65 protein-coding genes, 1 pseudogene, 1 riboswitch and 1 other annotated feature (2 of these 68 running past the window's edge) are annotated in these 56,066 nt (G+C 46.2%); of the genes and pseudogenes, 18 read left to right on the top strand and 48 right to left on the bottom strand.

Translation table 11 applies throughout. The features are described from left to right. Both BLR88_RS02155 and cimA read right to left on the bottom strand, forming a co-directional pair. Positions 1-2,579: the 5' portion of a BadF/BadG/BcrA/BcrD ATPase family protein gene (locus BLR88_RS02155; protein WP_091259825.1), read on the bottom strand. The gene continues 925 nt to the left of window position 1, outside the view; 2,579 of the gene's 3,504 nt are visible here — the first part of the coding sequence; its start codon is at positions 2,577-2,579; the stop codon falls past the left edge of the window. Between the two features lie 460 nt (positions 2,580-3,039). Continuing rightward, complete coding sequence (cimA, locus tag BLR88_RS02150; protein ID WP_057899621.1) at positions 3,040-4,665, bottom strand: citramalate synthase; 1,626 nt, start codon at positions 4,663-4,665, stop codon at positions 3,040-3,042. Between the two features lie 166 nt (positions 4,666-4,831). Between cimA and BLR88_RS02145 the strand changes: the two genes are divergently transcribed. Further along, positions 4,832-5,578 carry a DUF3109 family protein gene (locus BLR88_RS02145; RefSeq protein ID WP_162265042.1) on the top strand — a complete coding sequence of 249 codons (747 nt, stop codon included), beginning with the start codon at positions 4,832-4,834 and terminating at the stop codon, positions 5,576-5,578. Positions 5,579-5,661: 83 nt separating this feature from the next. Beyond that, the gene (locus BLR88_RS02140; protein ID WP_057899623.1) at positions 5,662-5,916 is read left to right on the top strand and encodes a DUF2621 family protein; all 255 of its coding nucleotides are present in this window, start codon (positions 5,662-5,664) and stop codon (positions 5,914-5,916) included. 101 nt (positions 5,917-6,017) lie between these two features. Here the strand turns inward: BLR88_RS02140 and BLR88_RS02135 are convergent, their stop codons facing one another. From BLR88_RS02135 to BLR88_RS02125, 3 genes are all read right to left on the bottom strand, one after another. Continuing rightward, positions 6,018-7,253: an MFS transporter gene (locus tag BLR88_RS02135; RefSeq protein ID WP_057899624.1), complete on the bottom strand. Its 1,236-nt coding sequence runs from the start codon at positions 7,251-7,253 to the stop codon at positions 6,018-6,020. 262 nt (positions 7,254-7,515) lie between these two features. Next, complete coding sequence (locus BLR88_RS02130) at positions 7,516-7,710, bottom strand: twin-arginine translocase TatA/TatE family subunit (protein WP_057899625.1); 195 nt, start codon at positions 7,708-7,710, stop codon at positions 7,516-7,518. 84 nt (positions 7,711-7,794) lie between these two features. Continuing rightward, entirely contained in the window at positions 7,795-8,646 is an 852-nt protein-coding gene (locus BLR88_RS02125; RefSeq protein WP_091259822.1) for a metallophosphoesterase, read from the bottom strand. A 121-nt stretch (positions 8,647-8,767) separates the two neighbouring features. Here BLR88_RS02125 and BLR88_RS02120 point away from each other — a divergent pair, with 121 nt between their 5' ends. Both BLR88_RS02120 and BLR88_RS02115 read left to right on the top strand, forming a co-directional pair. Then, positions 8,768-9,127: a hypothetical protein gene (locus BLR88_RS02120; RefSeq protein WP_057899627.1), complete on the top strand. Its 360-nt coding sequence runs from the start codon at positions 8,768-8,770 to the stop codon at positions 9,125-9,127. A gap of 57 nt (positions 9,128-9,184) precedes the next feature. Further along, complete coding sequence (locus tag BLR88_RS02115) at positions 9,185-9,697, top strand: PCYCGC motif-containing (lipo)protein (protein ID WP_057900405.1); 513 nt, start codon at positions 9,185-9,187, stop codon at positions 9,695-9,697. 113 nt (positions 9,698-9,810) lie between these two features. Here the strand turns inward: BLR88_RS02115 and BLR88_RS02110 are convergent, their stop codons facing one another. Further along, complete coding sequence (locus BLR88_RS02110) at positions 9,811-10,770, bottom strand: TIGR01212 family radical SAM protein (protein WP_057899628.1); 960 nt, start codon at positions 10,768-10,770, stop codon at positions 9,811-9,813. Positions 10,771-10,800: 30 nt separating this feature from the next. Further along, positions 10,801-11,244 carry a DUF441 domain-containing protein gene (locus tag BLR88_RS02105; protein WP_204244840.1) on the bottom strand — a complete coding sequence of 148 codons (444 nt, stop codon included), beginning with the start codon at positions 11,242-11,244 and terminating at the stop codon, positions 10,801-10,803. A 497-nt stretch (positions 11,245-11,741) separates the two neighbouring features. Between BLR88_RS02105 and typA the strand changes: the two genes are divergently transcribed. Continuing rightward, a complete protein-coding gene (typA, locus tag BLR88_RS02100) occupies positions 11,742-13,577 on the top strand; it encodes a translational GTPase TypA (protein WP_057899630.1) in 1,836 nt (611 codons plus the stop codon). A 39-nt stretch (positions 13,578-13,616) separates the two neighbouring features. On the opposite strand, the gene BLR88_RS02095 is transcribed toward typA, so the two are convergent. The 3 genes from BLR88_RS02095 to BLR88_RS02085 form a co-directional block, all read right to left on the bottom strand. Beyond that, on the bottom strand, positions 13,617-15,089 hold the full coding sequence (locus tag BLR88_RS02095) for an LCP family protein (RefSeq protein WP_139184888.1): 1,473 nt from the start codon (positions 15,087-15,089) through the stop codon (positions 13,617-13,619). A 198-nt stretch (positions 15,090-15,287) separates the two neighbouring features. Further along, positions 15,288-16,076, bottom strand: a complete 789-nt coding sequence (locus BLR88_RS02090; protein WP_057899632.1) for an alpha/beta hydrolase — start codon at positions 16,074-16,076, stop codon at positions 15,288-15,290. A 235-nt stretch (positions 16,077-16,311) separates the two neighbouring features. Then, positions 16,312-16,671: a hypothetical protein gene (locus tag BLR88_RS02085; RefSeq protein WP_057899633.1), complete on the bottom strand. Its 360-nt coding sequence runs from the start codon at positions 16,669-16,671 to the stop codon at positions 16,312-16,314. Between the two features lie 375 nt (positions 16,672-17,046). Between BLR88_RS02085 and pckA the strand changes: the two genes are divergently transcribed. Beyond that, positions 17,047-18,627, top strand: a complete 1,581-nt coding sequence (gene pckA / locus BLR88_RS02080; RefSeq protein ID WP_057899634.1) for a phosphoenolpyruvate carboxykinase (ATP) — start codon at positions 17,047-17,049, stop codon at positions 18,625-18,627. A 145-nt stretch (positions 18,628-18,772) separates the two neighbouring features. Here the strand turns inward: pckA and BLR88_RS02075 are convergent, their stop codons facing one another. From BLR88_RS02075 to BLR88_RS02050, 6 genes are all read right to left on the bottom strand, one after another. Next, positions 18,773-19,735: an MBL fold metallo-hydrolase gene (locus BLR88_RS02075; protein WP_057899635.1), complete on the bottom strand. Its 963-nt coding sequence runs from the start codon at positions 19,733-19,735 to the stop codon at positions 18,773-18,775. 76 nt (positions 19,736-19,811) lie between these two features. Further along, positions 19,812-20,417, bottom strand: coding sequence for a YdcF family protein (locus BLR88_RS02070; RefSeq protein ID WP_175493534.1), 606 nt, complete (start codon positions 20,415-20,417; stop codon positions 19,812-19,814). A 27-nt stretch (positions 20,418-20,444) separates the two neighbouring features. Further along, positions 20,445-20,723, bottom strand: coding sequence for a DUF1294 domain-containing protein (locus BLR88_RS02065; protein WP_057899637.1), 279 nt, complete (start codon positions 20,721-20,723; stop codon positions 20,445-20,447). Positions 20,724-20,883: 160 nt separating this feature from the next. Continuing rightward, positions 20,884-21,594 carry a LutC/YkgG family protein gene (locus BLR88_RS02060; RefSeq protein WP_254778199.1) on the bottom strand — a complete coding sequence of 237 codons (711 nt, stop codon included), beginning with the start codon at positions 21,592-21,594 and terminating at the stop codon, positions 20,884-20,886. Further along, positions 21,584-23,005 (bottom strand): LutB/LldF family L-lactate oxidation iron-sulfur protein, encoded by a 1,422-nt coding sequence (locus BLR88_RS02055; protein WP_091259818.1) that lies wholly within the window; start codon positions 23,003-23,005, stop codon positions 21,584-21,586. Before BLR88_RS02055 ends, BLR88_RS02060 begins: the two co-directional genes overlap by 11 nt. After that, positions 23,002-23,730, bottom strand: coding sequence for a (Fe-S)-binding protein (locus BLR88_RS02050; RefSeq protein WP_057899640.1), 729 nt, complete (start codon positions 23,728-23,730; stop codon positions 23,002-23,004). The genes BLR88_RS02055 and BLR88_RS02050 overlap by 4 nt, the downstream gene beginning before the upstream one ends. 294 nt (positions 23,731-24,024) lie before the next feature. Here BLR88_RS02050 and BLR88_RS19290 point away from each other — a divergent pair, with 294 nt between their 5' ends. Next, positions 24,025-24,186 (top strand): hypothetical protein, encoded by a 162-nt coding sequence (locus BLR88_RS19290; protein ID WP_156424084.1) that lies wholly within the window; start codon positions 24,025-24,027, stop codon positions 24,184-24,186. Here the strand turns inward: BLR88_RS19290 and BLR88_RS02045 are convergent. Further along, entirely contained in the window at positions 24,161-24,385 is a 225-nt protein-coding gene (locus BLR88_RS02045; protein WP_139184887.1) for a hotdog family protein, read from the bottom strand. The two genes, BLR88_RS19290 and BLR88_RS02045, sit on opposite strands and share 26 nt — an antisense overlap. 171 nt (positions 24,386-24,556) lie before the next feature. Between BLR88_RS02045 and BLR88_RS02040 the strand changes: the two genes are divergently transcribed. From BLR88_RS02040 to BLR88_RS02030, 3 genes are all read left to right on the top strand, one after another. Continuing rightward, positions 24,557-24,898, top strand: coding sequence for a thioredoxin family protein (locus tag BLR88_RS02040; protein WP_057899642.1), 342 nt, complete (start codon positions 24,557-24,559; stop codon positions 24,896-24,898). A 73-nt stretch (positions 24,899-24,971) separates the two neighbouring features. After that, complete coding sequence (locus BLR88_RS02035; protein ID WP_082706085.1) at positions 24,972-25,127, top strand: YycC family protein; 156 nt, start codon at positions 24,972-24,974, stop codon at positions 25,125-25,127. Further along, positions 25,117-25,581 (top strand): GNAT family N-acetyltransferase, encoded by a 465-nt coding sequence (locus BLR88_RS02030; protein WP_057899643.1) that lies wholly within the window; start codon positions 25,117-25,119, stop codon positions 25,579-25,581. Before BLR88_RS02035 ends, BLR88_RS02030 begins: the two co-directional genes overlap by 11 nt. 62 nt (positions 25,582-25,643) lie before the next feature. Here BLR88_RS02030 and BLR88_RS02025 read toward each other — a convergent pair whose 3' ends face one another. From BLR88_RS02025 to BLR88_RS02005, 5 genes and pseudogenes are all read right to left on the bottom strand, one after another. Beyond that, complete coding sequence (locus BLR88_RS02025; RefSeq protein ID WP_091259816.1) at positions 25,644-26,564, bottom strand: diol dehydratase reactivase subunit alpha; 921 nt, start codon at positions 26,562-26,564, stop codon at positions 25,644-25,646. Beyond that, positions 26,455-26,853 carry a glycerol dehydratase reactivase beta/small subunit family protein gene (locus BLR88_RS02020; protein ID WP_091259814.1) on the bottom strand — a complete coding sequence of 133 codons (399 nt, stop codon included), beginning with the start codon at positions 26,851-26,853 and terminating at the stop codon, positions 26,455-26,457. The genes BLR88_RS02025 and BLR88_RS02020 overlap by 110 nt, the downstream gene beginning before the upstream one ends. Positions 26,854-26,865: 12 nt before the next feature. Next, positions 26,866-28,537 (bottom strand): annotated as a pseudogene (locus BLR88_RS02015) (propanediol/glycerol family dehydratase large subunit). Between the two features lie 105 nt (positions 28,538-28,642). Then, a complete protein-coding gene (locus tag BLR88_RS20005; RefSeq protein WP_091259812.1) occupies positions 28,643-29,377 on the bottom strand; it encodes a PocR ligand-binding domain-containing protein in 735 nt (244 codons plus the stop codon). A gap of 10 nt (positions 29,378-29,387) precedes the next feature. After that, positions 29,388-29,573, bottom strand: coding sequence for a hypothetical protein (locus BLR88_RS02005; protein WP_057899648.1), 186 nt, complete (start codon positions 29,571-29,573; stop codon positions 29,388-29,390). Between the two features lie 87 nt (positions 29,574-29,660). Here BLR88_RS02005 and BLR88_RS02000 point away from each other — a divergent pair, with 87 nt between their 5' ends. Next, positions 29,661-29,804: a YycC family protein gene (locus BLR88_RS02000; RefSeq protein WP_322787636.1), complete on the top strand. Its 144-nt coding sequence runs from the start codon at positions 29,661-29,663 to the stop codon at positions 29,802-29,804. A 13-nt stretch (positions 29,805-29,817) separates the two neighbouring features. Beyond that, on the top strand, positions 29,818-30,807 hold the full coding sequence (locus tag BLR88_RS01995) for a glycerol dehydrogenase (protein WP_091259807.1): 990 nt from the start codon (positions 29,818-29,820) through the stop codon (positions 30,805-30,807). A 183-nt stretch (positions 30,808-30,990) separates the two neighbouring features. Here BLR88_RS01995 and BLR88_RS01990 read toward each other — a convergent pair whose 3' ends face one another. The 12 genes from BLR88_RS01990 to BLR88_RS01935 all read right to left on the bottom strand — a co-directional run bounded on the left by BLR88_RS01990 (position 30,991) and on the right by BLR88_RS01935 (position 40,028). Beyond that, positions 30,991-31,620 (bottom strand): fumarylacetoacetate hydrolase family protein, encoded by a 630-nt coding sequence (locus BLR88_RS01990; RefSeq protein ID WP_057899649.1) that lies wholly within the window; start codon positions 31,618-31,620, stop codon positions 30,991-30,993. A gap of 65 nt (positions 31,621-31,685) precedes the next feature. Further along, complete coding sequence (locus BLR88_RS01985; RefSeq protein ID WP_057899650.1) at positions 31,686-32,471, bottom strand: SDR family oxidoreductase; 786 nt, start codon at positions 32,469-32,471, stop codon at positions 31,686-31,688. Positions 32,472-32,519: 48 nt separating this feature from the next. Next, a complete protein-coding gene (locus BLR88_RS01980) occupies positions 32,520-33,344 on the bottom strand; it encodes a M55 family metallopeptidase (RefSeq protein ID WP_057899651.1) in 825 nt (274 codons plus the stop codon). Positions 33,345-33,515: 171 nt separating this feature from the next. Then, on the bottom strand, positions 33,516-35,084 hold the full coding sequence (locus BLR88_RS01975) for a fatty acid--CoA ligase (protein WP_057899652.1): 1,569 nt from the start codon (positions 35,082-35,084) through the stop codon (positions 33,516-33,518). Between the two features lie 22 nt (positions 35,085-35,106). Beyond that, the gene (locus tag BLR88_RS01970) at positions 35,107-35,946 is read right to left on the bottom strand and encodes a MetQ/NlpA family ABC transporter substrate-binding protein (RefSeq protein WP_057899653.1); all 840 of its coding nucleotides are present in this window, start codon (positions 35,944-35,946) and stop codon (positions 35,107-35,109) included. A gap of 13 nt (positions 35,947-35,959) precedes the next feature. After that, on the bottom strand, positions 35,960-36,622 hold the full coding sequence (locus BLR88_RS01965; protein ID WP_057899654.1) for a methionine ABC transporter permease: 663 nt from the start codon (positions 36,620-36,622) through the stop codon (positions 35,960-35,962). Continuing rightward, positions 36,615-37,379 (bottom strand): methionine ABC transporter ATP-binding protein, encoded by a 765-nt coding sequence (locus BLR88_RS01960; RefSeq protein ID WP_057899655.1) that lies wholly within the window; start codon positions 37,377-37,379, stop codon positions 36,615-36,617. Before BLR88_RS01960 ends, BLR88_RS01965 begins: the two co-directional genes overlap by 8 nt. A 101-nt stretch (positions 37,380-37,480) precedes the next feature. After that, positions 37,481-37,591: riboswitch (SAM riboswitch) on the bottom strand. A gap of 311 nt (positions 37,592-37,902) precedes the next feature. Continuing rightward, positions 37,903-38,310, bottom strand: a complete 408-nt coding sequence (locus tag BLR88_RS01955) for a thioesterase family protein (protein WP_408863281.1) — start codon at positions 38,308-38,310, stop codon at positions 37,903-37,905. 65 nt (positions 38,311-38,375) lie between these two features. Next, positions 38,376-38,765, bottom strand: a complete 390-nt coding sequence (locus tag BLR88_RS01950) for a PaaI family thioesterase (protein WP_057899657.1) — start codon at positions 38,763-38,765, stop codon at positions 38,376-38,378. 41 nt (positions 38,766-38,806) lie between these two features. Continuing rightward, positions 38,807-39,268, bottom strand: a complete 462-nt coding sequence (locus tag BLR88_RS01945; RefSeq protein ID WP_057899658.1) for a PaaI family thioesterase — start codon at positions 39,266-39,268, stop codon at positions 38,807-38,809. 18 nt (positions 39,269-39,286) lie between these two features. After that, positions 39,287-39,586 carry an EthD family reductase gene (locus tag BLR88_RS01940; RefSeq protein WP_057899659.1) on the bottom strand — a complete coding sequence of 100 codons (300 nt, stop codon included), beginning with the start codon at positions 39,584-39,586 and terminating at the stop codon, positions 39,287-39,289. A 169-nt stretch (positions 39,587-39,755) separates the two neighbouring features. Then, positions 39,756-40,028 (bottom strand): VOC family protein, encoded by a 273-nt coding sequence (locus tag BLR88_RS01935; RefSeq protein WP_254778197.1) that lies wholly within the window; start codon positions 40,026-40,028, stop codon positions 39,756-39,758. Positions 40,029-40,231: 203 nt separating this feature from the next. Between BLR88_RS01935 and BLR88_RS01930 the strand changes: the two genes are divergently transcribed. Further along, positions 40,232-40,576, top strand: coding sequence for a hypothetical protein (locus tag BLR88_RS01930; protein ID WP_057899660.1), 345 nt, complete (start codon positions 40,232-40,234; stop codon positions 40,574-40,576). Positions 40,577-40,645: 69 nt separating this feature from the next. Here BLR88_RS01930 and rbsB read toward each other — a convergent pair whose 3' ends face one another. From rbsB to BLR88_RS19285, 9 genes are all read right to left on the bottom strand, one after another. Next, a complete protein-coding gene (gene rbsB / locus BLR88_RS01925) occupies positions 40,646-41,575 on the bottom strand; it encodes a ribose ABC transporter substrate-binding protein RbsB (protein WP_057900407.1) in 930 nt (309 codons plus the stop codon). Between the two features lie 70 nt (positions 41,576-41,645). Continuing rightward, entirely contained in the window at positions 41,646-42,587 is a 942-nt protein-coding gene (locus tag BLR88_RS01920) for an ABC transporter permease subunit (RefSeq protein ID WP_057899661.1), read from the bottom strand. A gap of 1 nt (position 42,588) precedes the next feature. Further along, on the bottom strand, positions 42,589-44,079 hold the full coding sequence (locus BLR88_RS01915) for a sugar ABC transporter ATP-binding protein (RefSeq protein WP_057899662.1): 1,491 nt from the start codon (positions 44,077-44,079) through the stop codon (positions 42,589-42,591). Positions 44,080-44,097: 18 nt separating this feature from the next. Continuing rightward, on the bottom strand, positions 44,098-44,493 hold the full coding sequence (gene rbsD / locus BLR88_RS01910; protein ID WP_091259801.1) for a D-ribose pyranase: 396 nt from the start codon (positions 44,491-44,493) through the stop codon (positions 44,098-44,100). A 22-nt stretch (positions 44,494-44,515) separates the two neighbouring features. Continuing rightward, complete coding sequence (gene rbsK / locus BLR88_RS01905) at positions 44,516-45,427, bottom strand: ribokinase (protein ID WP_091259800.1); 912 nt, start codon at positions 45,425-45,427, stop codon at positions 44,516-44,518. A 3-nt stretch (positions 45,428-45,430) separates the two neighbouring features. Then, positions 45,431-46,417, bottom strand: a complete 987-nt coding sequence (locus BLR88_RS01900) for a LacI family DNA-binding transcriptional regulator (RefSeq protein WP_091259799.1) — start codon at positions 46,415-46,417, stop codon at positions 45,431-45,433. 165 nt (positions 46,418-46,582) lie between these two features. After that, positions 46,583-47,026 (bottom strand): hypothetical protein, encoded by a 444-nt coding sequence (locus BLR88_RS01895; RefSeq protein WP_057899666.1) that lies wholly within the window; start codon positions 47,024-47,026, stop codon positions 46,583-46,585. An 86-nt stretch (positions 47,027-47,112) separates the two neighbouring features. Continuing rightward, positions 47,113-48,051 carry a lysylphosphatidylglycerol synthase transmembrane domain-containing protein gene (locus BLR88_RS01890; RefSeq protein WP_091259797.1) on the bottom strand — a complete coding sequence of 313 codons (939 nt, stop codon included), beginning with the start codon at positions 48,049-48,051 and terminating at the stop codon, positions 47,113-47,115. 241 nt (positions 48,052-48,292) lie between these two features. Then, positions 48,293-48,469 carry a hypothetical protein gene (locus BLR88_RS19285; protein ID WP_156424087.1) on the bottom strand — a complete coding sequence of 59 codons (177 nt, stop codon included), beginning with the start codon at positions 48,467-48,469 and terminating at the stop codon, positions 48,293-48,295. Positions 48,470-48,651: 182 nt separating this feature from the next. Between BLR88_RS19285 and BLR88_RS01885 the strand changes: the two genes are divergently transcribed. Both BLR88_RS01885 and asd read left to right on the top strand, forming a co-directional pair. Next, the gene (locus tag BLR88_RS01885) at positions 48,652-49,257 is read left to right on the top strand and encodes a hypothetical protein (RefSeq protein WP_057899668.1); all 606 of its coding nucleotides are present in this window, start codon (positions 48,652-48,654) and stop codon (positions 49,255-49,257) included. A 69-nt stretch (positions 49,258-49,326) separates the two neighbouring features. After that, positions 49,327-50,154 carry an archaetidylserine decarboxylase gene (gene asd / locus BLR88_RS01880; protein WP_057900408.1) on the top strand — a complete coding sequence of 276 codons (828 nt, stop codon included), beginning with the start codon at positions 49,327-49,329 and terminating at the stop codon, positions 50,152-50,154. Here asd and BLR88_RS01875 read toward each other — a convergent pair. Further along, positions 50,151-51,605, bottom strand: coding sequence for an NAD-dependent epimerase/dehydratase family protein (locus tag BLR88_RS01875; protein WP_091259793.1), 1,455 nt, complete (start codon positions 51,603-51,605; stop codon positions 50,151-50,153). The genes asd and BLR88_RS01875 overlap by 4 nt on opposite strands. Positions 51,606-51,784: 179 nt before the next feature. On the opposite strand from BLR88_RS01875, the gene BLR88_RS01870 reads away from it, so the two are divergent. Then, positions 51,785-52,513 (top strand): hypothetical protein, encoded by a 729-nt coding sequence (locus BLR88_RS01870; RefSeq protein WP_091259791.1) that lies wholly within the window; start codon positions 51,785-51,787, stop codon positions 52,511-52,513. A 296-nt stretch (positions 52,514-52,809) separates the two neighbouring features. On the opposite strand, the gene BLR88_RS01865 is transcribed toward BLR88_RS01870, so the two are convergent. Continuing rightward, on the bottom strand, positions 52,810-53,229 hold the full coding sequence (locus BLR88_RS01865) for a CoA-binding protein (RefSeq protein ID WP_057899672.1): 420 nt from the start codon (positions 53,227-53,229) through the stop codon (positions 52,810-52,812). Positions 53,230-53,385: 156 nt separating this feature from the next. On the opposite strand from BLR88_RS01865, the gene BLR88_RS01860 reads away from it, so the two are divergent. Beyond that, a complete protein-coding gene (locus BLR88_RS01860) occupies positions 53,386-53,967 on the top strand; it encodes a class I SAM-dependent methyltransferase (RefSeq protein WP_057899673.1) in 582 nt (193 codons plus the stop codon). Between the two features lie 53 nt (positions 53,968-54,020). Here the strand turns inward: BLR88_RS01860 and rplT are convergent, their stop codons facing one another. The 3 genes from rplT to infC form a co-directional block, all read right to left on the bottom strand. Beyond that, entirely contained in the window at positions 54,021-54,380 is a 360-nt protein-coding gene (rplT, locus tag BLR88_RS01855) for a 50S ribosomal protein L20 (RefSeq protein ID WP_057899674.1), read from the bottom strand. Positions 54,381-54,413: 33 nt separating this feature from the next. Further along, entirely contained in the window at positions 54,414-54,614 is a 201-nt protein-coding gene (rpmI, locus tag BLR88_RS01850; RefSeq protein WP_057899675.1) for a 50S ribosomal protein L35, read from the bottom strand. Between the two features lie 26 nt (positions 54,615-54,640). Beyond that, on the bottom strand, positions 54,641-55,192 hold the full coding sequence (infC, locus tag BLR88_RS01845) for a translation initiation factor IF-3 (protein ID WP_236781897.1): 552 nt from the start codon (positions 55,190-55,192) through the stop codon (positions 54,641-54,643). Then, positions 55,183-55,317, bottom strand: a sequence feature (ribosomal protein L20 leader region). (Overlaps the previous gene by 10 nt.) A 205-nt stretch (positions 55,318-55,522) precedes the next feature. Between infC and BLR88_RS01840 the strand changes: the two genes are divergently transcribed. Next, positions 55,523-56,066, top strand: partial view of a methyl-accepting chemotaxis protein gene (locus BLR88_RS01840; protein ID WP_057899676.1) — the start only. Its footprint extends 776 nt past the window's final position; 544 of the gene's 1,320 nt are visible here — the first part of the coding sequence; its start codon is at positions 55,523-55,525; its stop codon lies off the right edge, out of view.

Below are 56,066 nucleotides of genomic sequence, written 5' to 3'. Positions count from 1 at the left end.
GTAATGCATGGGAAAAAGATGTAGTCAAGAGGCTTTCGCTCATGATGCTTAAACAATAAATTATGGATATGGGCCTGAGCTACCTTCGAAGGATAGCAAGGGTCTATCGAGCCGTACTTTCCACCTTCCTGCCACATTTCCTCGCTTGTATAGTCGCTGAAAACAATGTTTCGTTGGTCAACACCAAGCGTCTCGAAATATGTACGCCAAAAAGGAGCTGTAGACCAAATATTGAGCACCCGGGGAATTCCGATCCGAATTTGCTTCCGCCTTTCCATCGCTTCATGCGAAGAGCGCCTAAAACGTCGCTTATATGATGTTTTTCGGAGCCCACCTAGCCCAAACCAGCGGCGTGCTACCTGTATATCATCCACTATCGTACCTGGTTCAGGCAAAGCTTGCGGTTCATAGAAGTGTTGAAACATGCGGCGCGCCTCGTACTCCACCAAGTTTGGATAATGCTTTTTGAGTTCTTGCCGCTCCTTAGTCAGTTTGATGACGGCTTCTTTGTTTTCAACGGTTCCTTTTTCACAGCTAAAACCGGAGATATAACGCGCTGTTTGTCCATCTGGCGTTTGCGAATCAATAAAGGTTCGGCTGCAATGATTGGGACAGAAGGTGCACCGGGTAGATTCATCGTTGCGAGTCACATAACGTAAATGAATAGCGGCATCCAGCCCTAAGAACGTTGAATACCCCCGACGTTTTACAACACGCAACGTTTCCATCGCGGCTCCGATCGCTCCTGCTTCCCCCGGATGGGGATGAACGTAAACCTCTGCATCGGGAACCCGCTGTTTAATGTAGTCGACCTGAGCTTTTACTGCGGCTAGATTATATTGGGTTCCTCCCTGTAAGACAAACTTGCGCCCCAATTCAGCCATACGCGGGATCTGCACCACATACTGCCATACATTTTTTGGCAATACCAGTGCCAAACCTGCCAACAATTCTTCCTTAGAATACCCTTCCTTCTGGAAATTCACCCGATCTGCATCAAGAAATACAGCACAACCATATGAAAATTTCGGAGTGAGGTCAGCCCTGAAAGCAGTATCCGCATACTCCTGAATCGGAATGCCGAACTGGTCGGCCATGGCTTGCAGCAACATCCCGTTCCCGGCGGAGCATTGATTTGACAATCTAAAGTTACGAATATCTCCGTTTTTAAGGAAAAGCACCTTGATATCCTGCCCGCCGATATCACAGATAACATCGATATCGCCAAATTGATGAACAGCGCTCATCATATGAGCAACCGTTTCCACAATATTGACATCCGCCTTCAACGTTTTTTCCAGCACATCTGCCGCATATCCTGTGGCGCCAAAACCAATGATCTCTAATTCGGTTCCTTGACCCTCTACCTTATCCCGAATCCGCTTTAACATTTCTTTCGTATCTTCGAGCGGGTTCCCCTTAGAAAGTTGATATTCCTTAAGCAGAATATTCCCGCTTTCATCAACGAGCACGGCTTTGGATGACGTGGAACCACCGTCGAGGCCAATAACTGCCCTTACCTTCTGTCCCGGCGCAAAGGAAGCTGGTGTGAACGAAGGAATCGTATAATTCTTGCGGAATTCTTCCAGTTCTTTTTCACTACTCACCAGAGGCGGGCCGGCATTCTCACCCAGTTTTGCTTTTCGGCCATGAGCGATAAATTCCTTCAGCCCTTTCAAGCCCGTGTAAGTACCTACACCAGTCGGTTCATGCATCCCGTACATAACGGCACCGTAAGCTGCATAATACTGTGAATTCTTAGGCACAAAAATCAATTCATCAATCGGTATGTCTTTAGGGTAATTGTATCCTCGTTCTTGCCAGGTTTCAGGGATACGTTTTCGCCAGCATTCTTGCAGAAAAGGCAAATATGTATTCGGACCACCCAGCAAAAGAACGCGGTGCCGCAGCGTGTTTCCGCGAGTCAGAACGGAAAGGTTCTGCATAACAATGGCATCCGCCAGAGAACACATAATTTCCGCGGACGGAATCCCGCTTTTCACCAGATTAACAATATCCGTTTCAGCAAATACACCACACTTTGCGGCTACATGGTGCAGTTTGGTATCGTCAAAGTGTAGCCGGCCGACCTCTTCCATCGGCATTCCCACTTTGATCATGCACTTGTCAATCGTGGCACCTGTACCGGATGCACATTTGTCATTCATCGAGGTAAGCGCTTGCTTGTTGCCTGTTTCCTCGTTTTCCTTGAAAATGATAATCTTAGCATCCTGACCTCCCAATTCAATTACGCTTCCTACATCGGGATGAAGATGTTCTACCGCCATCGTGACAGCATTCACTTCTTGAACGAACTTCGCACCAATGTGCTCAGCAATTGGGCCGCTACCGGAGCCCGTCATAAATACGCGAATATTTTCTTGTTTAACGTGGGAAAACTCATTACCGATAACAATCAAGAATTCTAAAACCTTCTCCGCCTGCTTCGTGTGGTGACGTTGATAGTCTGACCAAAGAATTTCTTTGGTTTTTGGGTCTACCACGGTTGCTTTGACGGTCGTAGAACCAACGTCGATCCCTATGATTAAAGAGTCTAATCCTTTGGTTTCGTTTTTCACGAAATCACCCTTTGTTAAAATGTAACATTTAGGTTCAACACCAAAATCTGCAGTTGACGATTTAGCATGCACGCTTGTCTTTTCATTTTTAGTAATACATTTTTTGGATGTTAAACCATTATTTTATTAAGACATCATTTATTATTAGAAGAAATTAAGTAATATATACATAGTGAAAACTTTTTTTTCAGCACTATAACCACGTCAAAACGAAACATAAATGTATAAAGCTGAATGAATAAAGCGGTCATAAATGATTAAAGAGGATATAATGAAATGTCCATGAGGTTGAGGGGCCTAGTTATAATAAGACGAGGAATAAAGATATCATCAAACAGTTCAATACTATTCGGCTTGATAAATCATGACTTGAGGTTGAAGAGGAGAAGGAAAAGAACGACATCACTCTTTATCGCTGTTCGGATCGTTTCTCCCCTTCCCCTTCTTCATCCTCTTGTCATCAATGATTTAAAATTCCCAGACGTTCCTTCTCTTCCAGCTGGATGTCCACCGCTTCTTCATGGCGCCCCAAAAGCGCGTAACGCATACTGTCAAGCAGCGCTTCCCAACTTGCTTCGATTACGTTTGTCGACACGCCGACCGTACTCCAACTATCGCGGCCATCTTTTGTTGATTCTACCAGCACACGCACTTTTGAAGCAGTCGCCTCGTGTTCACTTAACACGCGTACTTTATAATCGGTCAAATACATTTCCTTAAGATCAGGAAAGAATACTTCAAGCGCTTTGCGCAGCGCATTGTCCAGCGCATTAACCGGCCCGTTTCCTTCCGCTACCGTATGTACGGTCTGTCCATTTACCTTCACCTTGACGGTCGCTTCTGTTACAACGTCCTGTTCCCCGATCTTTTCCATCAAAACTTTAAATGACTCGACGGTAAATACTTCTTCATAATCGCCGAGTCCTTTACGCACCAGCAGTTCAAACGAAGCTTCTGCACCTTCGTACTGGTACCCCTGGTATTCAAGCTCTTTTACCTTCTGGATAATGGCGCGCCCTTCCGGTTTATTTTTGTCTAAATCAATATTCAGTTCCTGCGCTTTAAACAGCAAATTGCTTTGTCCAGATAATTCTGACACCAATACCCGACGCGTGTTTCCTACTGTTTCCGGTTTAATATGCTCGTACGTTTCCGCGTCTTTCAAAATCGCGCTCACATGCATTCCACCTTTATGCGCAAAGGCGCTCTGACCTACAAATGGCTGTGTGTTTTGGGGTACGATGTTTGCAATTTCATACACATAGCGCGACGTGTTGGTCAACTGCTTCAATTGTTCGTCCGATACACAAGCATAGCCAAGCTTTAACTGAAGATTCGGAATAATAGAAATCAGATTGGCATTGCCGCATCGTTCTCCCAATCCATTGATTGTTCCCTGAACTTGCGTTGCTCCCGCCGCCACCGCTGCCAGGGAATTCGCCACTGCCAGCTCTCCGTCGTTATGGCAATGAATGCCGATCTTCGTTCCTACTTCTTCGCATACTCGCGCTACAATCTCGCTGATTTCATGCGGCAAGGAACCACCGTTCGTGTCGCAAAGCGTCAACCAGTCCGCTCCGGCCTCCATGGCTTTGCGGATCGTTACCATCGCATATTCCGGATTGTGCTTGTAGCCATCAAAAAAGTGTTCAGCATCGTAAATGACTTCCAAACCTTTGTCTTTCAGAAAGCGAACCGATTCATAAATCATGCTCAAATTTTCCTCCAGCGTCGTACCGAGCGCTTCAGTCACATGAAAGTCCCAGCTTTTCCCAAAAATTGCAACAGCTTCGACTCCGCTCTTGAGAATCATATTCAAATTTGCATCTGCTTCCGCCGTTACGCCAAAGCGGCGTGTACTGCCAAACGCCGTAATCTTCGCGTGTTTCAGCTTCAGTTCTTTTGCCCGTAAAAAAAACTCCATATCCTTTGGATTGCTTCCCGGCCAGCCACCTTCAATATAATGGACACCAAGCTGATCGAGTTTTTTTGCGATTTTCAGTTTGTCATCCACCGAGAGACTGACACCTTCTCCCTGGGTGCCATCCCTCAGTGTTGTATCATAAATAAATATCTGAGTTTTCATTGTTCCATCATTCTCCCCTTCTCTTAATCTCTCAGTAGCTCCTTTGAGCGATTATTCGCAATTGATTATTTTTTTCTGTAAAGTATATCATATCACATAGAGGGTAGCTATAAGAAGCTTTTTTGATTATTATAAGTAAGAATTACGAAACGAAAGTGTGATGTTTATGCGCAGTCGTTATTATGGCACACCGGAAGAACTAGGATTCGCCGAATCGTTAGCAGTATATGAATACATCGTGCCACGTCTCGGGAAAACCATTCTCCGACACGGTTCGTACTTAATTGATATAAATGCCCTGCTTACCCCGGTAAATCTTGATTGCTTCCACTGCCATCTCGTGCACGGCCACAATTGCTGCGAAAAGGGGCAGCCCTACTCCATGCACGGCGATAACCTGGCGCTATTTGAAAAACATGCGTTTACGATCTTGGAAACGTATACGAACGACGGGCGCGCGCAAGAAGCAAGGGAAAAAGGGGTGTTCGAGAAAACGATCCATACGAACTACTATTCTTCTATCCGTACGTTTGAAGAAAATTGTCTTTATTTAATAGAAGAAAATGGAAAGCGTATCTGCGCCATCCATAAGTACGCGCTGGATAAAGGAATGAACCCATCCCAAATTAAACCTTTTAGCTGCTCTTTGTTCCCTCTCGAAATCATCGAGTGCGACCTCGGTCTTTTAATCACGGCAGCCATCCGCGAAACAGAAAGTTTTAGCCGGTGGGGCGATTATTATAGGAAAAATTACGCATGCGTCAATCCAAAACGCCGCCCCGCCGGCTCACCAAAAAACTACTTTGCGCCTGAAGGCTACGTTCCAGCATGGACATGGGCCCGCAGTTTGCTCGCTACGTACTGGGGAGAGCGCACTGTACAGGAAATTGAAGCCCTCCTTCATAGCGAATAAAAATGGGTAACCTTCTATTTTTCTCCTGTTGCAGGTATAATAATAAGGACGATTATGAATCCAGAAAGGATGTTCAAAAAATCATGAAATGGCAGGATGAGTCAGCCCAACTTCTTGATGAACTTATGAAACCGCTGCCGGTATTTGTGCGACCAATGGCAAAAAAATCAATCAAAAGTAAAGTCGAGCAAGTAGCCCAGCAGGCAGGGGCCGAAGAAGTAAACAAGGATCACGTTGTGCGCGGCTATATTATGGCCGCACCGGACAAAAGCCGGGCGGTAACGGCACTTGAAGCAAACCAAATCGACCTTTCTCCGTATGCCGATCTTCTAAAATAACAAAAATTAACATATTATTTTATTCCATTCTAAAAATGGCCGGGAATGCGAATCTCCCGGCCGTTTTTTATCGCAAATGAGGAACCACTTGCGAGTTTTTCTCATTTTGAATGCAACATATGAGCGAGCAAAGTACGCGGCGTTTCCGTACGGTGCAACGTATATTTCACCCACAAGGTGTTCATCAAAAATAGCGAAGCGGCCATAAAAAATAGACCGTGCAAACCAATGAAGCCGCTCAACATCCCACCTGCTATCGGACCAAGCAAATTCCCCAGATTCATCGCGCTCGTACTGTATGCAAACGTCTGGCTCTCCATCCCTTCCGGCGCATACTTGCGAATAAGGTTATTGACCGAAGGCACAAGGCCACCTATACACATGCCAAGCAGGAATCTGAGGATAATCAAAGGCCAGACGGAATGCACAAGACCCTGCGGAATAAAAAAGACAACTGCACCGATAAGGCAAATTAATAATACGTACTGTGAACCGATTTTGTCACCCCACCTACCAAGCAGAGGCGCAAATAGCATGGTGGAAATGCCTGAAGCCGAAATGACGATGCCTACCATAAGCGACACAAACGCTCCGCTGTCCCATAATTCCTGTACGTACGAAGACATGAATGGATTCGTGCTCATTATTGCAAATTGAATCAAGAAACCAGTCAAAAACAATCCTGGCAGGGGAGATGTGTGCAAAATTTTGCGGAATCCTTTTTCTTCTTTTGTCTCTATCGCCGCTTTTGACTTCGGCTGCGGCTTGTTGATTTCCCTAACGAAAAGAATAACCAGCATCGAGGCACCAAACAGCATCATCCCGGTGATGCGGAAAATGTCGCGAAAAGTAACCCATTCCGCCAAAAGTCCGCCAAGCAATGGGCCAAGAATCGTTCCTGCGACCGCGCCGGACTGCAAAAAACCAAGCGCGTAGCCGGTCTTTTCTTTCGGTGTATTGGTAGATACAAGCGCTACAGCCGCGGGCACAAATCCAGAAATTAAACCGTTAAGCAGACGGAGGACAAGCAGTTGCACAGGCGAAGCAACAAATCCCATGCAGAACGTCACAAGTGACATTCCGATACTGGAACGAATCAGCATCACTTTGCGCCCAGCTCTGTCAGCAAGCTTGCCCCAGACCGGCGCCAGCAGAAATGCAGTCAGAAAGTTCGCCCCAAAAATCCAACCGGTCCAGCGCTGAGCCGCAACCGGATCGCTGACGCCCAAATCATGTTGCAAAAACATCGGCAAAAACGGAATGATCAAATTCATAGCGGCAAGCACCATAAACTGGGCAAACCACAATATATATAAATTCCGCTTCCATATTTCCATAAATATACTCACCTTCCTTTCGCCTAAAGCTGACCAAACACAAAAAGCCCTAACACACCGTACGTGTAAGGGACAAACCAGAGCCGAGTCTTCAACTGCTTACCGTTACTTTATCGCTACTATATTTTATTATAGCTCCCTTGCTATAAAAAGTAAAAGAACTTATCAAATAGGGAAACTCGCAGACTTATGCCCGCTCGCTTTTTTCCGCAACTATATTCTTAATACAACAAAAAAGGATGCTTATGCACCCTTCATTTCTTTATTTAATTTCTTTTAACTGCGATGTCTTTTTGTCATCATCATCATCTAACGTCAACTCACGCGCCGAATTTTTAAATTCTTTCAATGTCTGTCCAAACGCACGTCCGATTTCAGGCAATTTCTTGGGGCCAAACACGATGAGCGCAATTACAAGAATTAAAATAACGCCGGGAAATCCGATGTTTGTAAACATACGTGCTCTCTCCTTATATAGACATTCATAATCTTATTATAAACGAAAATTGAAAAAAATACATAAAATAAGCCCACCTAATTATCACAAATTCGTGAAACGACTCAAGGTAAGAACGTGCCATTCCGGACGGCACAAAAAGCGAATCGGCAGAATCGTCGTACCGATGCCGCGTGAAGTATGGACAAACATGGAACTATTCTCCACCTTCTGCAAACCATCGGGATATTTTCGGCCATATGGCGGGTATAATATACCTCCTACAAACGGAAAGCGAATCTGCCCACCGTGACTGTGCCCCGAAAGTTGCAAGCAAACACCATAATCTTTCGCAAGATCGGCTAAATCCGGCTCATGAATTAATGCGATTGTACAACCGCCTTCCGGAATATCAGCAAACGTTTTGTTCCAATTCGGCTTCCTCCAAAAATCATCTAAACCCGCAATCCAAATACTTTGCCCTGTTCTTTCGTGCGTAATCTTTACATGTTCGTTAACAAGTGGCACGAATCCCGCCGCACGGTATGCCTGGATAATCCGGTCCGGGTCCGCTTTTCCGCGCACATCATGATTTCCCAATACCGCATATTTGCCGTAAGGAGCCTGGAGGCCTGCCAACACATCCGCTGCCGCTTCCAGTTCTTCCATTCCATCATCAACTAAATCTCCCGTAAACGCAACGATGTCCGGCCGCGCTTCATTTATCCGGGAGACAAGCGGCTTAATGTCTTCCGCGGTCAAGCCGTGTCCAAGATGCATGTCTGAAAAGTGTGCAATGCGCATTCCTTCAAAAGCTTTTGGCAGCTCCGGCAACAAAATCGTCATATCGTGCCACAAAAGCTGACGCCGCTCAATAAACAGAGCATCCAAGCCTATAAGCAGCATCAGTCCACCAAACCCAGCAATAAGACGCTTTAAAAAACTTCTTCGATTCATTTTTTCCCTCTTTCTTCATATTACGTCTCTATCTCCAGTCGATTCTTTATGCAAAATACGCTACTATAGTTATCAGTTACAGACAAGACTGAAATGTAATAATAACGATGGAGGGAGATGTATGAACAAGGAGCAGATTCGCGGCTTTCTGGATAAAGCAAGGCATGCCATATTTCTCGGTGAAGAACTAAAAGAGGGAACAAAGCCAAAAACGCAGGAAGAATACCTTGAACTGTACGAAACACGAGTAGAACGGGACCCGTTGCGCGAAACTGCGCTATTAAAAGAAGCTATCACTCCCCTTCTGTCCCTCTATAAAGAAAAGTGGCGATATGATAATCGAGCGGCGGAATTGATGACCGGAAATTCGCTCCCCGAACCAGAAGATGAAGAAGGATGGTTGCTGGAAGTGTATGACGAAATTATGAATACGGACACGGAAGAAGAATGGGAGTATTTTGTCGCAAGATTCACTAGCTAATTTCTTCATTGAAAATTACGAAAAGAAATTTGGCGGAAGAGAGGGAAACTGAGCATGATGCATAGAACAAAAAAACTTTTATTTGCTGCCTGCGCTTTTATGCTGCTTACAGGAGCACTTACGGGCTGCTCGTCCAAGGAAGAGCAGCCAGACCAAGGCGGACATGCGGCTCATCAGCAACAATTGCCGGGAGGAGACATTTTGGAAACAACAGCCGGCCCAGACCAGCTTCCATCATTTCTCAAAGATTTCGATCCGCAAGTCGCCAAAGTGTATCAGGCGGTTGGGCACAATTACAAAGTGGTAGAAAATATAGCCTGCTATTGCGGATGTGGCGAAAGCGTAGGACACAAAAGCAACCGCGATTGTTTCATTCACGAAGTAAAGCCGGACGGCAAGATCGTATGGAATTCGCATGGGACGACTTGTGTGAATTGCCTTCATATCGCGGCAGAATCGATCATGATGAAGCAGGAAGGCAAAAGCCTGCTGGACATCCGTAAATATATCGACAACAAATATAAAGAAGGATTTGCCAAGCCGACCCCTACTCCTTTGCCGGTTAGCTAACTTTGTTTATCAGTTTTGTTCCGAATTGCATCGCGTAGAATACAAATAAAAATAAATAAGAAGAAAACTAAAAGCCCGGAATGCGGCTATACGTAGCCGTATTCCGGGCTTTATTACCATTTCCGAGCAAATTTCTTTCCTTGCCACGTGTCTCTGCGCTTTAATTCCGCATCAATCGCGTTCAACACTTCCCATTTTTTCCGGCTCCACATCGGACCGATAAGCAAATCCGGTGGCCCATCTCCCGTTAAGCGGTGGACAATCATTTCCGGCGGCAAGATTTCAAGCGCGTCTACGACAAGACGAACGTACTGATCTCTCTCTAAAAATTTCACTAGACCAGCTTCATACTGCTTTACCATCGGTGTTTTGCGCAGCAAATGTAACAAATGAATCTTGATTCCCTGTACATCCATATTGGCCACTGCCTGCACGGTCTCCATCATCATTTCCTCCGTTTCGCCCGGCAGACCAAAAATGATATGCGAGCATACACGAATATTATGCTTGCGCAGTTTCTCTACGCCTTCATAGTAACAAGCCGTATCGTGCGCGCGGTTAATCAATTTTGATGTTGATTCGTGAATCGTTTGCAGACCGAGTTCGATCCAAAGATACGTCCTCTCGTTTATCTCCGCCAAAAGTTCCACCACATCATCCGGCAGGCAATCTGGACGCGTCGCAATGGAGAGCCCGACCACGCCTTCCTGCTTCAGAATTACTTCATAGTAATCCCGCAGTACATCTACCGGAGCATATGTGTTGCTGTATGCCTGAAAGTATCCGATGTACTTAGCATTCGGCCATTTTTTATGCTGTCTTTCTTTTACCTCATTAAACTGTGTCACCAAATCATCACGGCGCCAACCGGCGAAATCTCCCGATCCCCGGGCACTACAGAATGTGCAACCGCCGATCGCGATCGTACCGTCTCGGTTCGGGCAAGTAAATCCCGCGTCAAGCATCACTTTGAACACTTTATCACCAAATTGCTGACGCAAATGGTAATTCCATGTATGGTATCTTTTATCCCCCCACATCAATGGGAGTGTTGTTGGTTGGGCTTGATTCATTACTCTTAACCTCCATACAGAAAGTATAAATCACTTTAGCAAATTCGCAAACAGGGCCAGTATACCTGCAGCAATAAGCGGTCCCACCGGAACACCGCGAAAAAACGCAACACCAATAATTGTCCCAACCATCAGTCCTGTTACAATTTGAGGTTGAGCAGCCAGCAGGCCAGTTCCCTTTCCGCCAAGATAAGCCACACCAATCCCTATAATTATCGCCAAAATACCCGCTCCGCTTTTTACGGTATCAAGCAAGTTTGCTATTGTAATTTTCCCCAGTGCGATTGGTGCAAGTACCCCCATTGTAAGAATGGCGATGCCAATTTTGACCGCATATTGGTTCGTCCAGTTCAACAGTTGCTCGTTCGGAAGTAACCTGAACACAATAAGCGCGCCGGACGCGATCCAGACTGCCGCATTTTTTGAAAAAATACCGAGCGCAATAATAATTGCTAATATAATAAAAGCATCCACCGACTCTCTCTCCTTTCCAAATGAGAAAGAACAGCGCCTTCTTCCTGCGAAGATGAGCATGTTCCCTTTTCAATCTGTTGTTCATTTCTTTTTCATGTTTTGCGTAAATCCCTCGTTTCCATCCACTAAAAACTTAAAAACGATTGTATAATGAAAACGGTCATAATTGGACAGTTGACACTCTTAATTCCACACCTATAACAGTATACTCCTTTTATGTAAGTGTGGATAGAGAGCGCGTTTGATGATGACAAAAAACGAAACCTTTTTCCATTTCGTTTCGTATGCTATATAGTGAACCCCCCAGATTATACACTCTAACCTCCCTGCCTTCCGGCTTCCGGAAGGCTTTTTTTGATAGGGAAACTTCCTTAATATCCAAAAAAGAAGTAGGCGGAAAACACCGTACCGTTTTATAATACGAAATATGCATGGTATAATTGAACCTGCATGTTGCCCGCTACAAGCGGAAATATGGAAAGGAGCTTTCATACTGTATGAGTATACGCCACGATATTCGCAACATCGCGATTATTGCCCACGTCGACCACGGAAAAACGACACTGGTCGACAAAATGTTGATCCAATCCGGAACCTTCCGCTCTAACGAACAGGTGCAAGAGCGGGTAATGGATTCGAATGATCTAGAACGGGAACGCGGAATTACAATTCTTGCTAAAAATACCGCGATTACGTATAAAGACGTGACCATTAACATTCTGGATACGCCCGGACATGCCGATTTCGGCGGCGAAGTGGAGCGTATCATGAAAATGGTAGACGGTGTCCTGCTCGTTGTGGATGCGTTCGAAGGTTGTATGCCACAAACGCGCTTCGTACTAAAGAAAGCGCTCGAGCAAAACGTAACACCCATTCTTGTCATTAATAAAATCGACCGCGAAAATGCACGTCCAGCGGAAGTGGTCGACGAAGTGTATGACCTCTTTATCGACTTGGACGCTACAGAAGAACAATTAGATTTCCCGATTGTTTATGCTTCTGGCATTAACGGAACCGCAAGCATAGAACCGGATAAACAGGATAGCGATCTACGAGCTCTGTTCGATACCATCCTAGAGCATATCCCAGGTCCTGGTGGCGATGCTGACGCCCCGCTGCAATTCCAGGTAACCATGCTTGACTACAATGATTACATTGGCCGAATTGGTATTGGGCGCATTCACAGAGGAACCATCCGCAAAGGCGATACGGTCGCCCACATCAAACGTGACGGCTCCATCAAGCAAGTACGCATCAATAAACTGTTCGGATTTAGCGGATTGAAACGAATTGAAATTGAAGAAGCAAAATCCGGAGATATTATCGCGGTTGCTGGAGTGGAAGATATTAATGTCGGAGAAACAATCGCGGATGCGGAACAGCCGGAAGCATTACCGCTGCTAAAAATTGACGAGCCGACCCTACAAATGTCGTTCCTCGTCAACAATAGCCCATTTGCCGGACGCGAAGGGAAACACGTAACTTCCCGCAAACTGCGCGAGCGTCTGATGGCTGAACTGGAAACGGACGTTAGCCTGCGCGTCGAAGAAGTAACACCAGAGCAATTTACTGTATCCGGGCGTGGGGAATTACATCTGTCCATCCTGATTGAAAATATGCGCCGTGAGGGGTATGAGCTTCAAGTATCTAAACCTGAAGTCATTATCCGGGAAATCGACGGCGTAAAATGCGAGCCAACCGAACGTCTTATCATTGACGTTCCAGAGGAATATACAGGAGCTGTTATGGAATCTCTCGGCGCGCGCAAAGCAGAAATGATTAATATGGTAAACAATGGTTTTGGTTCTGTACGCCTGGAATTTCTAATCCCATCCCGCGGGCTTATTGGTTACCGGACTGAATTTTTGACCCAAACGCGTGGATACGGCATTATGAACCATTCATTCGACAGTTACCGTCCAGTTGTATCTGGAAGTATCGGCGGACGCCGTGCAGGTGTTCTCGTATCTATGATTGATGGTACAGCCACCACATACGGCATGCTGAGCGTAGAAGACCGTGGCACCCTATTTGTGAATCCAGGAACGGAGATTTACGAAGGTATGATTGTTGGTGAACACAACCGCGACAATGATTTGGTGGTCAACATCTGTAAAGAGAAGCACGCCACCAATGTTCGTTCCGCGACAAAGGAAGAGACGGTAAAACTGAAAACGCCGCGCATCATGACATTGGAAGAGGCGCTGGAATACCTGAATGACGATGAATATTGTGAGGTAACGCCGCAATCGATCCGTTTACGCAAAAAATATCTGAAAAAATCCGAGCGTGAAAAGGCCGCAAAGCAAGCGAAATATGGAGTCAACGTGTAAAGCGAAAAAAGAGAGCCAAGTTTGGCTCTCTTTTTTCGCTTACTTTTCATCCTTATTTCCCTCAACCTTTGGAACACGAGGCTCCTCAGGAGCCTCCGGCGGAGTCGGGGCCTCCGGTGCATCCGGACGCTCGTTTTTAGAATGAGAAGATACGTTTTCACTTACCGACTTTTCCCGGTCTAACCGATTACTCTCTTTGTTATGTTCACTGTCATTATCGGATGATTTTTTCTTGCGTTCAGAAGATTTGCTGTGCTTATCCTCTTCCTCGCTCGATTTTGTCTTTCTTGTTTGCTTCTTGGGCTCCTCTTCTTTCCAGGCTTCGCCTCGCTTCGAATGGGCTGGCTTTTTTTCTCCTTCTGCAGCGGTTTTCTTTATCTCTTCTTCACCAAGCGTTTTTTTAGAACGAGTTCTTCCGCCAGCCGGTGAATCATTATAGCTGGTTACCGTAGAAGGATCAATACCCATGGACAATTGCAGCGCAACCCGGTTTTTGTCCAACGTTTCCTGCGGGATAATTGTGCGACTTGTTTTAGCATCCCAATCAACGCCCGTATTCTCAAGCTTTACAATGCTGGAGGCGTCAAGTTTGCCGAATGTCATAGCAAGTGCCTTCATTTGCTCAAGGGAAAGGTCGGTCTTTACATTTTCTCCAACCGCATCCAACACTTTAAAGAAATTCGCGATACCTGAAAACGACTTCATCTTTTCCATTGCCGCCTGGATAACAGCCACCTGTCGATCATTTCGCTCATAATCGGTTGAATAATATTTCAGGCCGCGATCATCGTGGCGATGACGTACAAAGTCAAGCGCCTGCTTCCCATTTAATGTTTGCAATCCGGGATTTAAATCAATGCTCGTCCCGTCCGTCGGGTCGTGATATACAAGCCTGCGATCCACATTGACCTCAATGCCACCAAGCGCGTCAATCCCTTTTCTAAATCCTTCGAAGTCGATAAGCACATAATTATTAACCGGAATACCATAGATACTCTCAAGCGTTTTTTTTACCAGTGAAACCCCGGTCTCTTCTGGCTCTTCCTTTTTTTGTTCCGCTTCTTCACGCATCATCTCGCCACGCTTATATACGAAGTTAATCTTATGATCAAGCGTTTCTCCCGGAATAACAACCCGTGTATCACGCGGAATAGAAAGCATTGTGATTTTCTTCGTTTCCGGATTCAGCGTCATCAAAATCATAACATCTGTCAGACCGCCTCCGTACTCCTCATTTTCTCCGCGTGAGTCTTTGCCGAGCAGCACAATTGACATCGGCTTATCCGCTTCATAAATCGTTTCTGCTTTGGCCACACCAGCCTCTTTCGTCGACAGCTCGGCTTTATCCTGAATATTATGTATAAAGCTTTGAAACTTCAAATACGCGGCGGTCGCCGAGCCGCCCATAATAAATAATATAATAGTAAAAATAGTCAACCACTTTCGCTTCCGTTTCGCTTTGCGAGCTTTTTCTTTGCTTTTACTCGCTTTGCGAGATAGTTCCTGCGACATATAGGAATCTCGCACCTCCAGCTTTCTCCTAAACTAGTAGTCTATTTTTTGACGCTTTGGCAAAAAGAAAAGTTTCTTTTTTTGCCTATAGCTAAAACAACGATAATAAAGTTTAGTAAATTATGCAAGTCCTTTCTTCGCAATATTTTTTCTGTCATCGTTCCTCTCTACTATATTGAACACTCCCACTACTTACGCCTACGCTATAATTTTCATCCATTCAAGCATAGCCGCTACCACTTCTTCTCTCTCCGGTTCATTGAAAATCTCATGGTAACACTCCGGCCACTCTATGTATTTCTTTGCATCAACAGGCAACTTTCTTACCCACTCCCTCGTAGCGGAAGGACGAACAATCTGATCGGCCCCTGCCTGCATCACAAGCGTAGGAATATTGGGATACGCGTCTATTTCTTCATGAGCAAGCCGAACCGCTTTTTTCAGTTCTTTATACCAGCGTACGCTCACTTTCATCGTGATGAACGGATCATTTACGTATTTCATCGTTACAGCTTCATCCCGACTAATCGCTTCCGCTTTAATTCCTGTGGAAAGCCGAACGCCGGGCGCTACCTTATTTAAAAGCGAAGCAAAACGTTCCAAAACCGGGGGAATCTTACGTGCAATTCCAAGGCAAGGAGAAGAAAGAACGAGCCCATCCACATCCGGCCTTCTGTCTTCTACATACCTCACTACAATAAGCCCTCCCATGCTGTGTCCGAGCAAAAACACAGGACGCTTTCTGTCATGAGCCGCTGCAAGCCAATCATCAACAGCCGCCAAATATTCGTCAAAGGTGTCAATGTGACCCCTGCGTCCCTCTGAACGGCCTAATCCCGGTAAATCCCCGCCAAATACTGAATAGCCAGCTTCATTTAATTTTTCCGCCACCCAATGGTAACGTCCAAAATATTCTCCTGCACCGTGGATAATCACAACGCTGCCTCTTTCTTCTTCGACAGGCCAAGCCTCATGATAAACCTTCATCCGTTTTTATCCTCCACCGTCTTTCCATTATCATTCTACGGACGAGGAAGCCAATTCCTCACTCTATGTTAGAAAAACTCCCGGGCGTTGCCTCTCGCCCTTTTTCCTCCGAAAAGCCAAATGACAGCTTTATATCATTGCAGGTAAACCTTTCACAAATTTTTCCTCTCCAACAATTGGTAAATAAAAAACCTCTCCACTGCGGGAGAGGTTTTGATATATCTGTCACTTACAGTTATCCTGCATGATTGGAACGGTATGCCGTCGCTAAATAATCAGCCACCTCCGCCAATTTGCTTTCCGCAGCCCAGGAGATGGAGAGCGGAATATCATCAATCCCTCCATTGTGCATAGCCGAAGACGAACTTACAGCAATATACGGTTCACCAAAACGGGCAATACGTTCGGAACTGGTTCCTTCTTCTTTAAAAGGAATCTCCAGCGCGTATATTTTATTGGTCGAGGCATCCCGCATATGAATCCGAAACACCGGCTCTTCCTTGCTTCCCTTGCGCTGGAACCCCTGTTTTGTTAAAATTTCTTCCACCAGACTCAACGGCTTCGAAACACCTGACAGTTCCTTATTTCTCAGCACTCTTCCATCCTCCTTCTTGTTATACACTTACAAGAAATAGGGCTACAAATCATGCGAGAAGTTAACTTCGTGGTGGCATTGCAACGAATATTTAATTGTAAAGTTATCTTATCATAAAAAAAAGCGGATGAAAAATGAAACATCCGGTCATTTTTTGTAATATTTCATCGAATTTAGAACATTTCTTCTGAATGACCGCTTTATCTTAACATTTCTTTAATATTCCTTTTAAAAACCAGCAACTTCTTAGGAATTTTTCGCGGAAAGGTTGCACAATGGAGGAAAGCATACTATTATTAAGACATACTAATAACTGTATAAGTGACATACTAATCTTTCGATAATAATGAAAGAATGCAGGAAAGGATAGGGAAAATGGAAACACAAACAAACAAAGAGTTGAAGGATATTCTCAACGGAGAGAATGTACATTTTAATTTATCCGTAGCACAGCTTGTTGAAATGGCTGTTCTACGCAAACGCAGCCAACTGACCTCCACAGGTGCGCTCACTGCTAAAACCGGAAAATATACAGGTCGTTCCCCGAAAGACAAATTTATTGTAGACGAACCTTCCGTACATGATAAAATCGCATGGGGTACCGTAAATCAGCCAATTTCCGAAGAAAAGTTCGATAAACTATACCAAGACGTTATCAACTACCTGTACGGAAAAGAATTGCTCGTCTTTGACGGTTTCGCCGGCGCCGATAAACGCTACCGTCTGCCAATCCGCGTGGTAAACGAATTTGCATGGCATAACCTGTTCGCGCACCAGCTCTTTATTCGTCCGACGGAAGAAGAGCTGAAAACTCACACACCTGAATTCACAGTAATCAGCGCCCCAACATTTGAAGCTGATCCAAAAATTCATGGCACGAACTCTGAAACGTTCATCATTATTAACTTTGCGAAAAAAATCGTACTTATCGGCGGCACGCGTTACGCAGGCGAAATGAAGAAATCCATCTTCTCCGTTATGAACTACCTGTTACCGCAAAAAGGCGTGCTTTCTATGCACTGCTCTGCCAATATGGGAAAAGACGGGGATGTGGCGCTATTCTTTGGTCTTTCCGGTACAGGCAAAACGACGCTGTCCGCTGATCCGGATCGTAAACTAATCGGGGATGACGAACATGGCTGGTCAGATGACGGCGTATTCAACATCGAAGGCGGCTGCTACGCAAAATGCATTAACCTATCCGCTGAAAAAGAACCTGAAATTTTCAATGCAATTAAATTCGGTTCTGTACTTGAAAATGTTGTAATCAATGAAAAAACGCACGAAGCTGATTATAATGACAACAGCCTGACGGAAAATACACGTGCGGCTTATCCGCTGCATTATATTCCGAACGCTCTAATTCCGAGCGTGGCCGGGCATCCGAACGTTATTATCTTCCTGACTGCGGACGCGTTCGGCGTGCTGCCGCCCATCGCAAAATTAACAAAAGAACAGGCAATGTTCCATTTCTTGTCTGGCTACACTAGCAAGCTTGCTGGAACAGAACGCGGCGTAACCGAGCCGGAAGCGACGTTCTCTACCTGCTTTGGTGCCCCATTTCTTCCGCTCCCGCCTCGCGTATACGCAGAAATGCTGGGTGAAAAGATCGACAAGCATAAGGCGAAAGTATATCTTGTAAACACTGGTTGGTCCGGCGGACCGTACGGTGTCGGCAAACGCATGAATTTACCATATACCCGCGCGATGATAACCGCCGCGCTGAACGGTGAACTGGATAAAGAGGAATTCGTAAGCCATCCGGTATTCGGCGTTCTTATGCCGAAGAACTGCCCAGGCGTACCATCCGAAATTCTCAATCCTCGCAACACATGGACAGATAAAGAAGCATATGATGCGCAGGCAAAGAAACTTGCCGATCTGTTCATTAAAAACTTCGAGAAGTTCGCCGATATGCCGGAAAGCATCAAAAATGCCGCACCGAAAGCGGAATAAATTCTTTTATATGCTGACTAATATCCCGGGTCTTCCCGGGTTTTTTCTCTTTTTGTACATTCAGGCCAATGATTTACCAATCATATTTTTGCAAGCAAGTTAGAAGGAAAAACTCGCAGGCAGAGCCCGCGAGTTTTTCCTTTGCTTATCTCCTTTTATACACGTACGGAGTTGTATCGCGGCACAGCTCCAATTCCCCTTTTTCCTCCAGATACGAAAGGTGGGCGATGGTTTCACCAATAGCAAACCGTTGCTCATGCACGGTCAGAACACGGGAAAACAATTGTTGCGAAACCTGATAAGCCGTCATTTCACCCCGAACTTGTTCCAGCACGAAGGCCAGCCGTTCTTCATGATGGCGCAATAATTCTTCAATTCTTTCCTGCGCATCCGTAAATACAGGACCGTGCCCCGGCACCACAAGTGAAATCTCCAATGTCTTGATTTTTTCAAGCGAGGCAAGATAGGTGCGTAGCGGATTCGGGTCTCCATAGCCATGGTAAGATATATTAGGCGTAATTTTCTTCAGCAGATGATCACCTGCCAGCAATACTTTTTCTTCTTTGTTATAAAAACACATATGTCCTTCCGCATGGCCGGGCGTATGAATCGCTTCATATGTAAGCTCTCCAATACGGTATGTATCGCCCTCATGAATGATTTGTGTTTGTTCAGGAAACGGGCGAACTAATCCGTAAAACGCATCGTCATTTTCTCTGAGCTTACGAACCAACTCCTCCGGCATTCCGGCGGCAAGATAAAATTGTTCATTGCGTTCAAAATTTTCTTCGGTCCAGACGTAAAGCCCCCGGTCTTGAGCAGTTTCGCTTATGTAAACGTCGGCGCCTGTCCATTTCTGCAAGCCGCCTGCGTACCCAAAATGATCCGGATGATAATGCGTAAGAATAATCCTTCCCACATCTTCAGGCGCGATTCCGTATTCACGAAACGCTGCCTGCCACGTCCGCTTCGTTTCTTCACGGTTCAATCCCGTATCGATAACCGTCCATTTATTCTCAACACGTGCAAGGTAGCAATGTACATGATTTAGACGGAACGGCAGCGGTACGGTAACCTGATGAATGCCGTATTGCTTCAGTTGCTCCATACTATCTTCCTTTCACGCTGGATTACGTACTCATTTCCATCTTACCAAATTATTCGCACCAGAAAGCATAAGAAAGCTAGTATTTAATCCAATATACAACCAGGCGCGCCCATTCCGTTAAAATTTCCTGCGTGCTTTCATGGTCTTGCCACCAGTTGTCCAGCCACACCTTTTCCAATGAATAAGAGGCAACACTATTCACTTCGATCCCACTGTCCATAAACACCTTCCGGAAAATAAATATGGAGCGACGTGTATGCCAGTTGTCCGTTACCAGTGTAATGCGCTTATGATGCAGCGTTTTCCCTTTCAGCAATTCCCGCGTATACAATGCGTTCTCGTACGTGCTGCGCGATTTCTGTTCAAGAATAATGTCTTCATTCGGAACACCCAGTTGCTTAAGCAGCGCCACCATCTCTTTGCTCTCGGTTGTGCGCCAGGAAATTCGCGCGCCGGACGATACGATAATTTTGGGTGCAAGCCCGGCTTTATATAATTCAGCCGCTTTACGCGTGCGCTGGCCATCCCTCTCTCCGCCAAGCAGAATGATATAATCGCTTTTTTGCTTTTTGTCAGGATATACAAGATAGTGTGCCATTCCATTTAAAATCGGTTTGTATAATAAAAAAATAGCAATCAAAAAAAATACGCACGCACCAAATACGATTCTTTTTTTCTTCATGAAAATTCTCTTCATCATGTCCAAAGTTTACCTCTCATTCATCAAGAACCATACGAGTAGTATTTCCAGCAACAAAATAGTGGGAATCCCGGCAACGAACCGCCAATGCTTCGTCTTATGCCTGAATGTGTACATTCCCGCCAAACAACCAACCGCTCCGCCGAGCAGCGCCGCAAGAAACAGCGTTTTTTCTTTAATCCGCCACAAACCGCGCCGGGCCCTCCGCTTGTCAGCCCCCATCAAAATAAACCCTGCTACATTTATCACCACAGCGTAGCCAATTAGCCATGTCATTTCTTGATCCATCTTTTCTCCTTTCTCTCAGCTCGCGCATTAAGCGAAAGAAAACATCGTCTTTATTCCGCGAGCCAACAAAGAAAAAAGCGGCCCGCGTGCCGCTTCTATCTCATTTTTATTCTATTATTTTTGTTTCATCTTTAAAAGAGAAATAAGCTTTTCGTCCCCTTTATTCGTAGATATTTTCTTGCTCTTGCAACAGTATGACATAAACCTTGCCAGGCCCGTGTACACCAAACGCAAGATCTGCCTCAATATCCCCTGTCCGGCTCGGTCCCGTAATAAAATTAATGCAAGCCGGCAATCCTTCTGACATCTTCCCACGTACATACGCCATCGCTTCGGTAAGACGCGGAATGATCGTATTTTCGGAAATCACAGCGACAAACACAGGCGGGAGCAAGCTTACCAAGCGACCGCGTCCGCCGCCATTCCAGAGCATAACTGTTCCTGTTTCCGACAATCCCAGTTCGGCGTATGCAATCCCCATATCAACCCCTGCTGCACGATGGCGGAGTTCCTGTTCATCTAACAAAACATCCCAAACTTGATGCGCAATCCCGCGCTGTGTCAGCCAATCGTCGAGTCCAATCTTCTGTAACCGTTCATCATTCCAATAAACGACAGAACGTGCCGCAGAATCTTCAACAATACGCTCCAACGCCTTCCCGAGCTCCCCGCGCGAAGCCCGTAGCACTTCAGTGTGCAATGCCCGCAGGTTTTCGATAAACTGCTTGATTAACGTTTCCTGGTTCAACCCTGCATGCAAATGCACATACGGTTTCACCATCCAATCAGGCGGCATCACTCCACTGCGCCGTGGACGTCCAAGGCGGTTAGCGATCCGTGCCAAAAATTCTTCCCGCTGCTTAATTGTCACGTCCTCGTCCCTCCTTCTCTTGCTTCCACCATTCACGAAACGATTGCTTGGCCGGGCGCGGCAAATCGCGTATGCTTGTCCAACCAGCAAGCAGGCCAGGTCCCTTTTCGATGACACCTTCTTTCGCAAGCCAACCGGTGGCTACGTGCCCCGTACGTACCGCTTTGTCGTACAGGGAAGGATGAGAGGTTAAATAGCCGAACACTTTAAATGCAAACTTCTCCTGCCAAGAGACATGTCCCTGTTCCACTTCATCTTTCCTGTGCTCAATCAGCAAATCATGAAGCGGAATTTTGACCGGACAAACTTCGGTACAGGCGCCGCACAAGCTCGATGAATACGGCAACTCTTTCCATTCTTCGTACCCTTCGAAAAGCGGTGTCAACACAGCTCCGATCGGTCCGCTGTATACGCCGCCGTACGCATGGCCGCCGATATGACGGTATACCGGACATACATTTAAACAAGCTCCACAGCGAATGCATTTCAGCACCTCTTGATAAGCCGTGCCAAGAATGTCGGAGCGCCCATTGTCCAGCACAATCAAGTGAAACTCCTCTGGCCCGTCAATATCTCCACGACGCCGCGGTCCGCTCATTACCGTCATGTATACGCTGATTTTTTGTCCGGTCGCGCTGCGTGTCAGCATCGAAACCACAATGTCGAGTTCGCTCCAAGTCGGGACAAGCCGCTCCATGCCCATAATGGCGATATGAACCTTCGGCAGTGTCGTCGTCAGACGCGCATTGCCTTCATTACTGATTAACACAATTGAGCCTGATTCTGCTACAGCGAAATTACAGCCAGAAATGCCAATGTCCGCTTCCAGAAACTCGCGTCTCAATTCTTCGCGCGCGAACTGGCACAACACTTCCGTCTCATCCGAAAGCGCACGTCCCGCCACTTCTGAAAACAGCTCCGCTACTTGCGCCCTCGTTTTATGAATAGCGGGCGCGATCAAATGGGAGGGCGTCTCTTTGGCCAGCTGGATAATATATTCGCCCAAGTCGGATTCAATGACGCGCAACCCTTGTGCTTCCAAGTGCTTGTTTAAGTGAATCTCTTCCGAAACCATGGATTTTGATTTCACAACGGAACGTGCGTTTTTTTCTTGCGCGATGCGAAGTACGTGATTTACCGCATCCGCCGCCGTAGAAGCAAAATGAACATACCCCCCGTTCTTCTCTACGTTCAGCGCCAGCTGTTCCAAATAGCTATCTAAATTTTCAAGCGTATGGGCCCGTATTTGTGCCGCTAAATCGCGCCATTCTTCTATATTCCCCAGCTCGTCCGCCGCCTGAAATCGACCAGCGCGCAGCCTATCCTGCGTAAACGGCACCGCTTTGCGCAGCTGTTCATCACCAAGCGCTTTTTCTACACGCCCAAAAAACGTGATCGGTTGCCCGCTCATTTCGTTCCTCCTCTCGCCAGCACTTCGGCTACATGCATCACTTGTATCTCTTTTCCACTCCGGCGCAGCCGTCCGCCAATGTTCATTAAGCACCCCATATCTGAGCCAATAAGGACGTTCGCTCCCGTCTCTTCGATATGCTTAATTTTTTCATCTACCATCGCTTCTGAAATCGCGCTCATTTTCGCTGCAAACGTTCCCCCGAAGCCACAACAATCCTGACAATAGGGCAACTCTTCCATTCTGAGACCCTCCACCTGCGACAGCAGCGCCGCTGGTTCTTGCTTAAGCCCAAGGCCGCGGCTCATATGACAGGAGTGATGATATGTCGCAGTCGTCCGCAAATGGGCGTCAACTTTATCCACTTTTAACACATGAACAAGAAATTCGGAGAACTCATATGTTTTCTCGGCTACCGCTTTAGCACGCTTATACCAGAGCGCATTGTCTTTTAACAACTCAGGATAATAATGGCGAATCATCGCCACACAGGAACCTGAAGGGGCAACCACATATTCGCTGTCTCCGAACACTTCCACCATGTGTTTCGCCGCTTTGCGAGCGTCTTTATGGTAACCGCTATTGTACGCGGGCTGGCCGCAACACGTTTGCGCCTGCGAAAAATCGACTTCTACTCCATACCGTTCTAATACTTCTACCACACTCTGTCCAACATGTGGAAAAAACACATCTGAAAGACAGGTGATAAACAAAGAAACTTTCATTTCTTCTCCCCTCTCTGCCGTTTTATTTTTTGTATTTTTTTATTTTACAGAATAGAAAAACCACTGCCAATAAATATCCACGATATAGAAATTTCTTTGGAATTAAAAAATTTTATCTCATATATATATAAGAATAATACGGGCCAATCTTCTTCTTTGCGAAAAGCCATGAAAACTCAAAAAAGACAGGTTTGTCAATAGATTGGAATATTTTTTAACAAAATCTTTACATTAAATTAATGAAATGTTAATATGTTAATTACAAAACCAATCCAAACGAGGAGGTTGTATGTCATGAAACTTGTACAAATCCGTACAACAAAAGGTTACGATAAAATTCTGCCGCAACACGGCATGGTGATTAAAGAAACGGAGAACGACGTCTACCTCCTGTTTCCGGATGGACGATGCAAAGTCTCGCGTGAAGAGTTCAATAAATTTTGTTCGGATATTTAAAAGGAATGAATAAAAAACGAGGCGGTTCGTAATCATGCATAAGATCGCCTCGTTCTTTTCTTTTGATTTTCCTCCTATCGCTTGTGTCGCTTGATGATTTCAACACCCGAAAACTTCCCGTCGCCATCGCCAGCAACGTTCCGCTTTCCGCTTCCACCCGTGCTTCCGTCGTAATTGTGCGCCTGGTACGATATACCATTCTTCCGCACATGTACACTTTTCCTTATTGCCACCAAAAAATCAAGAACCTTATCGCACATCTGTAGGCAGGAGTTTTTTTCTTTTACCGAAACACACATAATATATGCTCTTTGGCAAAACAGAATGTCGAAACATTAGGAAATATATATCCTGTAAGGAGGCTTTAATAGTGGGCATAAACTTGAAAGAAAAGTTCAACACAGGATTGACTCCGGCTCAATTTATGGAAGGAATGACAAAAAACAAGGAAGTGTTCCATGATTGGTACCACCGCTTTACGTGGCCGAAAGGAGAAAAGGCGTTTTTCACATCTCTGCGCCAAAAGAGTGACTGGCGTTGTTTGATCCTTGCAGCCGATTGGTGCGGCGACGTAGTACGCAACGCGCCCGATTACGAAGAAAAAATCAAAGAAGCGCGCGCAAAAATGCTTGCGGAGTATGGTGAAGGCACGAAATACCAGGAGACGATTGTCCGTGAGCTGCGCGAGGTTCTCTCCTCCCTGTCATGTTAACCGGGAACGACCTTAGCGTCGTTCTTTTTTTGTCTGCTATAATGGTATGATATAAAAAGAGGAGGCTTATACTATGAGACCAAACCCTATTTCACTTGAAACAGCTAAAATGCTATCTGAAAAGCTAAATATACCGATTGAGCAGATTATGCATATGCCCCAGCACATTCTGCTCCAAAAAATAACCGAACTGGCCAAACAAGAAAAAACGGAGAAAAATGAAGATTAGAAGATTTGAACCACAGGACGCAGAACAAATTCGGCAGTTGTTCTACGATACGGTTCATACGATTAACGCCAGAGACTATTCAAAAGAACAGGTAGACGCTTGGGCTCCGGAAGCACTGGCTGCCGATAAGTGGGGACAAATGCTTGCGTATAATATCTCATACGTAGCCGAACAAGATAGCGTTATTATTGGCTTCGGCGACTTGGCGCGCAACGGCTATATCAATTGCCTGTATGCGCACAAAGACTTTCAGCGCAAAGGCGTAGGCTCCGGCTTGTTAGCTCAGCTTGAAACCGAAGCCAGAGCGCTCGGTCTTACGGAAGTATTTGCAGAAGCGAGCATTACAGCCCGTCCGTTCTTTTTAGCACAGGGCTATCAGTGCGTACAAAGCCAAAATAAAGAACACAACGGTTCGGTTTTTTTGAATTATGTTATGAAAAAGCGGTTATTGTAGTAAGACAAGCTCGCAGGCAATGACCGCGAGCTTGTTTTTTTCATTTTTTACATAATGAAAAGTTATGCCTTAACCTGCGTTGCCATCTTCTCAAACGCTTTGACCGCGGCCTGCGCCACTTTCTGCACCGGAACCCGCTCCGTCTTGACCATGGACGCAATGGCCACACCGCTTTCCATAGAAAGTTCTCCTGCTATCGCCCCGCTAACTGATACCGGAATCATCGCATCGACCGCCAGCAAATCGCCAATGGTTATCGCGTCAAACGGTTGTCCGGTTGCATCGGCCAGATTCTGGCGTAATCCGTTGAGCATCCCCCCTACGTTGGTACCAGCTTCTCCAACCGCATCCAGCAACTGCCCCGCTCTCTCCATTCCCTGCATAATTATGTCAGCTCCGTCGTTTATCGATACTTCTACCTTGTTTCTTTGACCGTGGAAAGTGATGCGACCAGCTTCCACTTTCCGCTCTATCACTTCCCCCTGCGGTGTGCGGATAACAACCGCGGACCTATTACCGACAAGCGCCCGGGCAATTGGGGCGATCCGTTTCGTCTCCTCCGGCGTTAACCCGAAAACGGTTGCCAGACCATACGGGTTGCTAAGCGTGCGAATCACATGTCCAGGCAATGCTACCTCTACAGCCGCGCGTTTTCCGAGTGGAATTTTTTCGATATACGCCACTTCGTCCACGATCGGAATCTTGCGTTGCAAACGATTATAAATGAGCACCCCGTCATCTTTCTGCACGATCGCGCCCGTTATAGAGCATCCCTGTCCACAGGCTCGATTCATGCGGTAAGCCGCCCATTCGTAGTCAGTTCCCTCAGGAATAACTACAATATAATCCTGACCGTCACATGTATCAGGAAGTTCATCGAGTTGCACGGTCGTCCCGATTCCTAATCCGGTGCCGCCGGGTGTATCTGGATTGTGACCGATCATAGATGATTCGGTAATGACCGTTTCGCTTATCACATCCATCGCCAAATCGCCGATAACCGGAACCGCTAAGCTTAGCTGCCTGATGCGCCATAAATGCCAAATCCGCTGTTGAAAGACTGCGGATAACACGTGCTTTTACACCCTGCTCTTCAATACCGGCGAGAACTTCTCGCAACACGCTCGCGTGATCCACTTGAACGATCGTCTTATTTATCGCCGCACCGAAGGCCGGGCCGACGGCAACCACTACTTCATGCGGATCGTCACCTTTTTTTGCCGTTCCTTTTTCCTTCCAGTTTATTTTGAACGCAACAGCAGTAGATGGCATACCCTCTCCTCCTTAGTCAAAGTCCTGCGGGCTGATAGCTTGGCGGATATTTTTTATTTCCTCCCATCTTTCCGGACTGAGGCGATATCCCGTACCCGGACCTCCGTAATCGTTTTCATCATTTACCGCGCTAATGACGACATTGTTTTTATTAATGATAGCCGACGTGTGCAAATAATCTCCGGCGACCCGCTGTTTCAGCATAGCAAACACACGCTCGGCAATTTCTCCGTATCCACGTTTTGCAAGCGCTAATGCCACATCCAATCCTGTAATCCCTTCAGTTAAAATCCGTTCTGCTGCTTTTAAATCTTCTACCACGTTCCGTGGCGGCATGTTTTCGCTGCTGCTGGCGTACGCCGCGCATTCCACTTCTTCGTCCGTAATGACGGGGAAGCCCAGTTCATCAAACACTGCCTGGAGCGCCTTGGCCGCTTCATACCGGATTTGAATCACGCTTTCTTCGTCTACCGGCCTGAGGCCTCCGTCCACCATCATATCGCGCTGCAATACTAAATAATCGTCCATATCGGTGATATCCATATTCGATCCCGCAAACATATTGTCACTGTTCGGTACAGCGCTGTAGCCGGAAAAAATAAAGTCTGTTCCCGGCAACATTTGACAAAGCATTTTAGCGCTACGGCGTATTGCCGAATGGGAAAACGTCTGATCATTTCCAGATGCTACTTCTAAACCGAATATCATGGCCGCTAAATTTTCAGCCAGTACGGCTCTAAGGCCGCTCGGCACGGCTGCCGGTACGCCGATGCAGCTGATCGATCCGTTCTGTAATCCTTGGACTCCTGCGCCTTTGGCCATCATGATGCAGCGCACTTCCAGATAAAGCATTGACTTTCCTTCCGCGCCTGCCATCTGTACCTCTGATCCTGTGCCTGACGTAAAGCGCATTTTTGCTCCTCTGGATGCGTATGCGGAAGCAAGAAATGACTTCGACCACGGCGTATCATCCCCGTCAACGAATACGGACTCGGTACCGTAGATCGAAATCGTTTCCGCGTAAGAAGTCAGACCCAGCATAGCAAGCCGCAATTCAGTCGCTTCTTCCAGCGCATCCTGCGTTAAAATACCGCCGCGCGCAGTCTGGGAACCCACAAGAAGCGCCAAGGCGTTAAACGGTGCGTAGCGCACAATGCCTACGGTCGTTTCTTGTTCATCAAATCCCCTAAGCCCCGCCTCCGCGGCATCAGCGGCCATAAGAACCGGATTGTCCCTCACATTGGTAACATGACATTGGTTGGAAGGAGTTTTCCGGGCCCGCATTTTCTGAAGCTCCATCATCATTTCAACCACGTTCATATGATTAAGAACTTCAACGACTTTCGCCGGGGTCATGCCCTCCGCCAGTTTAACAATCTCTGCGCGCGGAACATGAATGTCCACGAGCATACGCGCGATATCCAGCCCGTCCATCTCCATGACTTTTTCGGTTATCTTCGCGTTTATCGCATAATCGGCGATAAAACGATCCAGCTCTCGACTTTCCGTCCAACTCAACGATCTTTCCATTCTCCACTTTCACGGAAGGATTCGGATCGTTCGGGCTCGACATAGCCACAAACCCCATTTCCGGCCATTCCGTGACAAACCCATCCTGATTAATCGGTTGCCGTTCAAGCATCAAAAAGCGCTGAGAGCGCTTTGTCAACTGTGAAACCTGCATCATTTCACCTCTTCTCCTCTTAATCCTTCTCTTTCAAGAATAATTATAATTTTCAATCTATTTTTTGTATCTGTATTCAAATAACCTTTATTAGCACTTTCTTTACTAGAAAAGCGAGTTTTGGAATTGATAAGTAGGCAAAACTGTTATCGTTCGCTGCCATTTCCGATATTCAGTCGGTGCTATCCCTTCACGTTTACGGAATATACGCGAAAAATAATTCGAATCCGGAAAACCGTATTGTTCACCGAATTGACATTGAAGTCTGCGATGAATATTATAAATCCCAATCCCGGTAGTATGTCCGACGGCATGACGCTGGATGGTGGACAACATATCTTCCAACCGGATGTCTGGCATCCCTTTTCCATTACCCTCTACCTCAAATAAAATCTTGTCTTCCTCATACCGGCCCAATACACGAACCATCATCGCCTTCCCTTCCGGAAGCTCGCTGATATTTTGATAAACATTTTGCAATTGTTCTTCCTCATGCCCTGTCATCAACACCTGTCCACATAGTACGGCACCAAGATATTTCTCATTATGAATAATAGGTGCCGCCAAATCTACCAACCCTGAATGGCAACGATGAATGACCGGTCTTCCTTTTTTTGCCACGAGAATTCCTACCCGCTCATCCGACAGAATACAGCGGCGCAAACCCTCCGGGCAGGAACGGATATAGGAGCAAAAAGAGGTAAAATTGCTCGGCCTAGTAATCGGATTTCCTTGCTCATCACCAATAATCACCGCAAAGCCGGTAGCGTCCGCAAAACGGTCTTGAACTTCCTGCAACACTTCCACATCCACAATGTCACGAAGTGTTAGAGCGCCCATCGTATCCTCCTTATTCGCTCTTTTTTTCTTGTTTCATTCGTTCCGAAACAATTTCTTTCGGATTCCAGCAGTTAAATTGGTAGACAGGCCGGGTCTCATAGCCGAGCCGTGCGCATCGATACGATGTTTTCTGTCCCGGTTGCTTTACCACTTGAAAATGACGGCATGTAGCACAGCAATGATATTTTCTTTCCATGCAGTTCCTCCGTTTGCTTATCATGATAAATCTAACACGCAGAAAAAAAGCTCACAAGTGCAATAAGCATCTTCATCTCCATATAATATTTATAGAACTATAAAACCAAATCCTGTCTCCCTAGGAACCGCAAAAAGGCTGTCTGAAGAATTAAATGTGCCTATCGAGCAAGTTACGCATACGCCCCAACATATTCTGTTGCAAAGATTAACGGAACTGGCTCGAAAATAAAGAAGCAAAGGAAATTGGCCACTACATTGCTCCTTTGGGTAAAAAATCACTTATTCTCGGTGGACAACAAGGAATTGAAGCGATAAAGCAAAACATTACGACAAGCTTAAATTCTCACGGCATAAGCTATCAAATTGAACCATTTAAAGGGGAATGCTCCAACAATGAAATTAACCGAATGAAAAAAATCGGACAAGCCCAAGCGGTTGATATTATTATCGGCGTGGGCGGTGGGAAGGCGATCGATACGGCTAAAGCAGTAAGCTTTAAATTAAATTGTCCTGTCGCTATCGTACCAACCATCGCTTCCACTGATGCACCATGCAGCGCCCTCTCCGTTATTTACAATGACGAGGGCGTATTCGAACAGTATCTTGTGCTTCCGCGAAATCCGGATTTGGTTTTACTTGATACAAAAGTAATCGCCCATTCGCCGGTTCGTCAACTGGTAGCTGGAATGGGCGACGCACTATCCACATATTTTGAAGCGGCCGCTTGCGCCCGTGCCCGGGCCAGGAACATAGCGGGCGGCACCATGACGCAGGCAGCGCTGGCTATCGCTAAGCTGTGCTATGAAATTTTGTTACGTGACGGCTATCAAGCGAAAATTGCCTGCGAGCAAAACGTGGTAACGGAAGCATTGAACAATATTGTAGAAGCAAATACGCTTCTAAGCGGTCTTGGCTTCGAAAGCGCAGGGCTCGCCGCGTGCCATGCCATTCACAACGGATTAACCATACTCGAAGAAACACATCCATACTGCCACGGAGAAAAAGTTGCGTTCGGCACGATTGTTCAGCTTGTCCTAGAGAACCGTAGCATGAAGGAACTTGAGGAAGTTATTGTGTTCTGCCGTTCTGTTGGACTGCCGACCACGCTTGCCGATATCGGCTTGGGCAATGCAACCCCAGAACAAATCCGGAGTGCTGCTGACGCTCTTAGTCGTACGTACAGGCAAAGCGAAGAAGATGCGTTCTTCCAATCATCTGCTATTATGCTATGAACAAAAAAACTAATTTCTGACTAGATTTTTCAAAATGTTATCCTCCTTCCTTCCAGCACTTCTGTGCGACGTGATCCGAAAAAAGGGCTGCTGATCCTATCCTTGGCGTGACGTACCGCCCGTAAAGCAAAGCCACCGTCAGTCGATGGCTATACGGTGGCTTCTTTTGTTGCTTTGCTCTTCTTATTTTTGCAATTGAACAGTGAACGTGCCCCAGACCTCTTCACCCCAGCGCAGTTCCAGCTTATCGCCGTCCGCCACGGCACCGACACCCTCCGGTGTACCCGTATAAATAATATCACCTTCACCCAGGCCGAAATGTTCGTCTGTAAATTCAATAATGGTCTGCATATCAAATAACATATTGCTTATATTGCCACACTGTACCTGCTCCCCATTTTTAAATAGCGAAAAGTCTGTGCCACGACATGCTTCTACGCCGGGAAATGGACGAAAAGACGTAAGTACGGCCGAATTCGGAAAACCTTTAGCTTTCAGCCAGGGATGGCTCTTTTCCTTTAGTTCATTCTGCACGTCACGCAACGTAAAATCAATACCAAGCGCCATCTTGTTCACGACATCTTCCACTTTCATTCCGGGTTCAAAAGGGCGAGCAATATAGAGCACAAGCTCTGTTTCATAATGCACTTCACCACGGTTGCCCGGCAACGTAATCGTTTGCCCGTTCGCCTCTACAAGCGCATGGGTCGGTTTGGAAAAAAGAAAAGGGGAAGTCGGCACCGCATTCCCCAGTTCTTCTGCATGCAGCCGATAGTTTCTTCCCACACAAAAAATATTTCGTATTTCGTTCATCAGAATCCTTCTTTCTATAAATATATCAGTCCAATAACTATTGTTTCAGCGGTTTGAACTCTGGTTTATATCGACTTCACCATTCCACCGTCCACAAGCAACGTGCTTCCAGTAATATATGTACTTGCGTCTGATACAAGGAAAGTAACCACTTTTGCAAACTCTTCCGGTTCCCCATACCGCTTAAGCGGGATGTCCTGCTTCGCTTTTTCTTCCACTTCTTCCTTGGAAATCCCTTGCTTCTGCGCGTTCATCTCGTCCAGATGCGCTACGCGGTCAGTTGCAATACGACCTGGCGCCACCGTGTTAATAAGGATATTATAGGGTGCTAACTCTACGGACAGTGTCTTGGCAAGCCCGACAATACCGAGACGGAACGTGTTGGAAAGAATAAGGCCTGGAATCGGCTGTTTAACGGAAGAAGAGGCAATATTGATAATGCGTCCGCCACCCTGCTTCATATCAGGTAATACTTCGCGAATAAGGCGGATGTAGCTTAACAGGTTCAACTGAAACGCTTGTTGCCACTGTTCGTCGTCCAGTTGTTCAAACGTGCCGCCCGGCGGGCCGCCCGCGTTGTTGATAAGGATGTCAATCTTGCCAAGCTTCTCACGTGTCGCCTGCACGAGCGATTTAATATCTTCATATTTCGTAATATCGGCACAGTGATAGGCTACTTTGCCCATCCCATACTGTTCAAGCTCCTGCTTTACTTGCTGAAGCTTTTCTTCGTTACGGCTCGTAATCATAACATGCGCACCTTCTTTTACGAGCTGTTCGGCAATCGCCCGGCCAAGGCCCTGGCTTGATGCTACAACGAGCGCTACTTTTCCGTTTAGTTTTAAATCCATGTTATATCCCCCTTCATTTTCCTTTCTTGTAGTCTGATACAATAAACATCAGCAAAATTTCGCCTTCATCGCTAATTCCGTCATGACAATCATCGCTTTATACGCCTCAAGAATATCTTGCGCCTTATAGCGAACGAGCGGCGCTTCCCCGTCCAGTTCCGTTCCCGGCAATAGATGTGCCCATTCCGCCTGCCCGTAGTTCGCAAACTCAATCGTTAATACCGGATTTTCCGGCGGTGTAAGCGGGGCGACGTTTTCTCTGCTTTCAATCGCCAGTTTCGTTTTCTCGCGCAGCAACCAGCCTGCTTTCTCCGGTGTCAGGCACAGCGCGGATGTACGAGACATTTGTTTTTTCACCACCGCAGTGGTAATGCCAGGGATGAGCGCTTCCGCTTCTTCTGCCACACCGTCATCGCCCGCTACCATCAAAAGCGGTACGCCATAGTGGCCGGCCACATACGCGTTGAAACCAAGTTCACCTACAGGCGCGTCATTAATATACATATTTCTCACACCGAAAATCATCGTATGGCTCAATACACCTTTCCTGCCAGCGCGCGAATGGTAGCCGAGAAATATCGCGCCCGTATATGTATCATCCAGCCCCTGCACCATAGAGAACGGTTTCACATCTCCAGAGATCAATTGTGCTTCCGGATGCAGTCGTTCGATTAATAAATTGTTCATCTTGGAGTGGCTATCATTGACAATAATCTCTTTAAACCCCTGCTGAAACGCGGTTTCAATCACGTGGTTTACCTCATCTGTCATCAATTTTTGACCACGCGCGTAGTTGAGTCCTGTTGAATCAACAAACGTTTGATCCACCAGTCCAGTAATTCCTTCCATATCAACGGAAATATACAGTTTCAAGCTTCCACCCCATCTCCATTTTTCCTTAAGTATAAATATTCGATATGAGCTTGATATTTCCTTTCTCTACTGTGTAGCCACGCATAAAACCCCGTAACGTTATCATTTATTTTCTTACTTATACGTACGCTAAAAAATCCCTCCCTGCAATGAGCAGTGAGGGATTCTCGGTTACACATGAACCGCTTGCTTTTCGAGAAGGAATTTTTGTATTTTGCCGCTGGCCGTTTTCGGAAGCTCGTCGACAAAGCAGTAAGCGCGTGGACGTTTGTATTTCGCCAGTCGCTCTCCTTCCACAAGAAACGTATCCAGCTCTTCCGCAGTCACATTGCTTTCCTTGCTGCGGACAATGTAGGCAAACACAATTTGTCCCCACTTCGGATCCGGTTTGCCCACCACGGCCACTTCGCGTACGCCCGGATGTTCCAGCAATTGATCCTCCACTTCGCGCGGATAAATATTTTCTGCACCGGAAATAATCATATGATCTATGCGATCACGAATCCAAATGTAGCCGTCTTCATCGTACTCGCCCATATCGCCCGTATGATACCAGCCGTAAGCCAGCGCTTTTTCCGTCGCTTCGGGGCGGTTGTAGTAACCTTCCATCATGCACGGACCTTTGACAAGAATTTCGCCGATTTCGCCTGGCTCGCAAATGTTATCTGGATGCGTTGGCGTGCCGTCCGGATTGACGCGACAAATACGCAACTCATGCGTCAAACTTGCCTTTCCAGCAGAGCCGGCTTTTTTTAATTGTTCGTCTGCGTACAGCACAGACATACACGGGCCCATTTCGGTTGTACCGTAAATCTGGATTAAGTCCGCGCCTACTTTCTCCTCAAACTCGCGGATAAGGACAGGAGCCATGGACGCTCCGCCGTATTCGAGCAGACGCAATGATGATAAATCGTACGCTTCAAAATCGTCGGCATACAGCAACATATTGACCATTGTTGGTGCCGCGAACATATGCGTGACTTTTTCTTTTTCGATCGTGTACAGCACACGGGAAGCGTCAAAATGGTGCAAAAGCACATTAGTCGCTCCCACCTGCACACGCGGCAGGAAAGAAGTATGCAATTCCGCCGTATGGTTGAGCGGCGCGGCGGCAAGACCAATGTCATCCTTTGTTAGGCCCATGCATTGCATCATCATAAAATTATGATGAATTTTGCTGCGATGCGTGTGAAGTACGCCTTTCGGGCGTCCGGTAGTACCGCTTGTGTACATCATAATGCAATAATCGGTTTCCGATACCTCCACTTCCGGACGGGAAACATCTTCTGCTTCAAGCAGTTCGTAAAATCCAAGCGCTCCTTCTGTCAACGGTTCATCCACATATATATAATGTTCGACCGGATTCCCAAGCTCACGCGCTTTCTCCACCACGTCTGAGCCCTGTCTTTCATATAACAATACTTTTGCTTTTCCATCCTGTAGGATATATTGCAATTCATGTGCAGCTAGCCGATAGTTAATCGGATTAAAAATGGCGCCGATTTTTGCCGTCGCAAACAATGTAACCACAAACTCGCTCGTATTATATAAGAAGGAAGAAACAACGTCACCCTTTTGGACACCCAGGCGCTTAAGCGCCCGGGCAAATTGGTTTACTTTTTGATTCAATTCTGTATATGTCCAGCGGTGATGCTTCGTTTCGTATTCATAAATTAAGCTAATTTTATCCGGAAAATTACGGACTGACCATTCAAGAACATCTCCGATTGTTGTGCTCATCGTTTTCTTCCCCCCTATGTGCTTATTTTAAATAATCAGGTTTGACAAATCCCTGGAATTCTTTCTCGATAACTTCTTTAAACTCCGGAGATTTATATGCTTCGATTAAATCTTTAACAAACTGGCTGTCTTTGTCCGCCGTTTTCACAGCGACCACGTTCATATATTGATCCGGAATCTTTTCGAGCGCCAGCGCTTCCGTAAGTTTCAAGCCCGATGCGATGGCGAAGTTCCCGTTGACAAATGCGTAGTCTGCGTCTTCAAGCGAGCGCGGAAGCTGGGCTGCTTCCAGCGGCAGGAGCTTGATATTTTTCTTGTTCTCCACGATATCCTTTTCCGATACGCGAAGCAGATCTACACCTTCTTTTAACTTGATCCAACCGAAATGTTGCATCATGACAAGCGCGCGGGCCTGATTAGTAGGATCGTTCGGAAGCGAAACGGTCGCTCCCGGCTGCACTTCTTCCAGTGTTTTATGCTTATGCGAGTAAATGCCGATCGGAGCCGTCGGAACCTGGATAACATCTTGAATATCCAAGTTATGCTCTTTCGCAAAGTTCTGCAAATACACGACATGTTGAAACACATTCGCATTCAGCGAACCTTCAGCCAGCGCCTGGTTCGGCTGCACGTAATCGTTGAACTCAACAATCTTCACGTTGTATCCTTTTTTTTCTAAAATAGGTTTAATTCCTAAACGCACCTGATCACTATACGGCCCCGCCGTCGCACCAATAACCAGTTCTTTACTGTTCCCCTGCGTTTTTCCTGTTGCCGTTTCGCTCTCTTGTCCTCCGCAAGCTGTCAAAAAGATTACTATTAATGAAATTAATGCAATAAGAATAAACGGTTTTTGTTTCACAAAGATCTCTCCCTTAACGTTTATCAAGATAATGTGCAAGACGATTGCCCGCAAATTGAATGACTTGTACAAGCACCACCAATAAAAGCACGGTCACAATCATAACATCCGTCTGGAATCGGTAGTAGCCGAAGCGAATCGCTAAATCCCCGATCCCTCCGCCTCCGACAACGCCGGCCATCGCAGAATAGGAAAGAAAACTGACAATCAATACTGTGAGTCCGAGCGTAAGCCCAGCGCGCGCTTCTGTCAATAACACTTTCCAAACAATCTGATATGTAGACGCCCCCATTGCCACCGCGGCTTCAATAACTCCTCTCGAAACTTCACGAAGCGATTGCTCCACCAGACGTGCAAAGTATGGAATGGCTGCAATCGACAACGGAACAGCCGCAGCCACCGGACCGATCGTCGTTCCGACCAATGTTCGCGTCAACGGAATCAATGCCACGAGCAAAATAAGAAAGGGAAACGATCGGACAATGTTAACGAGCGAACTTAAAATTCGAAATAAAATGGGGCTTTCCAGCAATTGTCCTTTACCTGTCAGAAAAAGCAGAACCCCCAGCGGCATGCCAAGCAAAAGCGCTGAGCCTATTGAAATGCCAACCATAATAGAAGTTTCTACGATAGAAACCCCAATTTCCGGCAATAAAGCAATCACATTATCAAACATTGGCTATCCCTCTCTCCTTGCCTGTTTCCTCTTCGAATAATAGCTGGGCGATTTCAGTTTTCGGCTTTACTTCCCGTTCAGAAAGCGAAAGTTTTTCGACGAGATGACCTCTTTCCATGACTGCTACTTTGTTGCAAATCTCTTTCACTACACTCATTTCATGCGTGACGATGAGAATCGTTACGCCTAGCTTTTGGTTGATTTCTTTAAGAAAAGATAAAATGGTACGCGTCGTCTGCGGATCAAGCGCTGAGGTAGGCTCATCACATAGCAGCACTTTCGGCCGGCTGGCCAACGCCCGGGCGATAGCGACCCTCTGCTTTTGTCCCCCGCTCAACTTGGCAGGATAGCTGTCCACCTTCTCGGCCAGCCCTACAATCTCCAAGCACTCCTGTACTCTTTTTTTTCTCTCTTCTTTTGGAAGACCGGCTATTTCTAGCGGAAACGCCACATTGTCCGCCACCGTCCGATTATTCAACAGATTAAAATGCTGAAAAATCATGCCGATGGACTGGCGCGCTTTGCGCAGCTCTCGATTTGATAGACCGGTTAACTCCTGACCATCCACATATACCTTTCCCTCGTCCGGTCGCTCCAGCAAATTAACCAGTCTAAGCAAAGTTGACTTACCAGCACCGCTGAACCCGATAATACCGTACACATCCCCTGGCTCCACATGCAGCGACGTTGGAGCTACTGCCTGAAATGTCCCGTTCGGTGTGGTATAACTTTTACTAATACTCTGTAATTTAATCATACTCCTCACTCCTTTATTCCTCCTAGATTGCACAAGGGGAAATAAAAACGACCTCCTGCGCTGCAAGAGGTCGGCGTACACTCATCACAAGTTTGCCGGACCTCTCATCTTTCAGCGCGCGAGCGCTGCTGGAATTGGCACCGTGTCAAAGAGTTTCTTTGATGGTTGCCGAGGCTTCACTGGGCCAGTCCCTCCACCTCTCTGGATAAGAGTCCTAATCATTTGCCTTTTCAATTTGTTGATTTTATTCTAACACATTAAACCATAATGTCAACTAGGAATTATAGATTTTTTAATTTTCTCCTACATTGCTGAGACATATAAAAACCATCACAGTTTATCATTGTATATGCAGATAACACCATATTTATATTGATTATAGTAGCTGTATATTTTCGCGGTCAATAAATTTACATTTAATTCTTAATACTATATCGAATAGTAGCAATATTTGTTTTGATAAGGTTGTTAATGATCCGATAAAAAAGACCGCGATTGAAAATTCCACGGTCTTCCTGTTTCATTATTTTTGTGCAATGGTTTGCCGTAACTCCGTGATACGTGCCTCCATTTTTTCTTTTTTAAAAATCGCCTGTGTAAAAATTCCGGTACCAACAATATTTTCTGATGTTTCCGCGGTCACTTCACAAACGACTCGCTTCGGAGTAACTTCCGTACATAAGGCTGTAAATTTTACCCGTTGCCCCACCACCGCAGGCCCAATGTGCTTAACCTGAATTTCGTATCCGGCTCCTTCCTCCCCCTCTTCAAGGTAAGGCAAAATAACATGGCGTCCGACTTTTTCCATATAATAAATCATAGTCACGGTCGACATTACATCGTGAACCACGTTGCCGTCAAACGTAGGACGCATATCGTCCTGCACGACAATTTCCAACGTCTCTGTCTCTCCCGGTTGTAATCCTTTCACCCGTTCTTCTCCTTCCTTATAAAGCAACATATACTTTCTTATACGAATGTAAAGACAACTCCACATCACTGTGGAGTTGTCTTTACACGGGCATATGTGCCAAGCGCGACGGCAACCAGCTCCCCATCGTCCGTGCGCACTTCCGCTTGCATGATAATAGTACGGCCTCCGCGCTTGATTACCCTAGATTGTGCGATCAGCTTATTTCCCCTAGCAGGCGCCAAATAGTTGATTTTGCTCTCCAATGTTACGCACTGCTGCACACCGTTAACATGAGGCGCGGCCGCGTGCCCCATGACCACATCAGCAAGCGTGCTTGTCACTCCGCCATGCACCACTCCATCGATACTATTGTACAATTCCGGGCGAATATGAAGCACTGCCGTGCAGCTATTTTCGTCCTGGTGCTCGATTTCAATACCAAGATATTGGTTAAAACGATTGTTTGATTTCATGGTAGTCTCTCCTGCCAATCCAGCGCTGCCAACGCGTCCTGTTACTCTTCATTAGCTGCGTTCTGTCCGATTTCCTCAAGAAAAAACCCACTCTTGCGGTAAGCGACCGCGTCAAGCAGAGCGATGCTTTCGCCGTCGTGTTCCACCTCGATTTGGTAAAAACCGGCGCGTGCTGTTTTTTTCTTTTCTGTCGCTACTGCACGTAACCGTGCGCCCTTTCCACTTGGAGCCATATACTGAACGTTCATCGATAACGCCACGCATGGACGTCCATATGAATTGCAGGCCGCAGCAAACGCAAAATCAGCCAGCGCAAAAATGACGGCTCCATGTGTTGTGCCATGCGCATTCAACATTTCCTCACGCACGTCTACTTCCGCCACAGCCGTTCCCTCTCCAAGTTCAACCAGCCGGATTCCTAAATGGCGCGCGTACGGATCGCGACTCACATACCGAGTGATTTGTTCCCGGTACCTGCGATGTGTTTCCGTTTCACTCAACATGCTTTTTAAACCTTTCTCCTATACTACTTCCGCGAAGTGCATGGATACAACCTTGCCAGCGAAGCCCATTAAATCTTTGCCTGCTGCTTTTCCTTCCGGAGAAGAAAGCGCGTTCATAAGCGCTTCCTTTGTTTCAAAATACATTTCTGCAATCAAATGAAGATTGCTGTCACCTGCAGGAGAGCCATAAATTTTATTAACTTCCAGCTTTAGAAGACCCGGCATTTTTTCCGCGAGCGGCGCGTGTACTTCTTTGTAATGTTTATCAAATTCCTCCACATTTTCCGGCTTTTTGTAAATCGCGATCAGCTTAACCATCGTATCCCCTCCATAAAAAATCAATACCTTAATATCATAAAAATATAATATTACGTTTTAAAATCGTACTATTTATCAGAAATTATATCGTTTTAAACAGCCAATCGTCAATATTTTAAGAAAAATTGTTAATATAGCCACTATGTTGAACTTACCGTTCAAGCGAATGCTACCGCTCCCGCTGGCCCGGTTCAACGAATTGCAAGAGCTCTCGATCCGGGCCATAAAATAAAATCATCCGACCGCCTTCAAGCGTCGGTTTCGGTTCCTCAGTGTTAAAAACAATTCCCTTCGCCTTGTAATGAGCAATCAGTACAAAAACGCCATCTCGCGCACCGCGTTCTGACCGCGAAGGCGTACCCTGTACCCAAAATGAATAAAACGCAATGGAACGATCCATATCGGAAACAATCAATGCTACGTGTTCGATTTTTTTAATCATTTGTATCTCCTGCCCTTTTCATTTTTGAATCCCTTCTCTTTTTCTATCACTAAATGGTAATTTTGTTTCTTATTTTGGGCAAGTCTAGTCCTTTACTTTGACTTCTCCGCTTTACATGTTGAACAAAGCGACAGTGGCCGACTTTTTATACGGTTTCACTTTCTGTTATAGTAAAAGCAAAAGGACATGAAGGAGAGAACAATATGGCAATGTTTGAGGAACCGGATCTGCTGGGCGTCTACTGCGAACGACGCGACAAGGGACATCCGGAAGAATATGCGTTTGAGATTACGCAAAAATATATGTTCAATTTCTTTATCAGCAACATGAACCAACTGTTCGCTGCTGAAAAAGCCGAAGTTACTGACAACATGCCGCCTGATGAAAAAGCAAAACTACTCTATTTAAAAAAAGCATCCGACCGCGAAAAGCTGGAACTTATCCGCAGATGGTATGAAGATTACAAAGACAGCATCTATTCCTCCAGCGGTTCATTTGAACGGGCATATATGCACAGAAATTCCCTTTTGCAAAATAATGAATATTAAAAAAGCATCAAAAAATCCCCGGATTGGCCGCTACGAACCGAAACCGGGGATTTTTCATCATTCTATTCGTTATTTTTTAATCAATTCAAGCTCCACTGGCACATTTTTCTCTACTTTTTCGCCGTTTGCTACTTTCTTCGCAAGTTCAACCGCTTGCTTGCCGATAAGCTCGGGTTTCTGCGCGACAGTCGCGCTCATGCGGCCCTCTTTCACCGCAGCCACTGCGTCATCCGTTGCATCAAAGCCGACAACAACTACATCCTTCAATCCAGCAGCCTGAATCGCTTTCAGAGCCCCTAGCGCCATTTCATCATTATGAGCAAATACGGCTTTAATATCCTTATTCCCCTGCAAAATGTTTTCCATAACACTCATACCTTTCGCGCGGTCAAAATCGGCCGGCTGCTTGGCCACCACTTTCACACCTTTTTCTTTGTCAATGATTTCATGGAAACCTTTGCCGCGCTCCCGTGCCGCGGAAGAACCTGGAATCCCTTCAAGTTCAACGATATTGCCTTGTTTTCCGATTTTTTCAAGCAAATATTTAGCCGCCATTCTGCCCCCTTCTACGTTGTCGGAAGCTACGTGTGATACGACCTCGCCTCCCTCGGCGCTACGGTCAACGGTAATGACCGGGATGTTGGCATGATTCGCGGATTTAATGGCAGACACAACGGCTGCGGAGTCGGTCGGGTTTACAAGAATGACATCCACCTGCCGCTGGATTAAATCTTCGATTCCCGAGATTTGTTTCGCTGGGTCATCCTGTGCGTCAACCGTTACTAGCTTTATATTGTTTTCCTGCGCCGCTTTCTCCGCCCCCTCTTTCAGCGTCACGAAGAACGGGTTGCTTTGTGTGGAAATAGCCAGCCCTACCGTAATCTGCTCTTTTTTGTCGCCAGCTGCTTTATCTCCTGTACCTGGCGCCTGGGTGGTGCAACCTACCAGCATGGATAAACCAAGCAAACTTACCGCAAAACCTTTTACTAATCTTTTCATTTTCTTCTGATCCCCCTTAGACAAATATTGATTTAATGTTTGTACATTTGTATGGTGATGGATATGTTTTTTACGCTGTTTTTTTGCGATCAAGCAAAACAGCAAGCAAAATCACGGCTCCTTTTACCACCTGCTGGTAGAACGAAGAAACTTCCAGCAAATTCAAACCGTTGTTTAGCACGCCGATAATCATCGCACCGATAAGGGTACCAAAAATCCAGCCACGACCGCCAGATAGGCTGGTTCCCCCCAGCACGACCGCAGCAATGGCATCCAATTCATACCCCATTCCGGCGTTTGCCTGCGCGGAATTGAGGCGCGAAGTCAGGATAACCCCTGCCAGCGCCGATAACAAACCAGTCAGCGCATAAATATAAATTTTTACCCTGTCTGCTTTAATGCCGGACAGAATCGCCGCTTCTTCGTTGCCGCCGATTGCGTAGATGCGGCGGCCGAACGCTGTTTTCTTCAGGATAAAATACAGCACCGCGAAACATCCAAGCATCCAGAGCACCGGAACTGGGATTACGAAAAAGTATCCGGCGCCGAGCATGGTGAACATCTCGCTGTCAAATCCGGTAATCGGTCTTCCTTCTGTATATACAAGCGTAAGACCGCGGAAAATCGTCATCGTGGAAAGCGTTGCAATAAATGGCGCTACTTTTCCTTTCGCGATCAAAAGACCGTTCGCCGTCCCCATCAATACGCCGGAGAGAAGTGCAATGAGAATGGACAGAAGCGGATCCATACCCGCAGTCATCATTCCGGCCGTCAGCGCACCCGCAAGCGCAAGAATCGCACCAACCGACAGGTCAATCCCGCCAGTCAAAATGACAAAAGTCATGCCAAACGCAATCAGTGCGTTAATCGAAACCTGACGCAACACATTTAAAATATTGTCCAACGTTAAAAAGTTAGGGCTCAGCACTGCAAGAATAACCGTAATAATCAAAAGTCCGATAAAAGGCCCCAGCTTTTGAAAATTCATCACAAAAGATTTTTTATCTGCCATATTACTTTCCTCCGGTGGCCGCATGCATGATTTTTTCCTGCGTAGCCTCTGTTTTATCCATAACTGCTGCCAGCCTTCCTTCATGCATAACCAGAATGCGATCGCTCATACCGAGAATTTCCGGCAGCTCTGATGAAATCATAATAATGGTGACACCTACAGCAGTAAGTTCATTGATAATGTTATAAATTTCTTTTTTGGCGCCGATATCAACGCCACGTGTCGGTTCGTCGAGGATGAGCACTTTCGGCTGAATGCCCAGCCATTTGCCGATTACGACTTTCTGCTGATTTCCGCCGCTCAGCGACTTTACCGTTTGCTCGCCGCTGCTCGTTTTAATGTTCAGCCGCTGAATCATCTCCCGCACAAACCCTGCTTCTTTCACAGAAGATACCACGCCATTTTTCGAGAGTCTCCCCAAATTGGTCAGCGCAATATTTTCTCGCACGGACAATCCGAGCACAAGCCCCTCTCCTTTTCTGTCCTCCGTTACAAACGCAATACCGTGCCGAATCGCATCGTCCGGTTTCCGGATGTGAATCTCCTGGCCATCCAAGAAGATTCGGCCACTTTGCTTCTCGCTTACACCAAACAACGCGCGCGCAATTTCCGTCCGTCCGGAGCCCATCAGGCCAGCGATGCCAAGCACTTCGCCGCGTCGCGCGGAAAAACTGATATCCCGAATCGCCCCGCTATCGCTCAGTCCCTCCACTCGCAGACGCTCTTCGCCAATTGCCACGTTGCGTTCCGGGAAACGTTCACCAAGCTGACGTCCGACCATCATGTGGACAATCGTATCCAAATCCGTCTCTTTAATATTTTCGGTACCGACAAAGATACCATCGCGCAAAACAGAAATCCGATCACAAATTGCGAAGATTTCCTCCATGCGGTGCGATACATATACGATCCCGACACCTTGCGCCCGCAAATCGCGCATGACTTCAAACAGTGCCTCAATTTCCCTGTCGGTCAGCGCCGCCGTCGGTTCGTCCATAATCAGCACCTCCGCGTTCAACGACAAGGCGCGGGCGATTTCAATCATTTGCTGCTGCCCGATGGATAGAGAGCCCGCTTCCGCATCCGGGTCAATGTCGACACCTAGACGCCCCAAGTATTCACGCGTTTTTTGCTTCATTTCCCGCGTGCGTAAAATCCCTGTTCTGCCATAGCAAAGATCGCGCCCAAGAAACATGTTCTCCATGACCGTCAGCTGCGGAATGATGTTTAGTTCCTGATGGATAACAGCAATGCCCATCTGTTCCGCTTCTTTCGGACCACTGAAATTTACTTCTTGGCCACGAACCCGGATCGTACCAGAATCCTTCGGATAAATGCCGGTTAATATTTTCATCATCGTTGACTTCCCGGCACCGTTCTCACCCATCAGCGCATGAATTTCCCCTTTTTTTAGAGAAAATGAAACATCTTTTAGCACCTGCACTTTGCCAAACGATTTGCTAATGCCTGTCATTTCAATCAGATTGCTCATTGCGCAACATCCTTTTGCTTAAAAAATTACGCCGGATCTTAGAACCACGTTGGCATACGGTGTCGCTTCCCCCGTGCGAATCACCGCTTTCGCCCGCTCGCTCAAACGTTTGAGCTGTTCATGGGATACGTAAGACACTTCTGCATCATGCAGTATCTCCCGCACCTGCTGCTCTATCTTCGGGTTATGCGTTTTAATTTCTTCCGCCAGCACCGCTGCTTCGACCTGCATTTCCTCCAGGACAACTTCCAGCGTATCAATAAAGGAAGGAAGCCCCGGCTTCAGCGCCAGATCGATCCGCTTCACCCCATCCGGAATCGGCAACCCACAATCACCAATTACAATCGTATCCGTATGCCCCAATTGAGAAATCACGGCTGTAATCTCGCTGTTTAAAGCGCCAATTTTCTTCATGACTCTACTCCTTGTTGTCTTACTATGTTTGCTTCAAAAAAGTAACTACCTGCTCATGAGACGGCATGCCGCCTTGCGCCCCGAACTTTGTAACCGATAACGCACTTGCCGCAACCGCATAGTGTACCGCTTCTGCTATCGAACAGCCCTGGCCAATCATGACGGCCAGCGCTGCGTTGAATGTATCGCCTGCGCCCGTCGTATCCACCACTTCGACTTGAAAGCCAGGCTGATGTCGAATATTTCCGTTACCATCGCTGTAGTATGCACCGTCGCTTCCTTTGGTCATCACCAACTTTCCGTGATACGACGCCATAAGCCCCCTGAAGTCCCCATGCTCCCCCGGCTTCTTGCCAAGGAGAATAGCCAGTTCGTACTCGTTTGGCGTCAGAACGGTAATATCTTTAAGCACTTCCTGCGGCAATTCGGCCGCTGGGGCCGGATTTACGATAACCGGAACATCAGCCTTGCGCGCAATACGCACCGCTTCTACCACAGTGTCCAGCGGAATTTCTAATTGCAGCAATACCACATCTGCTTCCCGAATCATGGCTTCGACACGGCGAACTTTGTTCGGGGTCAGGGCATGGTTAGCGCCCGGGACGACAATAATGGAATTATCCCCATTCTCGACCACAATCGAAGCAATGCCTGTCGCTGTTTGTGTAACCGGTTCCACACCGTCCACGCGAACCCCTTCTTTTTTGAGATTATCTATAAGCATGGTGCCGAAGCTATCCTCTCCTACGCACCCAATCATATAAACATCAGCTCCGAGTCGTGCGCAGGCCACTGCCTGATTAGCACCTTTTCCGCCGGGAAGCGTGGAAAATTTGCTGCCGAGCACGGTTTCCCCCAATGCGGGTACCCGCGGTGTCTCTGTTACCAGATCCATGTTAATACTGCCTATGACAACAATCTTTGGTCGTTTCATTATTTATCCCTTCCTCGTAGTCCCTCGCTCGATGAGCTGCACATCCAGTTCATAATACAAAGTATCAAGCGGCTGTTTTTCGATCATCTTAATCAGCATACGCGCGGCGAGCGCGCCCATCTCATAAATCGGCTGAGCCATTGTCGTCAGTTCCGGATACACGATTTCTCCCATCGTGATGCCATCGTAGCCGATAATCGCCATTTCTTCTGGTATTGAAATACCAAGCATCTGCACCGCCCGCATCGCGCCGATGGCTATTATATCGTTTCCAGCAAAAATCCCGTCAATATCCGGATGCTTCTTCAGGAGTTCCAGCGTCGCCTGCATAGCCTGGCGCATATCGTAATTGCTGGCAACAATAAGCCCTGGATGGAACCATTCCAATTTTTCTACCACATCGAGGTATCCATGGCAACGCTCATCAGCAATTCTGAGCTGCACAGGCCCTCTAAGATGCGCGATTTTCCTGCAACCTTGTTCCAAAAGAAAGCGAGTCGCCTCCCGGGCTCCTTCCCTGTTTTTCGAAGTCACCATCGGAATGTTGTCGGATAAAACCACTCGATCCAATACAACAACCGGTACTTTGAACGTATGTACCTCTTCTGCCGTCAACGCCGTTGAAGCAAGGATCACGCCATCAATATATTTTTGTTTCAGCAATTGGATATACTGCTTTTCTTTTTGTGGGTTTTCATCGGAATTGCCGAGAATGGTTGTATATCCATACTGTTGCATCACGTCTTCCACAGCACGAGCCAATTCCGGAAAGAACGGGTTTGTAATATCGGGCACCATCAGGCCAATTGTGCCCGTTTTCTTGTTGGTTAAGCTCCGGGCAACGAAGTTGGGCGTATAATTCAATTCTTTAATCGCCTTTAACACTTTGCGCTCCGTTTCCTCGTGAACATAGCCGCTACGATTCAGTACGCGTGATACGGTCGCCACGGAAACCCCCGCAAGCTTCGATACGTCTCTGATGGTGGGCATCTGTTTCTTCCTTCCCATCACTATTTTATGTAATCGGTTACACACACTATAAAAAAACATACAAAAACAAAAAGCTATAAAATAGGTAACCGGTTACATCTTTTAATTAAACATAATATTAAACCAGATGAACTTTTTTTGTCAATCATATTTGCAAAATGTGTTTTACTTTTTTTTGTACCAGCTGGAAATAAAAGCAGCCTGGCTCGCCAATCCCTGGCGCTCATATTCTTGGATGGCGCCCACAATCCGCTTCGCTTCCGCCGCCATGAAACGGATGCCTGCAACCGCCTCGCGCCGGACACTCCGCATGCTTTCTTCTCCCAGAGCCAAATACGGATAAAGCAATCTGGGCGTATCTTCCATAATCAGATTGGCGATCCTTTCCTGCAAAGCGGGCGGCATGATGCCTGAATACGGCACCAGCAAATCGAGCCGAAACAAAAGCTGGCGACATTCATCATACATTTCATAATCCAGCCGCCTTTCTTCCTGAGCTTGCTCTACTTTTCCTCTTAACTCCTGAAGTATTAAAGCTAACTCCCTTTCTTCAGGCATAAGAAGCACCCGCTCTTCCGTTTTACGCTTGGTGTTCCGTTTTTCGCGCAACCAGCGCCTCCACCAGCCCGCCTTCATTTCCGTTCACCTCTTTTTTCATCTTCGTAAAATTCGTCATTATAATAGTATGACACATTTCATTTTTCATTATTCGGCTGCATTCTTCCTTTTATCCATTCACGCATCTCACCTACGGAAAGCGGAGCGCAAAACAAAACGTAAAGTCCTGCCACATATGAAAATACAAACTTAAACGCATGGCTTAGTAGCGTCGCAAGATAGGCGTCCTGCCATTCCGTGCCCAGTGCTGCCAATGAAAAGCTCATCACGCTTTCATATGTCCCCACACCACCTGGAGTAAAATGAAACGTTTGTCCGGCAATTGTCATGCTATTTGCCCAGACTCCTTCCAGAAATGAAATGTCGAGCGCAAGCGCGCGGACAACACCATAGATCACCCACGCTTCAAGTACCCAACTGAAAATTGTGGCTACGACAATCAAGAAGCCGCGCTGGCCGGCCAATCCATCCCGTAGCATGTGGACGTGTTTTCGCAAAAAGCCCCGCTCACTTTTTTTTAACCACGTATACACTACACCTACCACCGCAATACTTCCCGCAAGCGCAAACCAAAATACGACGGTAGGCAATGAAAGCCCTAATGCTAAAATTCCAGCAGCTGCCATACCGCCCAACACAAGCATATCAAGCAAGCGTAGTACTACCACGGAATGAACGGCTTCGCTCCAAGAGATCGCCTCCCGCTTCACTATATATCCAATTCGAATGATATCCCCTGCTTTTACAGGTAGCACATGGTTTATAAACAAACTGTAAAATAGCCCATGCAGGCAGGCGGAAAAAGAGACATGCCCCCGCAAATACGTCCGCCACGCCAGAGCGCGTAACCCGAATGCTAGCAAATAAGCAAGCGCCATCCACACCAACCAGCCGGGATGACACAACAGCCGCTCTCCCTGCCGCCTGACAAAGTCCCAATCAAATAAATAAAAAGTCAATAAGAAAAATACGCCAAATAAACCAGCTCGAATAAGCCAAATTATCACCTGTTTCATTCCAATTCCTCGTCCCTTTATATCTAACGTCTCATTTATGGTTCATCATACACTAGAAACATGTACTTTTGTTCTTTATGAAAATATTAAACTGCTCAATTAGTGTAAAGTCTTCAAACTTACTATATTTCATCAACATCATGGCTTTCAAAAAATGGGAGCGCGCTTGTCTTTTGCCGCTTCACCGGTTCCATCTAATATAAAAAGGCGCCTCATTCAAAGCGCCCTTAAAAGTCTTGATTTATTCTTTTCCTAGCCGCATATCCCCCGAATTTTCCATTTTCGAAGCATTTCTTACCTGTCCGGATGGGGCAGGTTTTGCCGGTTCTTTTGCTTCCCCGAGATACGGGGTATCTTCTTCATGAATATGCCCCAGCGGATTTTGGTGAGTATACTGCCGAAATCTTCTTTCACCCATCTATTTCACACTCCTTCTCAAGTTTATTTTAGATGATTGTATTTTTTGCCGTACTCCTCTCTCCTATTCTCCAACTTCTTCTCCATGTTTCTTCCATATTAAGAAATAATAACTAAAGGATTTCTGGTGCGTTCCTCGAAATGAATGATACAACATTTCCCTAGGAAAGGAGCCGCGCCCCTATGAATCCTGTTATTTTGCTTCTTATTATTTGTACACTCTTTCTTCATGGCGATCTATCCGTGAACGCGGCGACTACCCGCACGGTTAAAGTAAAAGCTGCACCAGCCGGACATAGCGCCCTCTCTTCTCCATCCATTCAAATCACCGGAGACAAAAATTTTATTACTAAAACAAAAGCTGCTTTAAAATTATTACAAGAAAAAGCGCCAGACGCTTACAAGATAACGGTCACTTACATCGGTAGAATCCAACAGCATAACTTTAGCGGAATGGCCGCGTACGAAACACCGCCAACTTATAAAGTCGGGGCGTCGACTGTTAACGCTTCGCTTACATGGTACGCCAGCACAATCGCCCATGACGCTTACCATTCCAAGCTGTACCACGACTACCTCTATACGTATAAGGAGGCCGTTCCCAATGAAGTATGGACAGGAATGGATGCAGAAATGAAATGCCTTGAAATTCAAATTCAAGCTCTGGAAAGCATGGGGGCCTCCGCGTCAGAAATCGAATACGCCAGGTCTTTGCGAGGAAAAAACTGGTGGGACTTAAACGGAGACGGAGATTACAATGAGGACGATGAAAAGATAAGAGATTGGTAAACGGTTTTGTGCTACAATAAGAAAGTTAACTATACTGTTATAGAAAGGATAACAAAAGTGATTGGTCCTTTGGCAAAACGAATAATAACCCTACTGCCGCAAAACACGCTTTCCAGGCTGGCCGGAAGACTGGGACGCTCGCGATTGAGCAAATACTTCATTAAGCCGTATATCTCTATTTTTAATATAAACACTGAAGAGATTGAAAAGCCGGTTGCCGAATATCCGCATCTGACCGCTTTTTTTACCCGGAAATTAAAAGCGGGCACCCGGCCGGTTTGCCCGCTTCCGGAAGCCATCGTAAGTCCTGTAGACGGCAAGGTGGCACAGTTTGGTCCCATTCATCAGGGAACGCTTATTCAGGCAAAAAATATAAATTATACCGTCAAACAATTGCTTGGTTGTTCAGAAGAAACAGCCGCTAAATATGAAGGTGGGACATTTCTTACAATTTATTTGAGTCCGCGTGATTATCACCGCATTCACATGCCGCTCGACGGGCGGTTAACGAAACTGACATACATTCCTGGGCGCCTGTTTCCCGTAAACAGCATCGGTGTATACCATGTGCCAGGTCTGTTTACAAAAAACGAACGCCTCATTACGTATGCCAGCACTTCTGCCGGAGAGATAGCGATCGTCAAGGTCGGAGCGTTTATCGTGGGAAGCGTAAAGGTAGCGTATGGCGAACACGCCACAAACGTCAAAAACGGTCAAATGTATTCAAAGCGCCTAAACGATGGGCCGGTATACAAAAAGGGGGAAGAAGTCGGCCTGTTTGAGTTCGGCTCCACGGTTATCCTTTTGTTTAAAAAGGATAAAATTGCGCTTAACGAACGGATCAGGGGAGGAACTTTTCTGCGATACGGTGAACAAATCGGAACTATTATTACTTAGCCTCCAATACGTTCCGCCTGTAGATGAAGATACCGTCCGTAACTGCGCATCACCCAAAGATGCACAAGCGCCTGTGTTGCTCTATACAAAAACCATGGCATTCGCGGAATAAACTCGTGAATCGCAACAATTACATATCTTCCATCCAACACTTGGCGGAATTCCATCCTTCCCCTGCGTTGCGTATCAACCCGGGCCAATATTCCCCCGGTAATGTAATAAAGCGTGCGGTCAGGTGTACTCCGTTCCTTAGAGTATGTCAGTTCCAATAATGGTTTTTTCACGCCTGCAAGCAAAAACCATAAGCGTCCATCCTTTTTTTGGTATACCCTAATCATCGGTTTTAAATGCCTGGGCAACCATTCTGCATACTCTCGTCCCGCCCAGTCCGCGTTTCTTCCCCTGGGGAGAACGAAACGCTGCACTGAACGCACATTATTAAGCCGTTTCTTTTTCCCGTGCTTGCCGCCAAATAAAGCAGCTTGCTTTCTCTTTTCCGTTTTTCCCCTTGCTTCTTCCTGCAATGCTAGGCAAGCCGCCTCAGCAAACGGCAATCCGGGCAACCCCAATCGTTGCTGTAACCATCTTCTCTTCCCTATAAGTGGATATTTCATGCTACCAACGAATGACTTGACCTGTTGTAACGGTATCCCGGTTACCGCTGTCAACCACAGGCTCGACACTACCGGTGCCAAAAATTGTACGGAATACAGGCGGCGCTTCTTCCCCATAAGCTCAGCAATTTGCAAAATCATCTGTTTATATGTCAACGTATCCGAACCGCCTACATCGATAGACTGGCTATACGTCTCTTCCCGCCCTATGCACGCTGCAAGCAATACCACAATATCCTGAAGCGCAATCGGATGCACCTCGGACGACATCCAACGCGGGCAGATCATCATCGGAAGATGGCGAATCAAACGCAAAATCATCCGAAAACAGGAACCGCCAGCTCCTATGACAATGCCAGCTCGCAAAACCGTAACCGGTACGCCATGCGCCCGCAATGCTGCTTCTACTTCAAGGCGGCTTTGCAAACAGCCGGGTACACCATTTGCCTGCTCCGGAATAAGGCCGCCCAGATAAATGATTTGTTTGACGCCCGCTTTTTTCGCGGCACGCGCAAAATTGTCCGCCAAGATGACATCCATATCCTGAATCTTCCCTTGTGTCAGGCGCGCCGACGGTACTCCCGTGCGAACAAGATAAAAAGCGTAGTCCACCCCTTGCAAACCTTTTTCCGCTTCCAACAAGGAAAACAAATCCGCTTGTCGCCATTCCAGGTTCAGGCATCTGCTCCGTTCGGATTCGCTGACCTTTTTCTCGTTCCGTGTCAATCCAATCACACGGTAATTGTTCATAAGCCGCTTCATTAGTGCCTGTCCAACAAAACCGCTTGCCCCGGCTATCGCAACAACAGGGCGCTGATCTGAACATTTGATTTGCATAACTCCCCCTGCTTTCCCGTTTTCTCTTTAAATAATACATTTAACTTGATAAATTCACATCCTCTTATCGTTTGCAATTTGTTAAAAAACGCTATCAATTTTATATACACCCTTCAAAAAGGGAAGAGAATATGCGAATATTATGTAGGAGGACTTTGAAAGAAAGGAAGCATCGGCAAATGAACAAATGGTTGCAATCGCGAACGTCAGTAAAACGTCTGTATATTATCGCTGGAGGAGCCGCGATGGTTCTTCTCGCTTTCGCGTTCGCCACTCTGTTTATAAAACCTAACAACGTTTCGCCTTCAAACGGACAATCGGCAACCAACACCCCTTTATCCAAAACAGAAAATGCAACCTCTTCTAAAGTTACGGAAACCGGAGTCGTACTCATTCCACTTAATAAAACGCTCGACGAAGCGAAAGCGGAAGGCCTTTATTCGGAGCCAGGCTATACGGTATCTTCCTCTTCGGCAAGCAAAGAACAAAACGAAACGAAAACATCCCAAAAACAAAGAGAAGCGAATGCTTCTTATTCATCTTCGGTAGCCACCTCTTCCGGCGTCACACCCGCTAACCCAGGACAACAGGCCGTAACCGAGGCTTCGGCCGCAGGTCAGGGATTAGATGCGAATACAATAAACCAGCTTCGTAGTTACGGCATCCGCGAAGGGGATTTGGCGAAAATTGACCGCATGGTCGCGGAAGGAATAGACCCGAAAGAGATTGCCCATTCGCTTCGCAAAAACGGGAATCCGAATCTGGCAGCCGTAATGGAACAAGTGCCACGCAAACCAAAAAAGGAAAAAAAATCAAAAGAGGAAGAGAAGGAAAAGAAAGATGTATCTGCCACAGATGACAATAAGCAGGCAGAAAAAAACGATAAGCATGAGGAGCAAGATGATTAATTCTATGTATAAAGAAGCTGACTTCCTTTGTTTGGCAGGTCAGCTTCTTTATACATGATATCCGATTACCATGAAGGAGAAAAAATAGTCCTCCACAAGGAGGACATCAGACAAGGGATAAGAGAACCTTATTGAATAGTGGCAAGGGGTTCAGCACACTTCTAAGTATAATGGATCTACGTAATGTTTACATGTTTCTACAGTTAAATTTATGTTAAAATTTGTTTCGTTTCTGTGTATTAAAATCTCACGATTTTTGAGACGCGGGATTGCCCGCACGTTTTCCTTGCTTTTGCTTATTTTCTTACAAGCAAGGCATGATCCACTTTAATGCACTGATCCATAACAACGGTAATCCCTGCTTCCTGCGCTTTTTTCGCGGCTTCCTCGTTATAAACACCCTGCTGCATCCAGATTACTTTCGGCTTGATTTTAATAGCGTCATCTACCACTGGGCCTACCTCTTCGCTGCGACGAAACACGTTGACGATATCTACCGGCTCCTTGATTTCTGTCAGCGAGCTAACCGCTTTCTCTCCAAGCGATTCTTCAATGGTCGGATTGACCGGAATAATCTTATACCCATTGTTTTGCATCGCCTGAGACACCATGTAGCTCGTCCGCTCCGGTTTGTTAGACAAGCCAACGACAGCAATGGTTTTCGCTTCTTCAAGAATCTTGCGCCGTTCTTCGTTCGATGGGTTCATAAAAGCCATATCTATATCCTCCTTTACTTCTTCTTTCCTTTTACTTTTTCGCTATCCGCCTGTCCAAACCCTTTTTCAATGTGTTTTCCGCCTGTCGACGGATTTGTTTGGTCTAGAAGTATGTTACTGTTATAATAATGACAATACCCACACAAGGAGGAACACATGGGAAAACTGCTTTTCCTCTATAAATTTTTAAGTTCTCCAAGAAGCATAGGTAGTGTAACACCAAGCTCCCGCTTTTTGGCTCGCGCGATGATAAAACCGATTGATTTTGCAAATGCGAAAGCGATCGCTGAACTGGGCGCGGGAACCGGAATTTTTACGGAATATTTGCGTAAAAATAAACGCAATGACTGCAAACTGGTCGTATTTGAAAAAGATGATAACATGAGGAACCGGCTTCAAAACATGTATCCTGACTTATCCTACTACAATAACGCTTCCGATATTTATAACGTAATGTGCAAACTCAAGATTCAAAATTTCGACTATATTTTATCGGGGCTACCGTTCGCCAATTTTCCGCAAGAGTTGCGCGATGCCATTATGGACGGCGTAGAAAAAGCGCTCAAACCTGGCGGCTTATTCATCGCTTTCCAATATTCGCAACAAATGAAACGCCAGCTTCATAAGCGTTTTGAACAGGTAGACATTGATTTTGTACCACTCAATATCCCGCCGGCTTTTGTTTACTGCTGCCGAAAACGGGACAACCTATCCACCAGGCAAGAACAGCAGGTATAAAGCAAAAGCGGAGTAGAACATTATTCTACCCCGCTTTTCATCTACGTATTCAATTACGCGTTCAGCTTTTCTTTTGCCGTGTTTGCCAGTTGAGCAAACGCTTCTTTGTCGTTTACAGCCAGGTCAGCCAGCATTTTGCGATTGACTTCCAGTCCCGCCTCTTTCAGACCATGCATGAAACGGCTATAGGACAAACCATTCATACGAGCTGCCGCATTAATACGAGTAATCCACAGTTTACGGAAGTCACGCTTACGTTGACGGCGATCACGATAAGCGTACAGCAAAGACTTCATGACTTGCGCGTTTGCGGATTTAAATAAACGGTGTTTGGAACCAAAATAACCTTTTGCAAGCTTTAATACTTTTTTGCGGCGTTTGCGCGCCACATTTCCACCTTTTACTCTTGGCATTGATGTTCTCCTCCTACATTTTTCAAATCAAAATTACTTCACGTACGTTAACAGAGAAGCGATACGTTTTTGATCGCCTTTAGAAACGAGCGCACCTTTGCGTAGATTACGCTTACGCTTCGGAGATTTCTTCTCCAAAATATGGCTTGTGAACGCATGGGAACGCTTCAATTTGCCGCTTCCAGTCTTTTTAAAACGCTTGGCAGCACCGCTGTGGGTCTTCATTTTTGGCATCGTACAAATCCTCCAATCAAGAAAAATTACTTGTCGCTTTTTGGCGCCAGAATCATGATCATACTGCGCCCTTCAATCTTAGGCTTGCGCTCTACTGTAGAGATGTGTTCTACTTCTTTCGCAAGCTTTTCCATGACTTGCTGTCCGAGCTCAGCGTGAGTAATCGCACGCCCGCGGAAACGAATCGTGAGCTTCACTTTGTTTCCATTCTCCAGAAACTTTACGGTATTGCGCAGCTTTGTCTGAAAATCATGCTCTTCAATAGTCGGTGACAGACGAACCTCTTTCACGTCAACCACTTTTTGATTTTTACGAGCTTCCTTTTCTTTTTTCTGCTGTTCGTATCTGAACTTACCGTAGTCCATGATACGGCATACCGGCGGCTTCGCATTCGGCGCCATGTTCACCAAGTCAAGATCTTTTTCCTGAGCCAGACGAAGTGCTTCTCGCAAAGAAACGATCCCGATCTGTTGACCATCCGTGTCAATCAAACGAACCTCACGAGCGCGGATTTCCTCATTGACTAAATGCTCTTTGCTAATAGCCTGCCACCTCCAAAAGATTTTGGACCAAAGCAAAAATGCGGACACACTGCGCCCGCATTCTATTCCATAAATATAACCCGATATTATGGATTAAGCATACCTGTCGACAACACCATGTGCATCATGCAGGTGAGAAGCGGGTGCTTCTGCTTTGGATTCCGTTATATTCTTTACACTTCTAGTAGTATAGCGGATGCCGGTTACTCCGTCAAGGCTGTCCCCTTATTTTTGTAATTTTTTCAGAAAGGATAATTTTCCTGAAAAGAAACTTTCTGTTTTCTAACATGTAATATAGAACTATGAATAAAGTTCTATTTATTATAAAATTTATATTAAAAACAAGCAATTAAGGAGGAGAATAACATGTCATATAGAAAAAATTCCTCAACAAAAAATGAATTCATGTTTACTGACATCGCGTCTGTGCAACGAAGTCTACGGAACAAAATGATCGTTGCTGTTATCATAAGTCTGCTCGTCAGCTTTTTTGCCTCCGCCTATCTAAACTCTCTTATTGATCAGTTTATAAATGAACGTATTGAATTATATGTTAATACTTTTATTAGCTTCTTTTCGACAACAATCATCATTGCCTTATTTACGCAATGGTTAGTGATCAACCCACTAAAAAAGGTTGTTATGGCTATTGAACAAGCAGCCCAGGGAGACTTAAATGCAAAGATAGAGTACGAATCGAAAGATGAAATCGGTCAACTATCCAATTCTTTTAATTACATGATGTCTAATCTGCGTACTCTTATCAAAAAAGTAAATGAAACAACAAGCCACGTAACTGCTTCTGCTCAGGAACTTCTTGCTTCATCTGAACATTCTTCCGAAACATTAAACAAAATAACGAGCAATGTGCAAAAAATTTCCGAAAGTGCAGAAACACAAATGCAGGGAA

Source organism: Aneurinibacillus thermoaerophilus (genome assembly GCF_900099925.1).
GTDB classification, from domain to species: Bacteria; Bacillota; Bacilli; order Aneurinibacillales; family Aneurinibacillaceae; genus Aneurinibacillus; species Aneurinibacillus thermoaerophilus.
This window is presented reverse-complemented; position numbering and strand designations above follow the sequence as displayed.

Bases quoted from the DNA above. Each gene is read 5' to 3' on its own strand.
- BLR88_RS02130 (WP_057899625.1), bottom strand. From the start codon at position 7,710: ATGTTTACAAACATCGGATTTCCCGGCGTTATTTTAATTCTTGTAATT.
- BLR88_RS01985 (WP_057899650.1), bottom strand. From the start codon at position 32,471: ATGGATTTAAAACTAAACGGAAAAGTAGCGCTCGTTGTAGCATCAAGC.
- BLR88_RS01935 (WP_254778197.1), bottom strand. From the start codon at position 40,028: ATGATTAAAAAAATCGAACACGTAGCATTGATTGTTTCCGATATGGAT.
- BLR88_RS02145 (WP_162265042.1), top strand. From the start codon at position 4,832: ATGCGCAGTCGTTATTATGGCACACCGGAAGAACTAGGATTCGCCGAA.
- BLR88_RS01945 (WP_057899658.1), bottom strand. From the start codon at position 39,268: ATGTTGAGTGAAACGGAAACACATCGCAGGTACCGGGAACAAATCACT.
- BLR88_RS02025 (WP_091259816.1), bottom strand. From the start codon at position 26,564: ATGGATGTGATAAGCGAAACGGTCATTACCGAATCATCTATGATCGGT.
- BLR88_RS02020 (WP_091259814.1), bottom strand. From the start codon at position 26,853: ATGCCATCTACTGCTGTTGCGTTCAAAATAAACTGGAAGGAAAAAGGA.
- BLR88_RS19290 (WP_156424084.1), top strand. From the start codon at position 24,025: ATGAAACTTGTACAAATCCGTACAACAAAAGGTTACGATAAAATTCTG.
- BLR88_RS02070 (WP_175493534.1), bottom strand. From the start codon at position 20,417: ATGAAGAAAAAAAGAATCGTATTTGGTGCGTGCGTATTTTTTTTGATT.
- BLR88_RS01920 (WP_057899661.1), bottom strand. From the start codon at position 42,587: ATGGCAGATAAAAAATCTTTTGTGATGAATTTTCAAAAGCTGGGGCCT.
- BLR88_RS20005 (WP_091259812.1), bottom strand. From the start codon at position 29,377: ATGGGCGCTCTAACACTTCGTGACATTGTGGATGTGGAAGTGTTGCAG.
- BLR88_RS01940 (WP_057899659.1), bottom strand. From the start codon at position 39,586: ATGGTTAAGCTGATCGCGATTTACAAAAAGCCGGAAAATGTGGAGGAA.
- BLR88_RS02125 (WP_091259822.1), bottom strand. From the start codon at position 8,646: ATGAATCGAAGAAGTTTTTTAAAGCGTCTTATTGCTGGGTTTGGTGGA.
- BLR88_RS02135 (WP_057899624.1), bottom strand. From the start codon at position 7,253: ATGGAAATATGGAAGCGGAATTTATATATATTGTGGTTTGCCCAGTTT.
- BLR88_RS02115 (WP_057900405.1), top strand. From the start codon at position 9,185: ATGCATAGAACAAAAAAACTTTTATTTGCTGCCTGCGCTTTTATGCTG.
- BLR88_RS01975 (WP_057899652.1), bottom strand. From the start codon at position 35,084: ATGAGCACAACAATCGGAGATGTTCTTGAATGGTCAGTCCGTAATTTT.
- BLR88_RS02005 (WP_057899648.1), bottom strand. From the start codon at position 29,573: ATGGAAAGAAAATATCATTGCTGTGCTACATGCCGTCATTTTCAAGTG.
- BLR88_RS01865 (WP_057899672.1), bottom strand. From the start codon at position 53,229: ATGGCTTTTATGAACCCATCGAACGAAGAACGGCGCAAGATTCTTGAA.
- BLR88_RS02045 (WP_139184887.1), bottom strand. From the start codon at position 24,385: ATGGTATATCGTACCAGGCGCACAATTACGACGGAAGCACGGGTGGAA.
- BLR88_RS01870 (WP_091259791.1), top strand. From the start codon at position 51,785: ATGAACAAATGGTTGCAATCGCGAACGTCAGTAAAACGTCTGTATATT.
- BLR88_RS02030 (WP_057899643.1), top strand. From the start codon at position 25,117: ATGAAGATTAGAAGATTTGAACCACAGGACGCAGAACAAATTCGGCAG.
- rpmI (WP_057899675.1), bottom strand. From the start codon at position 54,614: ATGCCAAAAATGAAGACCCACAGCGGTGCTGCCAAGCGTTTTAAAAAG.
- BLR88_RS01860 (WP_057899673.1), top strand. From the start codon at position 53,386: ATGGGAAAACTGCTTTTCCTCTATAAATTTTTAAGTTCTCCAAGAAGC.
- BLR88_RS01885 (WP_057899668.1), top strand. From the start codon at position 48,652: ATGAATCCTGTTATTTTGCTTCTTATTATTTGTACACTCTTTCTTCAT.
- BLR88_RS02095 (WP_139184888.1), bottom strand. From the start codon at position 15,089: ATGTCGCAGGAACTATCTCGCAAAGCGAGTAAAAGCAAAGAAAAAGCT.
- cimA (WP_057899621.1), bottom strand. From the start codon at position 4,665: ATGAAAACTCAGATATTTATTTATGATACAACACTGAGGGATGGCACC.
- BLR88_RS02055 (WP_091259818.1), bottom strand. From the start codon at position 23,005: ATGAGCGGGCAACCGATCACGTTTTTTGGGCGTGTAGAAAAAGCGCTT.
- BLR88_RS02090 (WP_057899632.1), bottom strand. From the start codon at position 16,076: ATGAAGGTTTATCATGAGGCTTGGCCTGTCGAAGAAGAAAGAGGCAGC.
- rbsD (WP_091259801.1), bottom strand. From the start codon at position 44,493: ATGAAGAAAATTGGCGCTTTAAACAGCGAGATTACAGCCGTGATTTCT.
- BLR88_RS01950 (WP_057899657.1), bottom strand. From the start codon at position 38,765: ATGAAATCAAACAATCGTTTTAACCAATATCTTGGTATTGAAATCGAG.
- BLR88_RS01900 (WP_091259799.1), bottom strand. From the start codon at position 46,417: ATGCCCACCATCAGAGACGTATCGAAGCTTGCGGGGGTTTCCGTGGCG.
- BLR88_RS01990 (WP_057899649.1), bottom strand. From the start codon at position 31,620: ATGAACGAAATACGAAATATTTTTTGTGTGGGAAGAAACTATCGGCTG.
- BLR88_RS02035 (WP_082706085.1), top strand. From the start codon at position 24,972: ATGAGACCAAACCCTATTTCACTTGAAACAGCTAAAATGCTATCTGAA.
- BLR88_RS01960 (WP_057899655.1), bottom strand. From the start codon at position 37,379: ATGATTAAATTACAGAGTATTAGTAAAAGTTATACCACACCGAACGGG.
- rbsK (WP_091259800.1), bottom strand. From the start codon at position 45,427: ATGAAACGACCAAAGATTGTTGTCATAGGCAGTATTAACATGGATCTG.
- rplT (WP_057899674.1), bottom strand. From the start codon at position 54,380: ATGCCAAGAGTAAAAGGTGGAAATGTGGCGCGCAAACGCCGCAAAAAA.
- BLR88_RS02050 (WP_057899640.1), bottom strand. From the start codon at position 23,730: ATGAAAGTTTCTTTGTTTATCACCTGTCTTTCAGATGTGTTTTTTCCA.
- pckA (WP_057899634.1), top strand. From the start codon at position 17,047: ATGGAAACACAAACAAACAAAGAGTTGAAGGATATTCTCAACGGAGAG.
- BLR88_RS01930 (WP_057899660.1), top strand. From the start codon at position 40,232: ATGGCAATGTTTGAGGAACCGGATCTGCTGGGCGTCTACTGCGAACGA.
- BLR88_RS19285 (WP_156424087.1), bottom strand. From the start codon at position 48,469: ATGGGTGAAAGAAGATTTCGGCAGTATACTCACCAAAATCCGCTGGGG.
- rbsB (WP_057900407.1), bottom strand. From the start codon at position 41,575: ATGAAAAGATTAGTAAAAGGTTTTGCGGTAAGTTTGCTTGGTTTATCC.
- BLR88_RS01965 (WP_057899654.1), bottom strand. From the start codon at position 36,622: ATGTTTGATAATGTGATTGCTTTATTGCCGGAAATTGGGGTTTCTATC.
- BLR88_RS02065 (WP_057899637.1), bottom strand. From the start codon at position 20,723: ATGGATCAAGAAATGACATGGCTAATTGGCTACGCTGTGGTGATAAAT.
- BLR88_RS01875 (WP_091259793.1), bottom strand. From the start codon at position 51,605: ATGCAAATCAAATGTTCAGATCAGCGCCCTGTTGTTGCGATAGCCGGG.
- BLR88_RS02110 (WP_057899628.1), bottom strand. From the start codon at position 10,770: ATGAATCAAGCCCAACCAACAACACTCCCATTGATGTGGGGGGATAAA.
- BLR88_RS02075 (WP_057899635.1), bottom strand. From the start codon at position 19,735: ATGGAGCAACTGAAGCAATACGGCATTCATCAGGTTACCGTACCGCTG.
- BLR88_RS01890 (WP_091259797.1), bottom strand. From the start codon at position 48,051: ATGAAACAGGTGATAATTTGGCTTATTCGAGCTGGTTTATTTGGCGTA.
- BLR88_RS02140 (WP_057899623.1), top strand. From the start codon at position 5,662: ATGAAATGGCAGGATGAGTCAGCCCAACTTCTTGATGAACTTATGAAA.
- BLR88_RS01915 (WP_057899662.1), bottom strand. From the start codon at position 44,079: ATGAGCAATCTGATTGAAATGACAGGCATTAGCAAATCGTTTGGCAAA.
- typA (WP_057899630.1), top strand. From the start codon at position 11,742: ATGAGTATACGCCACGATATTCGCAACATCGCGATTATTGCCCACGTC.
- BLR88_RS02120 (WP_057899627.1), top strand. From the start codon at position 8,768: ATGAACAAGGAGCAGATTCGCGGCTTTCTGGATAAAGCAAGGCATGCC.